General features: G+C 51.1%; 35 protein-coding genes and 8 pseudogenes. 18 read left to right on the top strand and 25 right to left on the bottom strand.

Annotated features, from left to right (window positions below; genetic code table 11):
* Positions 1 to 271, bottom strand: a pseudogene (locus tag ACUU1M_RS05780) (macrolide transporter subunit MacA); the annotation flags it as partial.
* A 150-nt stretch (positions 272 to 421) separates the two neighbouring features.
* On the opposite strand from ACUU1M_RS05780, the gene ACUU1M_RS05775 reads away from it, so the two are divergent.
* A complete protein-coding gene (locus ACUU1M_RS05775) occupies positions 422 to 1378 on the top strand; it encodes a VirK/YbjX family protein (RefSeq protein WP_005078849.1) in 957 nt (318 codons plus the stop codon).
* Here the strand turns inward: ACUU1M_RS05775 and ACUU1M_RS05770 are convergent.
* A complete protein-coding gene (locus tag ACUU1M_RS05770) occupies positions 1375 to 3033 on the bottom strand; it encodes an ATP-dependent endonuclease (RefSeq protein WP_000599806.1) in 1659 nt (552 codons plus the stop codon). The genes ACUU1M_RS05775 and ACUU1M_RS05770 overlap by 4 nt on opposite strands.
* A 424-nt stretch (positions 3034 to 3457) precedes the next feature.
* Between ACUU1M_RS05770 and aqpZ the strand changes: the two are divergent.
* The 8 genes and pseudogenes from aqpZ to ACUU1M_RS05730 all read left to right on the top strand — a co-directional run bounded on the left by aqpZ (position 3458) and on the right by ACUU1M_RS05730 (position 13650).
* A pseudogene (gene aqpZ, locus ACUU1M_RS05765) lies at positions 3458 to 4153 on the top strand (aquaporin Z).
* A 378-nt stretch (positions 4154 to 4531) separates the two neighbouring features.
* Positions 4532 to 5431: an L-lysine exporter LysO gene (lysO, locus tag ACUU1M_RS05760; RefSeq protein WP_000491142.1), complete on the top strand. Its 900-nt coding sequence runs from the start codon at positions 4532 to 4534 to the stop codon at positions 5429 to 5431.
* Positions 5432 to 5574: 143 nt separating this feature from the next.
* The gene (hcp, locus tag ACUU1M_RS05755; protein ID WP_000458817.1) at positions 5575 to 7227 is read left to right on the top strand and encodes a hydroxylamine reductase; all 1653 of its coding nucleotides are present in this window, start codon (positions 5575 to 5577) and stop codon (positions 7225 to 7227) included.
* An 11-nt stretch (positions 7228 to 7238) separates the two neighbouring features.
* Positions 7239 to 8207, top strand: a complete 969-nt coding sequence (gene hcr / locus ACUU1M_RS05750; protein WP_000178655.1) for an NADH oxidoreductase — start codon at positions 7239 to 7241, stop codon at positions 8205 to 8207.
* Positions 8208 to 8339: 132 nt separating this feature from the next.
* A pseudogene (gene poxB, locus ACUU1M_RS05745) lies at positions 8340 to 10059 on the top strand (ubiquinone-dependent pyruvate dehydrogenase).
* Positions 10060 to 10095: 36 nt separating this feature from the next.
* The gene (ltaE, locus tag ACUU1M_RS05740) at positions 10096 to 11097 is read left to right on the top strand and encodes a low-specificity L-threonine aldolase (protein WP_000566372.1); all 1002 of its coding nucleotides are present in this window, start codon (positions 10096 to 10098) and stop codon (positions 11095 to 11097) included.
* 10 nt (positions 11098 to 11107) lie between these two features.
* On the top strand, positions 11108 to 12538 hold the full coding sequence (locus tag ACUU1M_RS05735; RefSeq protein ID WP_001136548.1) for an SDR family oxidoreductase: 1431 nt from the start codon (positions 11108 to 11110) through the stop codon (positions 12536 to 12538).
* A 98-nt stretch (positions 12539 to 12636) separates the two neighbouring features.
* Positions 12637 to 13650: an NAD-dependent epimerase/dehydratase family protein gene (locus tag ACUU1M_RS05730; protein ID WP_005073987.1), complete on the top strand. Its 1014-nt coding sequence runs from the start codon at positions 12637 to 12639 to the stop codon at positions 13648 to 13650.
* Here the strand turns inward: ACUU1M_RS05730 and amiD are convergent.
* From amiD to ACUU1M_RS05715, 3 genes are all read right to left on the bottom strand, one after another.
* Positions 13647 to 14477 (bottom strand): N-acetylmuramoyl-L-alanine amidase AmiD, encoded by an 831-nt coding sequence (gene amiD, locus ACUU1M_RS05725; protein WP_001255158.1) that lies wholly within the window; start codon positions 14475 to 14477, stop codon positions 13647 to 13649. The two genes, ACUU1M_RS05730 and amiD, sit on opposite strands and share 4 nt — an antisense overlap.
* Positions 14474 to 14797 carry a heavy metal-binding domain-containing protein gene (locus tag ACUU1M_RS05720; protein WP_001160737.1) on the bottom strand — a complete coding sequence of 108 codons (324 nt, stop codon included), beginning with the start codon at positions 14795 to 14797 and terminating at the stop codon, positions 14474 to 14476. The genes amiD and ACUU1M_RS05720 overlap by 4 nt, the downstream gene beginning before the upstream one ends.
* A 210-nt stretch (positions 14798 to 15007) precedes the next feature.
* On the bottom strand, positions 15008 to 16777 hold the full coding sequence (locus ACUU1M_RS05715) for a pentapeptide repeat-containing protein (RefSeq protein WP_005073990.1): 1770 nt from the start codon (positions 16775 to 16777) through the stop codon (positions 15008 to 15010).
* A 648-nt stretch (positions 16778 to 17425) separates the two neighbouring features.
* On the opposite strand from ACUU1M_RS05715, the gene ACUU1M_RS05710 reads away from it, so the two are divergent.
* The 6 genes from ACUU1M_RS05710 to artJ all read left to right on the top strand — a co-directional run bounded on the left by ACUU1M_RS05710 (position 17426) and on the right by artJ (position 22051).
* A complete protein-coding gene (locus ACUU1M_RS05710; RefSeq protein WP_001270662.1) occupies positions 17426 to 17941 on the top strand; it encodes a lipoprotein in 516 nt (171 codons plus the stop codon).
* 217 nt (positions 17942 to 18158) lie between these two features.
* Entirely contained in the window at positions 18159 to 18887 is a 729-nt protein-coding gene (artP, locus tag ACUU1M_RS05705) for an arginine ABC transporter ATP-binding protein ArtP (RefSeq protein WP_000027215.1), read from the top strand.
* A 17-nt stretch (positions 18888 to 18904) separates the two neighbouring features.
* Positions 18905 to 19636 (top strand): arginine ABC transporter substrate-binding protein ArtI, encoded by a 732-nt coding sequence (gene artI, locus ACUU1M_RS05700; RefSeq protein ID WP_000756575.1) that lies wholly within the window; start codon positions 18905 to 18907, stop codon positions 19634 to 19636.
* 6 nt (positions 19637 to 19642) lie between these two features.
* Complete coding sequence (artQ, locus tag ACUU1M_RS05695; protein WP_001001691.1) at positions 19643 to 20359, top strand: arginine ABC transporter permease ArtQ; 717 nt, start codon at positions 19643 to 19645, stop codon at positions 20357 to 20359.
* Positions 20359 to 21027, top strand: coding sequence for an arginine ABC transporter permease ArtM (gene artM, locus ACUU1M_RS05690; RefSeq protein WP_000464491.1), 669 nt, complete (start codon positions 20359 to 20361; stop codon positions 21025 to 21027). The genes artQ and artM overlap by 1 nt, the downstream gene beginning before the upstream one ends.
* Before the next feature lie 292 nt (positions 21028 to 21319).
* Positions 21320 to 22051, top strand: a complete 732-nt coding sequence (gene artJ, locus ACUU1M_RS05685) for an arginine ABC transporter substrate-binding protein ArtJ (protein ID WP_001295905.1) — start codon at positions 21320 to 21322, stop codon at positions 22049 to 22051.
* 174 nt (positions 22052 to 22225) lie between these two features.
* Here the strand turns inward: artJ and rlmC are convergent, their stop codons facing one another.
* The 10 genes and pseudogenes from rlmC to ACUU1M_RS05635 all read right to left on the bottom strand — a co-directional run bounded on the left by rlmC (position 22226) and on the right by ACUU1M_RS05635 (position 30985).
* Entirely contained in the window at positions 22226 to 23353 is a 1128-nt protein-coding gene (rlmC, locus tag ACUU1M_RS05680; protein ID WP_001149748.1) for a 23S rRNA (uracil(747)-C(5))-methyltransferase RlmC, read from the bottom strand.
* 40 nt (positions 23354 to 23393) lie between these two features.
* On the bottom strand, positions 23394 to 23882 hold the full coding sequence (locus ACUU1M_RS05675) for a YbjO family protein (RefSeq protein WP_000389260.1): 489 nt from the start codon (positions 23880 to 23882) through the stop codon (positions 23394 to 23396).
* A gap of 59 nt (positions 23883 to 23941) precedes the next feature.
* Positions 23942 to 24787 (bottom strand): putrescine ABC transporter permease PotI, encoded by an 846-nt coding sequence (potI, locus tag ACUU1M_RS05670; RefSeq protein ID WP_001061679.1) that lies wholly within the window; start codon positions 24785 to 24787, stop codon positions 23942 to 23944.
* A pseudogene (gene potH, locus ACUU1M_RS05665) lies at positions 24784 to 25737 on the bottom strand (putrescine ABC transporter permease PotH). Before potH ends, potI begins: the two are co-directional and overlap by 4 nt.
* A gap of 9 nt (positions 25738 to 25746) precedes the next feature.
* Positions 25747 to 26880 (bottom strand): annotated as a pseudogene (potG, locus tag ACUU1M_RS05660) (putrescine ABC transporter ATP-binding subunit PotG).
* Positions 26881 to 26974: 94 nt separating this feature from the next.
* On the bottom strand, positions 26975 to 28087 hold the full coding sequence (gene potF, locus ACUU1M_RS05655) for a spermidine/putrescine ABC transporter substrate-binding protein PotF (protein WP_000126079.1): 1113 nt from the start codon (positions 28085 to 28087) through the stop codon (positions 26975 to 26977).
* A 351-nt stretch (positions 28088 to 28438) separates the two neighbouring features.
* Positions 28439 to 28915, bottom strand: coding sequence for a type III secretion system chaperone family protein (locus ACUU1M_RS05650; RefSeq protein WP_000203025.1), 477 nt, complete (start codon positions 28913 to 28915; stop codon positions 28439 to 28441).
* Between the two features lie 87 nt (positions 28916 to 29002).
* The gene (gene rimK / locus ACUU1M_RS05645; protein WP_000684330.1) at positions 29003 to 29905 is read right to left on the bottom strand and encodes a 30S ribosomal protein S6--L-glutamate ligase; all 903 of its coding nucleotides are present in this window, start codon (positions 29903 to 29905) and stop codon (positions 29003 to 29005) included.
* Between the two features lie 60 nt (positions 29906 to 29965).
* A pseudogene (gene nfsA, locus ACUU1M_RS05640) lies at positions 29966 to 30714 on the bottom strand (nitroreductase NfsA).
* Entirely contained in the window at positions 30698 to 30985 is a 288-nt protein-coding gene (locus ACUU1M_RS05635; protein ID WP_001201560.1) for a DUF1418 family protein, read from the bottom strand. Before ACUU1M_RS05635 ends, nfsA begins: the two are co-directional and overlap by 17 nt.
* 159 nt (positions 30986 to 31144) lie before the next feature.
* Here ACUU1M_RS05635 and grxA point away from each other — a divergent pair, with 159 nt between their 5' ends.
* A complete protein-coding gene (gene grxA, locus ACUU1M_RS05630) occupies positions 31145 to 31402 on the top strand; it encodes a glutaredoxin 1 (protein ID WP_001195241.1) in 258 nt (85 codons plus the stop codon).
* Between the two features lie 29 nt (positions 31403 to 31431).
* Here grxA and ACUU1M_RS05625 read toward each other — a convergent pair whose 3' ends face one another.
* Positions 31432 to 31809, bottom strand: a complete 378-nt coding sequence (locus tag ACUU1M_RS05625; protein WP_000681108.1) for an inner membrane protein YbjM — start codon at positions 31807 to 31809, stop codon at positions 31432 to 31434.
* A 269-nt stretch (positions 31810 to 32078) separates the two neighbouring features.
* Between ACUU1M_RS05625 and ACUU1M_RS05620 the strand changes: the two genes are divergently transcribed.
* Positions 32079 to 33764: an aspartate:alanine antiporter gene (locus ACUU1M_RS05620; protein WP_001024865.1), complete on the top strand. Its 1686-nt coding sequence runs from the start codon at positions 32079 to 32081 to the stop codon at positions 33762 to 33764.
* 235 nt (positions 33765 to 33999) lie between these two features.
* Here the strand turns inward: ACUU1M_RS05620 and ACUU1M_RS05615 are convergent, their stop codons facing one another.
* The 9 genes and pseudogenes from ACUU1M_RS05615 to ACUU1M_RS05575 form a co-directional block, all read right to left on the bottom strand.
* The gene (locus ACUU1M_RS05615; RefSeq protein WP_000972391.1) at positions 34000 to 34218 is read right to left on the bottom strand and encodes an ogr/Delta-like zinc finger family protein; all 219 of its coding nucleotides are present in this window, start codon (positions 34216 to 34218) and stop codon (positions 34000 to 34002) included.
* 90 nt (positions 34219 to 34308) lie between these two features.
* Entirely contained in the window at positions 34309 to 35409 is a 1101-nt protein-coding gene (locus tag ACUU1M_RS05610; RefSeq protein WP_001011803.1) for a phage late control D family protein, read from the bottom strand.
* The gene (locus tag ACUU1M_RS05605) at positions 35406 to 35891 is read right to left on the bottom strand and encodes a phage tail protein (protein WP_000980391.1); all 486 of its coding nucleotides are present in this window, start codon (positions 35889 to 35891) and stop codon (positions 35406 to 35408) included. The genes ACUU1M_RS05610 and ACUU1M_RS05605 overlap by 4 nt, the downstream gene beginning before the upstream one ends.
* Positions 35888 to 38961, bottom strand: a pseudogene (locus ACUU1M_RS05600) (phage tail tape measure protein). Before ACUU1M_RS05600 ends, ACUU1M_RS05605 begins: the two are co-directional and overlap by 4 nt.
* Entirely contained in the window at positions 38954 to 39073 is a 120-nt protein-coding gene (locus tag ACUU1M_RS05595) for a GpE family phage tail protein (RefSeq protein ID WP_000763311.1), read from the bottom strand. The pseudogene ACUU1M_RS05600 and the gene ACUU1M_RS05595 overlap by 8 nt, the downstream one beginning before the upstream one ends.
* Before the next feature lie 14 nt (positions 39074 to 39087).
* Positions 39088 to 39390: a phage tail assembly protein gene (locus ACUU1M_RS05590; protein ID WP_001281015.1), complete on the bottom strand. Its 303-nt coding sequence runs from the start codon at positions 39388 to 39390 to the stop codon at positions 39088 to 39090.
* A 54-nt stretch (positions 39391 to 39444) separates the two neighbouring features.
* Positions 39445 to 39960: a phage major tail tube protein gene (locus tag ACUU1M_RS05585; protein ID WP_001207660.1), complete on the bottom strand. Its 516-nt coding sequence runs from the start codon at positions 39958 to 39960 to the stop codon at positions 39445 to 39447.
* 9 nt (positions 39961 to 39969) lie between these two features.
* Positions 39970 to 41142, bottom strand: coding sequence for a phage tail sheath protein (locus ACUU1M_RS05580; RefSeq protein WP_000046125.1), 1173 nt, complete (start codon positions 41140 to 41142; stop codon positions 39970 to 39972).
* A 142-nt stretch (positions 41143 to 41284) separates the two neighbouring features.
* Positions 41285 to 41851 carry a recombinase family protein gene (locus tag ACUU1M_RS05575; protein ID WP_000905021.1) on the bottom strand — a complete coding sequence of 189 codons (567 nt, stop codon included), beginning with the start codon at positions 41849 to 41851 and terminating at the stop codon, positions 41285 to 41287.
* Between the two features lie 63 nt (positions 41852 to 41914).
* Here ACUU1M_RS05575 and ACUU1M_RS05570 point away from each other — a divergent pair.
* Positions 41915 to 42168, top strand: a pseudogene (locus ACUU1M_RS05570) (gp53-like domain-containing protein); the annotation flags it as partial.

Here is a 42168-nt window from a genome sequence, read left to right as displayed (position 1 = left end):
TCCCTAAAAGCTGGTCTTTTTTTACTTTATCGCCAATCGCCACCGACAGCGTTTTCAACTGACCGCTGACCTGCGCGCCCACGTCAACCTTACGCAGCGCGTCCAGCTTTCCGGTCGCCAGCACGCTTTGCTGTAAATCACCGGGGCGCACAATCAGTGTCTGATAAGTCGGCACGGGTGCGTTAAGAATTCTCCATAACGTAATCAGTCCGGCGATGACTATCACCAGCGCAATAACGTAACGCTTCTTCACGGTTTTCCGCTTTTTCATAAATATTCTGAATACTCCATATGCCAATCCGGGTCATTAACTTCAACGAAATATCAACAAAACCCTAAAATTTACGTTAGTAATCACACTATTGATGTTTGGTTAAGATACGCAATGGTAAAATCGACGTCATGTATAACCATTGATTTCATGAATATGTCGCAGCTAACTGAACGGACCTTTACGCCATCTGAATCTCTCAGCAGCCTGTCACTTTTTCTTAGTCTGGCACGTGGACAGTGTCGGCCGGGTAAATTCTGGCATCGCTGTAGTTTTCGCCAGAAATTTTTGCTGCGCTCGTTGATTATGCCGCGTTTAAGCGTTGAGTGGATGAACGAACTTTCCCACTGGCCTAATCTCAATGTGTTGTTAACGCGCCAGCCGCGACTGCCTGTGCGTCTGCATCGCCCTTACCTTGCGGCGAATCTTAGCCGTAAGCAATTGCTGGAGGCGTTACGTTACCATTATGCGTTACTCCGCGGGTGTATGTCGGCGGAAGAATTCAGCTTATATTTGAATACCCCCGGGCTGCAACTGGCTAAACTGGAAGGCAAAAACGGTGAGCAGTTCACGCTTGAGCTGACCATGATGATCTCAATGGATAAAGAAGGTGACAGCACAATCCTGTTCCGCAACAGCGGAGGTATTCCTCTGGCAGAGATCACGTTTACCCTGTGTGAATATCAGGGGAAAAGAACGATGTTTATTGGCGGACTGCAAGGCGCAAAATGGGAAATTCCACATCAGGAAATCCAGAATGCGACGAAAGCCTGCCACGGGCTATTTCCCAAACGCCTCGTGATGGAAGCGGCCTGTCTGTTTGCCCAACGTTTGCAGGTAGAGCAGATTATTGCCGTCAGCAATGAAACGCATATTTACCGCAGCCTGCGTTATCGCGATAAAGAAGGCAAGATCCATGCTGATTACAACGCGTTCTGGGAGTCGGTTGGCGGCGTATGTGATGCTGAACGCCATTACCGCCTTCCAGCACAGATAGCACGAAAAGAGATTGCCGAAATCGCCAGTAAAAAACGGGCTGAATACCGTCGGCGCTATGAGATGCTCGACGCTATTCAGCCACAAATGGCCACGATGTTTCGCGGTTAATCCGCGCGACCGCGCGCCAGCCACAGCACGCGTGAGAACATTTTTTTCAGCAGCGTTGGTACGGAGTCCACACCACGACGTCCTGCCTCCATTGCCACTTCAATGGCAAGATCGGGTTTGGAAGAGCGATGGATCGCTTTCGAGATAATTTTGCGTAGATTCATCGGTACATTTTCCGGGATTTGCGCCACGCGGTGGAACACATCGGAAAATCCCTGGCGATACATAAAATGTTCCATATCCAGCGCCGGTAACGCCGTTAAATGTTCTCGTTCGGCTTCCCGATCGTTATTCAACAGGCTGCGTACCGTAGCGGCATATTTCTTCCCTGCTTCATCGCCATCGACCAGTACATGCCATTCAATCCCCATTCGGCGGGCAAATTTAACCAGTGGCTTTAGCCCGGACTGGGCAAACTCAATGACCTTGATCCCTTCGGCATCAAAATGATGTCCGCACTGACGCGCCAGTTCATTGATAACCCAGGTTTCCGTTTCCCCTTCCACCAGCAACCAGCAGCGAGCAAACAGCGATGACGGACGATTAAAACGAATGTGAAAAGAGATGCGGCGGCTGTCTTCGGTGCTCAAGCCACTTGGCCCCAGACGCCAGGCGGCAACACGAGAAGATTCACGCACCAGGCGGCAAACATGTTCCACTGGAGTTAACGAAAGCAGCTCGCCAGAGTTGGTGGTAGCAATACGCTGTAAAGGCAAAAGATTCAACAGATGCCAGGCAACGGAAAGCATAATCGGATGCAGGCGGGTTTCTGGATCTTCAATTAGCAATAACGGACGCGCGTCTTTATCCAGTCGCAATGTGCCTTTTGCCTGCAATAAAGTAGCAAACAGGCCGAGCAAAATAACCCGATACGAGCGCCCTCCAGGTCGGTCAATCATCCGGTTGATGATGTCCAGATAGCGCCAGCTTCGTTGCTCATTGCTGGCCCGCCGCCGCATTAAACGATATCGCGCCTGTCCAGCCCCCTGCTCAGAGAAATAATGCTCAAGCAACTGCACCATTGCGGAAAGTCCCTGACGAATCTGTCCATCAGAGAGATTTTGCGGATGTGAGGACAACTCACGGGCGAGGAAATCGAGCTGGCGCGCGGTGACTTCCACATTGGGGACATTTGGCACCGTGCCGTTACGAATACGGCGCATAAAACGGGCATCACGCAAGCGCAGCACCGGCATTAAACGCACCAGATGGCGTGCCTGATCGTTAATATCCTCAACATCAATCGGATGTCCGTCTTTATCGAGAAAACTGCGCAGTGTCATCACGCTGCCGTCTTCCGCACTCTCCCCTTCCAGGCGATAAAAAATACGGTGATAGCCATCGGTGCATGGCGTCCAGCACGCTTCCAGCGGCCGATAACGGCGAACCCGATGTCGGCCTGGCAGCGATTCGCGGAAGGTCAAAATAATATGCAGATGATGTTCTCGCCCGTTGATATCTCCCGGCGGGAACCAGAAATCGTCGCGCTCAAAATGGTAGAGATCTGATTCTGGCGATAGCAGCAGGGTTAAGGCGTCCAGCAAGCTGGATTTACCCCACGCGTTCTCCCCAATCAGGACGTTGTTTTGTTCGAGCATCAACGACAAACGGTTGATACCGCGAAAACCCACAATTTCAACGCGCTCAAGAATCATATCCCCTCCAGAAATATGTGACTTATCCTTTACGCTGGCAGTATAACGGGAAAGGCCTTGCTAATACGTGATGACATCACATTTAAGCATGGCAATTGTCTGAAAAATGAGCGAATAATCGCGTTATACTCCCTCTTGCTGATAAGCCCGCAAAAACAACAAAATCAAATAATTAGCATGATAAATTATTTTTTATTACGCCTAAAGGATTAAATCTTTTGCTTGCACTACACTGTCAATCAGACAAATGACTATATGGGGCAACCCGCTGTTGCCCTAAATCAAATTTACTGGATTTATTTATCTGGTGAATGACTCGCCTTCGTTTTTAAAATAGCCGCGCATTATTTCCGTCGTCATTTTTTACGACGACCCTATAAAACGACCATATTTTTCACAGGGTCAATTTTTAATTGAGGTGGATATGTTCAGAAAATTAGCAGCTGAATGTTTTGGTACTTTCTAGCTTGTTTTTGGTGGCTGTGGTAGTGCTGTACTGGCCGCAGGCTTCCCGGAATTAGGCATTGGTTTTGCCGGCGTGGCGCTGGCATTTGGTTTGACCGTTCTGACGATGGCCTTCGCTGTTGGTCATATTTCTGGTGGTCATTTTAACCCGGCGGTCACTATTGGTTTATGGGCTGGCGGACGTTTTCCGGCAAAAGAAGTCGTTGGCTACGTAATTGCCCAGGTTGTCGGCGGTATTGTTGCAGCGGCGCTGCTGTATTTAATTGCCAGTGGTAAAACGGGTTTTGACGCGGCAGCCAGCGGTTTTGCTTCTAACGGTTATGGCGAGCATTCACCAGGCGGTTATTCCATGCTTTCCGCGCTGGTAGTTGAACTGGTATTGAGTGCGGGCTTCCTGTTAGTGATCCACGGTGCAACCGACAAATTCGCTCCGGCAGGTTTTGCGCCGATCGCTATTGGTCTGGCCTTAACCCTGATTCACTTAATCAGTATTCCGGTGACTAACACTTCTGTTAACCCGGCGCGCAGCACCGCGGTTGCTATCTTCCAGGGCGGCTGGGCATTAGAACAACTGTGGTTCTTCTGGGTGGTGCCAATTGTCGGCGGCATTATCGGTGGTCTGATTTACCGGACTCTGCTGGAAAAGCGTGATTAATTAGCAAGCGTTCCCCGAAGGCCGGGGCAGCCCACATGGATGTGGGCTGAGGGCGCGTCTTACAGGACGTTACCTCGCGCCCGACCCGGTTGCCGAAGGGGATAAGCTGAAGGTACCGCGCAGCGGCGATTTTGTTCGCCAGAGCCCGGGGGGGCAGGGGGCGGCGGCGACTGGCTGCCCCCTGCGCGCTCCCTCCGCCAGTGGCTTTATATGGCATTGCACATGAAAGGAGCGCAACAATGCTAAACACTCAGATAGGATTAAAAATCCCCCTCTGATGCATAACATTTCCTTTTAATTGCAACTTTACTCGTCCTTCCGCTTTCAGTAGTGTGTCATCGCGCATTTCGACTTCTTCTTTGCAAGGGCTGGATTTTCATGTTTTCTGGGCTGTTAATCATTCTGGTTCCCCTGATTGTGGGTTACCTCATTCCGCTTCGCCAACAAGCTGCGTTAAAAGTTATTAATCAGCTATTAAGCTGGATGGTTTACCTTATTCTCTTTTTTATGGGTATCAGTCTGGCGTTTCTCGATAACCTCGCCAGTAACCTGTTGGCGATTCTGCATTATTCTGCCGTCAGTATTACCGTTATTTTACTGTGTAATATTGCCGCCCTGATGTGGCTGGAGCGAGGCCTGCCGTGGCGCAACCACCATCAGCAAGAAAAACTCCCGTCGCGTATTGCGATGGCGCTGGAGTCGCTAAAACTGTGCGGCGTAGTAGTGATTGGTTTTGCCATTGGTCTGAGTGGACTGGCTTTCTTACAACACGCGACCGAAGCCAGTGAATACACGTTAATTTTGCTACTTTTCCTCGTTGGTATTCAGTTGCGCAATAATGGCATGACCTTAAAGCAGATTGTCCTTAATCGCCGGGGAATGATTGTCGCCGTGGTGGTGGTTGTCAGTTCATTAATTGGTGGTTTAATTAACGCCTTTATTCTTGATCTCCCCATCAATACCGCGCTGGCAATGGCCTCCGGTTTCGGCTGGTATTCTCTTTCCGGTATTTTATTGACCGAATCTTTTGGTCCGGTAATCGGGAGCGCGGCGTTTTTTAATGATCTGGCCCGTGAACTGATTGCTATTATGTTGATCCCTGGGCTGATTCGCCGCAGCCGCTCTACTGCACTGGGCTTATGCGGTGCCACATCAATGGATTTCACCCTGCCCGTTCTTCAACGTACTGGCGGGCTGGATATGGTCCCGGCGGCAATTGTTCACGGTTTTATTCTTAGCCTGTTAGTGCCGATCCTCATCGCCTTTTTCTCTGCGTAATACCTCTCTGGCGGTAGATCCCTGCAGCCAAAATTGCGCTAAATCAATCTCCCTTAAAGTTGCATGAAAAATCCCTTTTATCCCCGCGTTAAGCGTCTTAACCTTAAACATGTATATTAAATATAACTTTAAAAGGTGTGATCATGTTTTGTGTGCAATGTGAACAAACTATCCGTACTCCGGCAGGAAACGGCTGCTCATACGCGCAGGGGATGTGTGGTAAAACGGCGGAAACTTCTGACCTTCAGGATTTACTCATCGCGGCGCTGCAAGGGCTTTCTGCCTGGGCGGTAAAAGCGCGTGAATACGGCATCATCAACCACGATGTTGACAGCTTCGCGCCACGTGCCTTTTTCTCAACCCTGACCAACGTTAACTTCGATTCTCCGCGTATTGTCGGCTACGCTCGTGAAGCGATTGCCTTGCGCGAGGCGCTGAAAGCACAATGCCTGGCTGTAGATGCCAACGCGCGCGTCGATAACCCGATGGCTGACCTGCAACTGGTGAGCGATGATCTCGGCGAGCTGCAACGTCAGGCAGCAGAATTTACCCCTAACAAAGATAAAGCGGCGATTGGCGAAAACATTCTCGGCCTGCGTCTGCTGTGCCTGTATGGCCTGAAAGGTGCGGCGGCCTATATGGAACACGCGCATGTTCTCGGTCAATACGACAACGATATTTATGCCCAGTACCATAAAATCATGGCGTGGCTGGGGACCTGGCCTGCCGATATGAACGCGCTTCTTGAGTGTTCAATGGAAATCGGCCAGATGAACTTCAAAGTGATGAGCATTCTGGATGCAGGCGAAACCGGTAAATACGGTCACCCGACGCCAACCCAGGTCAACGTCAAAGCGACGGCGGGTAAATGCATTCTGATTTCCGGTCACGATCTCAAAGATCTCTACAACCTGCTGGAACAGACCGAAGGCACGGGCGTTAATGTCTACACCCACGGCGAAATGCTGCCTGCGCATGGCTACCCGGAGCTGCGTAAATTCAAGCATCTGGTCGGTAACTACGGCAGCGGCTGGCAGAATCAGCAAGTGGAGTTCGCTCGTTTCCCTGGCCCCATCGTGATGACCTCGAACTGCATCATCGACCCAACCGTAGGCGCTTATGACGATCGTATCTGGACCCGCAGCATCGTTGGCTGGCCTGGCGTGCGTCATCTGGATGGCGAAGATTTCTCTGCGGTCATCGCCCAGGCGCAACAAATGGCGGGCTTCCCGTACAGCGAAATTCCTCACCTGATCACCGTGGGCTTTGGTCGCCAGACGCTGCTTGGTGCAGCCGATACGCTGATTGATCTGGTTAGCCGTGAAAAACTGCGTCATATCTTCCTGCTTGGTGGCTGTGACGGCGCACGCGGCGAGCGCCACTACTTCACCGATTTCGCCACCAGCGTGCCGGATGACTGCCTGATCCTGACCCTCGCCTGTGGTAAATATCGCTTTAACAAACTTGAGTTTGGCGATATCGAAGGTCTGCCGCGTCTGGTAGATGCAGGTCAATGTAACGATGCTTACTCAGCAATTATTCTGGCTGTCACTCTGGCAGAGAAACTGGGCTGTGGTGTGAACGATCTGCCGCTGTCGCTGGTGCTCTCCTGGTTTGAACAGAAAGCGATTGTCATTCTGCTGACGCTGCTTTCTCTGGGCGTGAAAAATATCGTCACCGGCCCGACTGCACCTGGTTTCCTGACACCAGACCTGCTGGCGGTGCTGAACGAGAAATTCGGCCTGCGTTCTATCACCACTGTTGAAGAAGACATGAAGCAACTGTTGAGCGCGTAAGGAGTTTGTCGATGACGATGCCAACGAATCAATGCCCGTGGCGGATGCAGGTTCATCACATTACGCAAGAAACGCCGGATGTGTGGACGATTTCCCTGATTTGCCACGATCACTACCCATATCGCGCCGGGCAATATGCACTGGTCAGCGTGCGAAACTCAGCGGAAACGCTGCGTGCTTACACCATTTCCTCCACGCCAGGCGTGAGTGAATATATCACCCTGACCGTGCGGCGGATTGATGACGGTGTCGGCTCCCAGTGGCTGACGCGCGATGTAAAACGCGGTGATTATCTCTGGCTTTCGGACGCGATGGGGGAATTTACCTGCGACGATAAAGCAGAAGATAAATTCCTGTTGCTGGCGGCAGGCTGCGGCGTCACGCCGATTATGTCGATGCGTCGCTGGCTTGCGAAGAACCGTCCACAGGCCGATGTGCGGGTGATCTACAACGTGCGTACGCCGCAGGATGTTATTTTCGCCGATGAGTGGCGTAACTATCCGGTAACGCTGGTGGCAGAAAATAACGTTACCGAAGGCTTTATCGCTGGTCGTCTCACTCGCGAACTGCTGGCAGATGTACCTGACTTAGCTTCACGTACCGTGATGACCTGCGGCCCGGCTCCGTATATGGATTGGGTAGAGCAGGAAGTGAAAGCGCTCGGCGTGACGCGTTTCTTTAAAGAGAAATTCTTCACCCCAGTAGCAGAAGCGGCGACCAGCGGTCTGAAATTCACCAAACTGCAACCGGCACGAGAATTTTACGCCCCGGTTGGCACCACGCTACTGGAGGCGCTGGAAAGCAATAACGTTCCGGTTGTCGCTGCCTGCCGTGCGGGTGTTTGCGGCTGCTGTAAGACAAAAGTGGTTTCCGGTGAATATACGGTGAGCAGTACAATGACGCTGACCGACGCCGAAATCGCTGAAGGTTACGTACTGGCCTGCTCCTGCCATCCGCAGGGGGATTTGGTTCTCGCATAATCGCCTTATGCCCGATGATATTCCTTTCATCGGGCTATTTAACCGTTAGTGCCTCCTTTCTCTCCCATCCCTTCCCCCTCCGTCAGATGAACTAAACTTGTTACCGTTATCACATTCAGGAGATGGAGAACCATGAAACAAACGGTTGCAGCTTATATCCGCCAAAACACTCGAATCGGCAGGCGTGAAACGTATCTGGGGAGTCACGGGCGACTCTCTGAACGGTCTTAGCGACAGTCTTAATCGCATGGGCACCATCGAGTGGATGTCCACCCGCCATGAAGAAGTGGCGGCGTTTGCCGCTGGCGCTGAAGCACAACTTTCAGGAGAACTGGCGGTCTGTGCCGGATCGTGCGGCCCAGGCAACCTGCACTTGATCAACGGCCTATTCGATTGCCACCGCAATAACGTTCCGGTACTGGCGATTGCCGCTCATATTCCCTCCAGCGAAATTGGCAGCGGCTATTTCCAGGAAACCCACCCACAAGAGCTATTCCGCGAATGTAGTCACTATTGCGAGCTGGTTTCCAGCCCGGAGCAGATCCCACAAGTGCTGGCAATTGCTATGCGCAAAGCGGTGCTTAACCGTGGCGTTTCCGTTGTTGTGTTACCGGGCGACGTGGCGTTAAAACCTACGCCAGAAGGGGCAACCACGCACTGGTATCATGCGCCACAGCCAGTCGTGACGCCGGAAGAAGAAGAGTTACGCAAACTGGCGCAACTGCTGCGTTATTCCAGCAATATCGCCCTGATGTGTGGCAGCGGCTGCGCGGGGACGCATAAAGAGTTAGTTGAGTTTGCCGGGAAAATTAAAGCACCTATTGTTCATGCCCTACGCGGTAAAGAGCATGTCGAATACGATAATCCGTATGATGTTGGAATGACCGGGTTAATCGGATTCTCGTCAGGTTTCCATACCATGATGAACGCCGACACGTTAGTGCTACTCGGTACTCAGTTCCCCTACCGTGCGTTCTACCCGACCGATGCCAAAATTATTCAGATTGATATCAATCCAGCCAGCATCGGCGCGCATAGCAAGGTAGATATGGCGCTGGTCGGCGATATCAAATCAACCCTGCGCGCATTGCTGCCACTGGTGGAAGAAAAAACCGATCGCAAGTTTCTGGATAAAGCGCTGGAAGATTACCGCGATGCCCGCAAAGGGCTGGACGATTTAGCTAAACCGAGCGAGAAAGCCATTCACCCGCAATATCTGGCGCAGCAAATTAGTCATTTTGCCGCCGATGACGCCATCTTTACCTGTGACGTCGGCACGCCAACGGTATGGGCGGCACGTTATCTGAAAATGAACGGCAAGCGTCGCCTGTTAGGTTCGTTTAACCACGGTTCGATGGCTAACGCCATGCCGCAGGCGTTGGGTGCGCAGGCAACCGGGCCGGAACGTCAGGTGGTCGCCATGTGCGGCGATGGCGGTTTTAGCATGTTGATGGGCGATTTCCTCTCAGTAGTGCAGATGAAACTGCCGGTGAAAATTATCGTCTTTAATAACAGCGTGCTGGGCTTTGTGGCGATGGAGATGAAGGCCGGAGGTTACCTGACAGACGGTACTGAGCTGCACGACACCAACTTTGCCCGCATTGCCGAAGCGTGCGGCATTACGGGTATCCGTGTAGAAAAAGCCTCTGAAGTTGATGAAGCCCTGCAACGCGCCTTCTCTATCGACGGTCCGGTGTTGGTGGATGTGGTGGTCGCCAAAGAAGAATTAGCCATTCCACCGCAGATCAAACTCGAACAGGCCAAAGGTTTTAGCCTGTATATGTTGCGCGCAATTATCAGCGGACGCGGCGATGAAGTGATCGAACTGGCGAAAACGAACTGGCTAAGGTAAAAAGGGTGGCATTTCCCGTCATAATAAGGACATGCCATGATTGATTTACGCAGTGATACCGTTACCCGACCGAGCCGCGCCATGCTCGAAGCGATGATGGCCGCCCCGGTTGGGGACGACGTTTACGGAGACGACCCTACCGTTAATGCTCTGCAGGACTATGCAGCAGAGCTTTCCGGTAAAGAAGCCGCCATTTTTCTGCCTACCGGCACTCAGGCCAACCTGGTCGCTCTGCTCAGTCACTGCGAACGTGGCGAAGAGTATATTGTCGGTCAGGCCGCGCATAACTATCTGTTTGAAGCCGGTGGCGCAGCGGTGCTGGGCAGTATTCAGCCGCAACCCATCGACGCGGCTGCCGACGGCACGCTACCGCTGGATAAAGTGGCGATGAAAATCAAACCCGACGATATCCATTTCGCCCGCACCAAATTACTCAGTCTGGAAAACACCCACAACGGCAAAGTGCTGCCGCGTGAATACCTGAAAGAAGCATGGGAATTTACCCGCGAGCGCAATCTGGCGCTGCATGTTGACGGTGCGCGCATCTTTAATGCCGTGGTGGCTTACGGCTGCGAACTGAAAGAGATCACGCAATATTGTGATTCGTTCACCATTTGCCTGTCGAAAGGTCTTGGGACGCCAGTCGGTTCATTACTTGTCGGTAATCGTGATTACATTAAACGTGCCATCCGCTGGCGGAAAATGGCCGGTGGCGGGATGCGTCAGTCCGGGATTCTGGCTGCCGCCGGGATGTATGCCCTGAAAAATAACGTCGCACGGTTGCAGGAAGATCACGACAACGCCGCCTGGATGGCGGAGCAACTGCGTGAAGCAGGCGCGGATGTGATGCGTCAGGACACTAATATGCTGTTTGTTCGCGTCGGGGAAGAAAATGCTGCCGCGTTAGGCGAATACATGAAAGCGAGAAACGTGCTGATTAACGCCTCGCCGATTGTCCGCCTGGTGACGCATCTTGACGTCTCGCGCGAACAACTGGCGGAAGTCGCCGCCCACTGGCGCGCATTCCTGGCGCGTTAAGGAGAGAGACGTGCCGCAACGCATTTTAGTTCTCGGTGCCAGTGGCTACATTGGTCAGCATCTGGTGCGCACACTCAGCCAGCAAGGGCATCAGATCCTGGCGGCGGCACGTCATGTCGACAGGCTTGCAAAGCTGCAACTGGCAAACGTCAGTTGCCATAAAGTCGATCTCAGCTGGCCGGATAACCTTCCGGCCCTGTTGCAGGATATCGATACCGTCTATTTTCTGGTGCACAGCATGGGCGAAGGCGGCGATTTTATCGCTCAGGAGCGCCAGGTGGCTCTCAACGTCCGCGATGCGCTACGTGAAGTACCAGTTAAGCAATTAATCTTTCTCAGTTCGTTGCAGGCCCCGCCACATGAGCAGTCGGATCATCTGCGTGCTCGTCAGGCTACGGCGGACATTCTTCGTGAAGCGAATGTACCAGTGACCGAACTTCGGGCCGGAATTATCGTTGGCGCAGGTTCAGCGGCGTTCGAAGTCATGCGCGATATGGTCTACAACCTGCCAGTGTTAACGCCGCCACGCTGGGTACGTTCACGCACCACGCCCATCGCGCTGGAAAACTTGCTGCACTATCTGGTGGCGCTGTTAGACCATCCAGCCAACGAACACCGCATCTTCGAAGCCGCCGGACCAGAGGTGCTCAGTTATCAGCAACAGTTTGAACATTTTATGGCGGTGAGCGGTAAGCGCCGCTGGTTGATCCCCATCCCCCTCCCCACCCGCTGGATTTCGGTGTGGTTTCTCAATGTGATTACTTCCGTACCGCCCACCACCGCCAGGGCGTTGATTCAGGGGCTGAAACACGATCTGCTGGCAGATGATACCGCGCTACGTGCACTCATCCCACAACGGCTGATCGCTTTCGATGACGCGGTACGTAGCACGTTGAAAGAGGAAGAAAAACTGGTCAACTCCAGCGACTGGGGCTACGACGCTCAGGCCTTTGCCCGCTGGCGACCGGAGTACGGTTATTTCGCCAAACAGGCGGGGTTTACCGTTAAAACGTCCGCCAGCCTTGCGGCTTTATGGCTGGTGGTGAACCAAATCGGCGGTAAAGAGCGTTATTTCTTTGGCAATATTTTGTGGCAGACACGGGCGTTGATGGACCGCGCGATCGGTCATAATCTGGCGAAAGGCCGCCCGGAGCGCGAATATTTACAGACCGGCGATGCGGTGGATAGCTGGAAAGTGATTGTCGTTGAACCGAAAAAGCAACTTACGTTGTTATTTGGCATGAAAGCGCCGGGGCTGGGACGACTGTGTTTTACCCTGGAAGATAAAGGTGACTATCGTACTATCGATGTCCGCGCTTTCTGGCATCCGCACGGTATGCCGGGGCTGTTTTACTGGTTATTGATGATCCCCGCGCATCTGTTTATTTTTCGCGGAATGGCAAAACAAATCGCCAGACTGGCAGAACAAAGCACAGATTAATCGACAAAACCTGCGTTATTCTTTCATGTTTCCCATTGCATCATGGGGGAAATCACGGAAGAATGCGCACGTCATTTTCTCAACAACAGTGGATTGATATGAAGGTACTGGTTACCGGCGCCACCAGCGGCTTAGGTCGAAACGCGGTAGAGTTTTTATGCCAGAAAGGCATCAGCGTGCGTGCGAGCGGTCGCAACGAAGCAATGGGTAAATTGCTGGAAAAAATGGGCGCAGAGTTTGTTCCGACGGATCTGACCGAGCTGGTTTCATCACAAGCTAAAGTGATGCTCGCGGGCATTGATACGCTGTGGCACTGCTCCAGCTTTACCTCACCCTGGGGGACACAACAAGCTTTCGATCTGGCTAACGTTCGCGCCACTCGCCGCCTGGGTGAATGGGCTGTCGCCTGGGGTGTGCGTAACTTTATTCATATCTCTTCCCCCTCCCTGTACTTCGATTATCACCACCATCGCGATATTAAAGAAGATTTTCGCCCTCACCGCTTCGCCAACGAGTTTGCCCGCAGCAAAGCAGGCAGCGAAGAAGTGATCAATATGCTTTCGCAGGCGAATCCACAAACGCGCTTTACTATTCTGCGCCCACAAAGTCTGTTCGGACCGCACGATAAAGTCTTTATTCCCCGTCTGGCGCATATGATGCACCACTACGGCAGTATTCTGTTACCGCATGGCGGCAGTGCGCTGGTCGATATGACCTACTATGAAAATGCCGTGCACGCAATGTGGCTGGCAAGCCAGGAAGCCTGCGATAAGCTACCTTCCGGGCGTGTGTACAACATCACCAACGGCGAGCATCGCACACTGCGCAGCATCGTGCAGAAGCTGATCGACGAGTTGAATATTGACTGTCGTATTCGTTCCGTCCCTTACCCGATGCTGGATATGATCGCCCGCAGCATGGCGCGTTTAGGCCGCAAGTCAGCAAAAGAGCCGCCGCTGACCCACTACGGCGTCTCCAAGTTGAATTTTGACTTTACGCTGGATATTACGCGTGCGCAGGAAGAGTTAGGTTATCAGCCGGTCATCACCCTGGATGAAGGCATCGAGAAAACTGCCGCCTGGCTACGCGACCACGGAAAACTGCCGCGCTAATCCTGCCCGTATTTCTCCAGCAATGCTTCGGCAATCGCCTGAGTTTCTGCATCCGCTTCGCCGTTATATAACGTCGGGCGGAAATGCATCTGGAATGCCATAATCACGCGCCGCTGCTCGCGCGGTGTCATATCAGGTTTTACGTCATAACCGTAGCGCGCCAAAAGCTCCAGCAATGACGCGGTATCTACCGGTGTGTGCGGCGCGCGCCCGGCAAGGTAAAAGTTCACCCGCTGCGCATCCGGCCAGGCACCAATCCCCTGCTGCGCCAGTTGCTGCCAGGGAAATAATGGCCCCGGATCGTCTTTGCGCTGCGGTGCGATATCCGCATGTGCCACTACGTTTTCCGGCTTGATGTGATAACGGGCAATAATATCTTTCGCCAGCGGAATAAGCGCCTGAATCTGTGCCTGTTCAAACGGGGCAAAATATTTCACTCCGGATGATTTTTGCCAGCCACGGTTTTCCAGCTCAATGCCAATAGAGGTGTCGTTAAGGCGCGTTGCCCCGCGCCAGGCGCTAATCCCCGCATGCCAGGCCAGTTCTTGTTCCGGCACCAGTTGCCAGATGCGCGGTTTACCGTTGTATCGCGGTGGCACCGCAGGGATCAGATAATGCGAGCTGACCTGCTTATCAGTCAGTGTCGCCAGCGAGCTATCAAAATCATCTGCGGTGTAGTGGATCACCAGCACTTTAATGCGCGGATACGCCGCCTGCGCCTGGTGTCGGGTATCAAGCTGATATCCCTCTTTCTCGACAATGCCTTTTTCGCCTGCACACCCTGCCAGTAACAGAGCGGCAGCGACCAGCCAGAAGACTCTTCTCATCGACGCGTTTTCACCGCCGTACCGCTGACGCTAACCATCAGCATACTGCCGTTTTGCCCGACCGTTTCGTAGTCGATATCAATACCAACTACGGCATCGGCCCCCAGCGCCCGCGCCTGGGAGCCTAATTCCTCAAAGGCGATCTCCCGTGCTTTACGCAGTTCTTTTTCATACGCACCGGAACGTCCGCCAACGATATCGCGGATACCGGCAAAGAAATCACGGAAAATATTGGCACCTAAAATCGCTTCGCCGGTCACCACACCGCAATATTCAACGATGGTCTGGCCTTCCAGAGTTGGGGTTGTAGAAAATTGCATGATCGATCTCCTTGTTTGTTAAGCCTTCGATCTCTAAAGCATTATCGGACTGATATGCCATGTTGGGAAGAAGGTTTTGATCAGTTTAGGAAATCATCTCATTGTGTCAAAAACACCCACTTAAGTCTTTACGATTATCCGTTGCATAACCCGATATTGGTTTCATTATAGGGTACCGCTTACCTGTCTTATTATGTTGCACCAACAACATTAATGAGCGGAAAGAGGCAACTTATATTGTAAATGACTCCTAAAGTCTTCCCCATCTTGTGACTGAGGTCTATAACGCTGGATTGCTTTTTGGTCAGCCGCCGCAAAACAAGAAAGTAATAAGATCTCAATGCTTTTGTCATTAATATAAGCGAAGATCATTCTTGCAAACTCGTATATAAACGCCCGATCCTGAGCGCTTAATAGTTTAATACAATATTTATTTTTAAGAGAGCAAATAATTTCAAGGAAAGCATCCGCAGCAACCTTCACGTTATTCCCGGCGTTCATATTATATATATCCCTTGCACAGATAGAGTACAGAGATAGTAAACAGCCATACAAATAATCACTTATTAATTCTTTTGTCCATTTTACAGGCAACCAGGGTTTTATCTTGACACCATGCATACTACATTCATGAAAAAGACATTTGCTGAGATTAACTCTTATCATATCAACATTGAAAAAATTGCAGTTAATAAATTTTAAAGAATGAGTATTTACGTTATTAATTTTAACAGTTCTAAACGAAATATTTTTGAATGCACTGTTTATTACATTGCTATTTGTTATTTTAACATCACCTAAACTGCCGTTTTCAAAACAACATTTTTTCAATATGCTTTCATTCACAACAGTGTGTGATAAATAGAGATTACTTATGTTTTGCTTTATTAATGCCACGTCATTAAAATGACTATATTTAATGAAACAACCATCATTGAGTAGTGTTTTAAGATTGACTAAATTACTTGCATCTTCACGTACCATCGTGGCAACTGGAACAGGCAGAGACATGAAAACTTCTTCATTCACCATCAAGTGAATCATGCATTGCGTTCCCTTTGTCATATCCACACTTACGCTACAAATATCGTGGTAATGCGAAGAGTGCATTTCAGGAAACAGATTAAACACGGTATCTTGAAAGGCACTAAATCGTGTTAATAAATTCTGATAATGAACAGGTTTTGTTTCAAAATTATCATCAGCAAATCCAAGCACTATTGCATGCTCTACATCTAACGCAGTTTCAAATGACTCTTCTTCTGTAAAATCATTATTTAAAACCTCACCTGACGTATTATCACTGTCATAAAAAGTGCTCATCAATGCGATATTGTTTGTTACAGCGTCTTTATCGATATTCTCACTAATAGCATATCGCCTGCTATAATCATAAAAATGAATAAATGCGTCCTTTATAAAGGATATATATTGTTCTTTGTTAAAGTCAATACGACTGTATAACTTTTCAAAAATCACATTCGCAATCTTACTACCAATGGTATACCTGTATAATAATGGGTGCGATTCAATCGTAAAATACTTATCTAATTGTTCTTGTAATTTATTCTCATAGTCCAGTGGGAAAAGAAACTGTTGTCTTTCAAGTTTTCCATTCGATACATTACGTATTCCAATAGAGATTCTTTCATTACCCGCTTTTATTTCAACTTCGTTATCTTCTGATTTACCCAGATATTTTTTAACATCAATCTCGAAAGCATTGCTAAAAAATGTATTAAATTGGTAATTCGCTGATGGAATATTTTCCGCGAGCAACACATCATTTTTTATGAGATCACTGTCAGCATTTATTGCTAATATCAGATGCAAGTAGATGGTATCCCATGTAGACAACTCACCCTTACGACTGGAATTTAATATCGCGAAAAATTCCCTCAGTGAATCCAGGAAATTATCACTTTGATTTAGTTGTGTGCCTGGAAATGATGATGCTTGATCAGATATATTGTTTATCATATTAAAAATCACCCAAGAAAAACGATAATCCACCGAACTCCTCGCGCTTTATAATTATAAAAGCACAACGCCTTTTGTATTCATATTAATTAACGAAATACTGAAGCAATTTAATTTATTCTTCACTCAAATTCATTAGCTTAAATTCTTTACCCACAATTGTAGCATAAATAATATTATCGAGAGTCAAAGCTGGGACTATCAAATTTCGCTCATTTTCAAAAATACAACGTAATTTTGGCAATCATCTTAATCGCAGGATCTCTTATCGCATGTGAAAAATTTTGTAATGATTAGACAATAACCGCATTCATTTATCACGCGTTATAAATGTGAAACTGGCTTCTTGCAGATGCTCTTAACCTCTACAGGAGGATTTATACCACCATGTCAGAACTATCATATTTACCTTAAATGATCATTTCAGCCATATAACACGCTCAACCTCACAAATGGTTTACACTGTCTATTGTTTGGGTAATTTAAGTAAGTCAGCTACGAGCAACCTTGAGTGGGTAGCCAGCAATGGACTCAAACCCAATCAGGTGTTCAGATTGTTTCAGAATTGTATTAAAAACAATGTATTAAATAATCTGATAGCGTTTGGTCGTAGTGTGACGCAGACAGCAAGCTAATAAGGAAATGATTATGCGCTACCGTTCACTATCTCTACTTATTCCATGTGCACTGCTGCTGAGTGCCTGTACCACCGTCACGCCAGCTTATAAAGATAACGGCCCCCGCACCGGTTCCTGTGTCCAGGGAGGGCCTGACAGTGTGGCTCAACAATTCTACGACTACCGCATTCAACATCGCAGCAATGACATTACCGCCCTGCGCCCCTATTTGAGTGACAAACTGGCAACCCAACTTAGCGATGCCAGCCGCGATAATAGTCATCGTGAATTGTTAAGCAGCGATCCGTTCTCCAGTCGAACCACCTTGCCAGACAGCGCCCACGTTGCCAGTGCATCGACTATCCCTAATCGTGATGCCCGTAACATTCCATTGCGGGTGGATCTCAAACAGGGTGACCAGGGCTGGCAGGATGAAGTGTTAATGATTCAGGAAGGCCAGTGTTGGGTCATCGACGATGTGCGCTACTTAGGCGGTAGCGTTCATGCCACGGCGGGTACGCTCCGTCAGTCCATCGAGAATCGCTAACGCCTTGATCAACCAATAAACCCCGTAAATTATCCGGCATTTCGTGAGGAATGCCGACATTTATGCTCACCGACCACCGCCCCCGTTATTTTGTGCTATGTTTATTGAATAATGCGCTTTGCTTTTAACTTTTAAAGCATAAATATTGCATAATTATTCTGTCAAAGGTACTATCTTCGACCTCAATAGCTATCAGACTGCCAGTATACGAGTGTCAATGAGTATTCAATTAAACGGCATTAATTGCTTCTACGGCGCGCATCAGGCGCTGTTCGATATCACGCTGGATTGCCCACAGGGCGAAACGCTGGTGTTACTTGGCCCCAGCGGCGCGGGTAAAAGCTCGCTGCTGCGTGTACTCAATCTGCTTGAGATGCCGCGCTCCGGTACGCTCAACATTGCAGGCAACTATTTCGATTTCACCAAAACACCCTCTGACAAAGCGATTCGCGATTTGCGTCGTAACGTTGGCATGGTGTTTCAGCAATACAACCTGTGGCCGCATCTGACCGTGCAGCAAAACCTGATTGAAGCGCCCTGCCGTGTACTGGGGTTGAGTAAAGATCAGGCGCTGGCCCGTGCAGAAAAACTGCTGGAACGTCTGCGTCTCAAACCTTATAGCGATCGTTACCCGCTGCATCTTTCTGGTGGTCAGCAGCAGCGTGTTGCTATTGCCCGTGCGTTGATGATGGAACCGCAGGTACTGCTGTTCGATGAACCGACCGCCGCACTGGACCCGGAAATTACGGCACAAATCGTCAGCATCATTCGTGAGCTGGCAGAAACGAATATTACCCAGGTGATCGTCACCCACGAAGTTGAAGTGGCGCGTAAAACCGCCAGCCGAGTGGTGTATATGGAAAATGGTCATATCGTAGAACAAGGCGACGCGAGCTGCTTTACCGAGCCGCAAACCGAAGCATTTAAAAACTATCTCTCTCACTAAGATTCGGGATAACAACAATGAAAAAAGTTCTGATTGCCGCGTTAATTGCAGGTTTTAGTCTTTCCGCCACAGCTGCCGAAACCATTCGTTTTGCTACCGAAGCCTCCTATCCTCCGTTTGAATCGATTGATGCAAACAACCAGATCGTTGGTTTTGACGTCGACCTGGCACAGGCACTGTGTAAAGAGATTGATGCAACCTGTACTTTCTCTAACCAGGCGTTTGACAGCCTGATCCCAAGCCTGAAATTCCGTCGCGTAGAAGCAGTGATGGCGGGCATGGATATCACTCCGGAGCGTGAAAAGCAGGTACTGTTTACCACCCCGTACTATGACAACTCTGCCCTGTTTGTGGGTCAGCAAGGCAAATACACCAGTGTTGATCAGCTGAAAGGCAAAAAAGTCGGCGTTCAGAACGGGACGACACACCAGAAGTTCATTATGGATAAGCACCCGGAAATCACCACCGTTCCGTATGACAGCTACCAGAACGCAAAACTGGATCTGCAAAACGGGCGTATCGACAGCGTATTTGGTGACACCGCAGTGGTCACTGAGTGGCTGAAAGATAACCCAAAACTGGCGGCAGTGGGCGATAAAGTGACCGATAAAGATTATTTCGGTACTGGCCTCGGCATCGCGGTACGTCAGGGCAACACTGAACTGCAGCAGAAACTCAACACTGCGCTGGAAAAAGTGAAGAAAGATGGCACTTACGAAACCATCTACAACAAATGGTTCCAGAAGTAATTCCTGATGAATGAATTTTTTCCTTTAGCAAGCGCCGCCGGGATGACCGTCGGCCTTGCCGTTTGTGCATTGATTGTCGGGCTGGCGCTGGCGATGTTCTTTGCGGTATGGGAGTCAGCGAAATGGCGTCCTGTCGCGTGGGCAGGTTCAGCGCTGGTAACCATTCTGCGTGGCCTGCCAGAAATTCTGGTAGTGCTGTTTATCTATTTTGGCTCCTCGCAGTTACTGCTGACGCTTTCGGATGGCTTCACTATCAATCTTGGGTTCGTGCAGATCCCGGTGCAGATGGACATTGAGAACTTCGACGTGAGTCCGTTCCTTTGTGGTGTCATCGCTCTGTCACTGCTGTATGCCGCCTATGCCTCGCAAACGCTGCGCGGCGCGTTGAAAGCTGTACCGGTGGGCCAGTGGGAATCTGGTCAGGCGCTGGGGCTGTCGAAATCGGCTATCTTTTTCCGTCTGGTGATGCCGCAGATGTGGCGTCATGCGCTGCCTGGCCTCGGTAACCAGTGGCTGGTGCTGCTGAAAGATACCGCGCTGGTCAGTTTGATTAGTGTGAATGATTTAATGTTACAAACCAAAAGCATTGCTACTCGTACCCAGGAACCATTTACCTGGTACATTGTGGCGGCGGCGATTTACCTGGTGATCACCCTGCTCAGTCAGTACATTCTCAAACGCATTGACCTGCGCGCGACACGTTTTGAGCGGAGGCCCAGCTAATGTTTGAGTATTTACCCGAGCTGATGAAAGGGCTGCACACCAGCCTGACGCTAACCGTTGCCTCGCTGATTGTGGCACTGATTCTGGCATTGATTTTTACCATCATCCTGACGCTGAAAACGCCGGTGCTGGTGTGGCTGGTGCGGGGTTATATCACGCTGTTTACCGGTACGCCGCTGCTGGTGCAGATCTTCCTGATTTATTACGGGCCGGGCCAGTTTCCTACGTTGCAGGAGTATCCGGCACTGTGGCATTTGTTGTCAGAACCGTGGTTATGTGCGCTGATTGCGTTATCGCTGAACAGTGCGGCGTATACCACGCAGCTGTTTTACGGTGCAATTCGTGCGATCCCAGAAGGTCAGTGGCAGTCCTGTAGCGCCCTGGGAATGAGCAAAAAAGATACGCTGGCGATCCTGCTGCCGTATGCCTTTAAACGCTCGCTCTCTTCTTATTCCAACGAAGTGGTGCTGGTGTTCAAAAGTACCTCTCTGGCTTACACCATTACGCTGATGGAAGTGATGGGATACAGCCAGTTGTTGTACGGACGCACCTACGATGTAATGGTGTTCGGTGCGGCAGGGATTATTTACCTGGTCGTCAACGGCCTGCTGACGCTAATGATGCGTCTGATCGAGCGCAAAGCACTGGCATTCGAACGGCGGAATTAATGTAGCTGCGTACATTCGCCGGGGGGGGTTTGTAGGTCTGATAAGACGCGCCAGCGTCGCATCAGACATCAGCACGGTGCCTGTGCCGGATGCGGCGTGGACGCCTTATCCGGCCTACATAGTGCATAAATTCTTATAATGAAGACGGACAACTCACTAAGTTATCCGTCTTTTTTTATTTCATTTAAATTATTTAATCATGTTTATTGCATATAAATTCACTTGGTGGCATTGTTATCCCATGCCGCAGACACGGCCAAAAATCATAAGATTGACAGACGGGAGTTCCATCATGAAAAAGTTAGTTCTTGCCGCTTTACTTGCTTCCTTTACTTTCGGTGCTTCTGCCGCAGAGAAAATCAATTTTGGCGTTTCAGCCACCTATCCACCCTTTGAATCTATAGGTGCTAATAATGAGATTGTCGGCTTTGATATCGATCTGGCAAAAGCCTTGTGCAAACAAATGCAGGCAGAATGTACTTTTACTAATCACGCGTTCGACAGCCTGATCCCGTCACTGAAATTCAGAAAATATGACGCCGTAATCTCCGGTATGGATATCACCCCGGAGCGTAGCAAGCAGGTTTCGTTTACCACACCCTACTATGAAAACTCAGCCGTCGTGATTGCCAAAAAAGATACCTACAAAACGTTTGCCGACCTGAAAGGCAAACGCATTGGGATGGAAAACGGTACGACGCACCAGAAATATATTCAGGATCAGCACCCGGAAGTGAAAACTGTCTCCTATGACAGTTATCAGAATGCCTTTATCGATCTGAAAAATGGTCGTATTGATGGGGTATTTGGTGACACCGCGGTGGTAAACGAATGGCTGAAAACCAATCCGCAACTGGGCGTTGCGACTGAAAAAGTGACCGATCCGCAATACTTCGGCACCGGCCTGGGTATCGCTGTACGTCCGGATAACAAAGCTCTGCTGGAAAAACTGAATAACGCGCTGGCAGCAATTAAAGCTGACGGTACATATCAGAAAATCAATGACCAGTGGTTTCCGCAGTAATTGAGACTGATGACAAAAGTAAGATTGCCTGATGCGCTGCGCTTATCCGGCCCACATCAACTCTGCAATATATTGATTTAGCATGATTTTGTAGGCCGGATAAGGCGTTCACGCCGCATCCGGCATGAACAAAGCGCACCTGATCAGCAATCTGAAGCCGCACCTGTGGCTTTTTTATTGCTTCACCAGCAGCGTCAACACTTCATAGTGCGCGGTGTGCGGGAACATATCAAAAAGCTGTACCCGTTCGATGCGGTAACCTGGCAGTTCGCGGATATCTTTCGCCATGGTTTGGGCGTTACAGCTGGAGTAGATAATAAAACGCGGTGCCATCGTTGAAAGATAATCACACAGCGGTTTACCAATGCCGCGGCGCGGCGGGTTAACCAGCACCAGCTCCGGCACCTCCCCCTGAGCAGTGGCAAACTGAGTGGAGTCCAGCGCCTGAAATTGTAAACGAGTTAAGCCCAGTTCAGCGGCTGACTGCTTTGCACAGGCAATGGCCTCTGGCGCAATTTCGATCCCGGTTAACTGCATGTCAGGCGTCGCGCAGTGTAAACCAAAGCCCCCCACACCGCAGAACAGATCCCACATATGTTTAACCGGCAGCTGTCGTACCCAGTCGCGCGCGGTGGCGTACAACTGGCTGGCGACCGCCGGATTAGTCTGGAAGAAACTTTGCGGACGGATCCACAGCGGTACGTCATTAAAACGCTCCGCCAGTGCCTGTTGTTCGGTCAGGTAGATCTCCGTCTCCCCTTCCATAATCGCCATATGTACCGGCTGAATATTGACGGTAATAACTTTCAGCTGCGGTAGTTGTTCGTGTAACCACGGCAGCGCCTTACGCAGTTGCGCCAGCTTGGTATCAGAACGCAGTACAAAGCGCAGCATCATGCCGCCATCACTCTGGCTTTCAGTCAGCAGAATGTATTTCAGTTCGCCACGCTTACGCGCCACGTTGTAGGGCGTTAACCCCGCTCGGGCGATAAACGGTTTTAGCGCCGCAAAAACGGGCGCAAATGAGGCTGGATAAAGCGGGCAGTCACAAAGGTCTTCCGGCGTGCCATCGCGATGCAGCATACCGAGCAGTGTTTTTTCAACGCTACCACTCACCACCATTTTGGCTTTATTACGAAACCCTTGTTCCGGGCCTGACACCGGCGCGCACCATTCCTCAACCGGAAAATCGGCGAGCAGATTTTTAAGATCGGCGGTTTTAGCGGAGAGTTGCTCTGGAATCGGCTGCGTTATCCACTGACAGGAACGACAGCGACCCGCGTCGTAAAGTGCGCACTGCATACATTGACCTTCACATCATCAGGGGCGACGATTATACACATTATTGCAACTGGAAGAACCGCCGACTGGTCGAGGGAACGAACAGCAGCATCAGGATGAGCATATCCGGCAGCTTCTGCAGCATCAGGCTATGGAAGATTTCACGTTTTGATTCACCGGGAATGCTGAACAGCTCCGGATAACCGTACCCCAGCGAAGCCGCCCACAAGTAACTTGCGGCGGTGATTTGTGTCAGCAGATATAGCCAGCGCGCCCAGCGACGCCCTTTCACCAGTGAAAACGCACACCAGATCTCAATGAAAACCAGCACCAGACTGCTTAAAAAGACCAGCGTTAAACTCCAGGTTTGTACGCTGCGATGAATGAACTCGCCAATACCGCGCACGCCCAGCGTATTGAAAATCATCAGCACGTCGAGGCCACGGATCATAATAATGGCGAGCGCCGCCACCTGCACCAGCGCAGGCACATTCAGGCGAGCATGAGATGAAGATGTTTTCTTAAAAAATCCCAACGTTTCGTCTTCCATGAAAACAATGCCGCGACATGCGCGGCATTATGTAGCCAGGTTGGCAAATTTTAGTGTCTTCAGCCACGTCTTGCACGTTGGATGTCGCGTATCCGCTGTTTTTCTGCGCGCGCCATCAGATACCAGGCGATAAATCCGACAATTCCGACCGCGCCGAGGATCAATGTTGCCAGGGCGTTGATTTCCGGATTCACCCCCATCCGCACGCTGGAAAAGACCAGCATCGGTAACGTGGTGGCTCCCGGCCCGGAAACAAAGCTGGCGATCACCAGATCATCAAGCGACAAAGTAAAAGCCAGTAACCAGCCAGAAATGATCGCGGGCATGATCATCGGTAGCGTAATGACGAAAAACACTTTCAGCGGCGTCGCACCGAGATCCATCGCGGCTTTTTCTATCGAGCGATCCAGTTCCCGCAGACGCGACGAAATAACGACCGCCACATAAGCCGTACAGAAAGTGACATGCGCCAGCCAGATGGTAAGCATACCGCGGTCCGCAGGCCAGCCAATGGCATGAGCAAGCGCGACGAATAATAAAAACAGCGACAAGCCCGTGATGACATCTGGCATTACCAGCGGCGCGGTGATCATAAAGGCAAAGCCATTTGATCCGCGAAACCTGCCAAAGCGCACCAGCACCACCGCCGCAATAGTCCCGAGGATCGCCGCCGCCGTTGCCGCACAGGCAGCAATTGTCAGGCTTGAACCAACCGCACTCATCATCGCGTCATCGCGCAATAACTCACCATACCAGCGCGTTGACCAGCCGGCCCACACCGTCACCAGCTTCGAGCTGTTAAACGAATAGATAACCAGCATCAGCATTGGCGCGTAGAGAAAGGTAAAGCTCAGCAGCAAAATCACAATCCGCCAGGGCGAACGAACTACCGGTAAATTATTCATCCGTGTTCTCCCACGCTTTTTTGCTGGTGTTTGTGGAACCACATTATCGGCACAATTAGCAGCAGCAACATGATGATCGCTACCGCCGAGGCCACCGGCCAGTCGCGGTTATTGAAAAACTCTTGCCATAGCACGCGCCCGATCATGATGCTGTCCGGGCCACCGAGCAGTTCCGGGATCACAAACTAGCCCACAGCCGGGATAAACACCAGCATCGATCCGGCAATAATCCCACCTTTAGTCAGCGGCACGATCACAGTAAAGAACGTTTTCAGCGGTCGTGCACCGAGATCCAGCGCTGCTTCCACCAGCGAATAATCAATACGAATCAACGCGGTATAAATCGGCAGCACCATAAACGGCACGTAGGCGTAAACAATGCCAATATAAACTGCTAGATTGGTATGAAGAATGGTCAGCGGTTGATCGATAACCCCCAGCCACAGCAGAAAATTATTCAGCACACCGTTGTTTTTTAATATTCCCATCCAGGCATAAACGCGGATCAGAAACGAGGTCCACGACGGCAGGATCACCAGTAGTAATAAAATATTACGGGTCGAAGGCTTACTGTGCGCCACCGCCCACGCCAGCGGATAGCCGATCAGTAAACAGCAAAATGTCGAAATCGCAGCCACCTGTAGCGACTGGAGATAAGCATCGAAATAGAGCGGATCGTCGGTCAGTTGCAGAAAATTACCGAGATTAAGAGTGATGGACAGTTGCCCGTCAGCCCACTCCATCAGTTCGGTATAAGGTGGAATAGCGCGCGCCATCTCCGCCAGGCTTATTTTAAAGACAATCAGAAATGGCAGCAGAAACAGCAAGATCAACCAGATATATGGCAACGCAATGACCAGTTTGCGCCCATGCTTCATTTGCAGCTGCGACAACCACAGCTTAAATCCGCCCGGCGGTTTCGACTGGGCAGCAGGTTCAAGTGTATTCATCTTTGCTCCTTAAACCGTCAGCACCACACAGCTGTCCACTTCCCAGCACAAACGCACTTCGTCGCCCCAGGTCGGTAACCCTTTACGATGACGATGGGCGTTTTGTAGCTGGGCGCTAATCATCTGCCCACTTTTCAGACGAACGTGATACACCGAAAGATCGCCGAGATAGGCAATGTGTATCACCTCCCCCACCGCGAAGTTACAACCATTGGCGGGCGGCTCTTCGCAAAGCATGATTTTTTCCGGGCGCAGCGCCACATGTACCGGCACGTTATCGACCACCGAGGCATCCGCGTCGACTTTCAGTGGATGCACCAGCCCCGGCGAATCAAGCACCAGGCCATCTTCCTAACGCTCTTTGAGTACGCCTTCAAAGACGTTTACCGAGCCAATAAATTCGGCGCTATAGCGGGTAGTCGGATGCTCGTAGATCTCTTCCGGTTCGCCAATCTGGACAAATTTCCCACGATTCATAATGGCGATGCGCCCCGCCATGGTCATCGCCTCTTCCTGATCGTGGGTGACCATCACACAAGTCACACCGACGCGCTCCAGAATATCCACCACTTCAAGCTGCATCCGGTCACGCAGCTTTTTATCCAGCGCGCCCATCGGCTCGTCGAGCAGTAATAGTTTCGGGCGCTTGGCAAGGCTTCGGGCCAGGGCCACACGCTGTCGCTGACCACCAGAAAGCTGATGCGGTTTACGTTTGGCGAACTCCTGCATGTGCACCAGGCCGAGCATCTCATTGACCCGACTGGAAATTTCCGCTTTCGGTAGTTTGTCCTGTTTCAGGCCAAAAGCGATGTTCTGTTCCACGGTCATATGCGGAAACAGCGCGTAAGACTGAAACATCATATTGATGGGGCGCAGGTAAGGCGGAACCTGTGACAAATCGACGCCATCAAGCATTATCTGTCCGGCAGAAGGTTGTTCGAAACCTGCCAGCATACGCAGCAGCGTGGACTTGCCACAGCCGGATGCGCCCAGCAGCGCGAAGATTTCACCTTTGTAGATGGTCAGGCTGACATCATCCACCGCATGTTGACCATCGTAGGATTTGGTGAGGTTGCGGATTTCTAATAGCGGCGTCAGCGCCTTACGGGTTTTCGCCTGCGGGCGAGGGATAGCGTCATTCACGGCTGCTCTCCGGCATTGAATGTGTGCAAGCGCACCATGATGGTGCGAATTGCCGGCGGGTGTGGTGCGCCCGCCCGGCATCTAAGGCTGCGGATTATTTTCCGCTCTTCACTTTGGTCCACGCGCGGGTGCGCACACGGTCGATTTTCGGGTCCTGCACTTTCAGAGTGAACAGCTTCGCACGAACATCCGCAGGCGGATAAATACCCGGGTTCTCACGGACTTCCGCACTCACCAGCGGCGTGGCTGCTTTATTGGCGTTGACATAGAACACATGGTCGGAAATATGCGCTACTACATCCGGGCGCAGCAGGTAATTCAGGAACTGATAGGCTTCGTCTTTGTTTTTGGCATCCGCAGGCATGGCGAATACATCAAAGAACGCCATCGCCCCTTCTTTTGGAATCGAGAACGAGACATTCACTCCATTCTTCGCTTCCTTCGCGCGGTTTGACGCCTGCCAGACATCACCTGCCCAGCCGATAGCGACGCAAATATCGCCGTTTGCCAGGTCGTTAATGTATTGAGATGAATGGAAATAACGAATGTTCGGGCGCAGCTTTAACAGCAGATCGGTTGCCGGTCCGGTGTAATCATCCGCTTTAGTGCTGTTGGGATCTTTGCCGAGATAATTCAACACGGTAGCAAAAACTTCTTCTGGCGCATCCAGGAAAGAGACACCGCAGCTTTTCAGTTTTTCCAGATTTTCAGGTTTGAGGATCAAGTCCCAGCTATCGACGGGCGCGTTTTCGCCCAGCACAGCTTTAACTTTATCAACGTTATAGCCAATCCCGGTCGTCGCCCACATATAGGGCATAGCAAATTTATTGTCGGGATCGTGTTTGGCGACCAGCTTCAGCAGCTCCGGGTCGAGATTCTTCCACTCCGGCAATTTGCTTTTGTCCAGCGGCTGGAAAACTCCCGCAGTCAACTGGCGTTCAAGAAAGCTGGCAGATGGAACCACCAAGTCAAAGCCGGTGCTACCCGCCATTAATTTGCCTTCCAGTACTTCGTTAGAGTCGAAAACATCGTAGACGACTTTAATACCGGTTTCTTTTTCAAAATTGGCCACCGTGTCAGGGGCGATATAATCAGACCAGTTATAAATGTGGAGTGTTTTTTGTTCAGCCGCGAGCGTGCCGACAGAGACGGCCATCAGAGCACCCGCAACCAGACCCGATAGCCATTTTTTATTTAAGGCGGTCACATCTCTTTCCTTCTGAAAGTTCGTTAACAAACGAACAAAAGTTGTCACACTGAAAGATATGCAATAAACGTGCATATTTTTTTATCGGCGCGGTGTAAGAAAAGAGAACTCTCTCCCGGCCAGCACTGCTCGCTATATAGAAGCATCGCAAGAATAACTTTAGCCAGGGTTTGAGACTATAGCTCGGATTAAAAAACGGTATTTAACAAATTTTTATGCGTATTTGCTCTATGTGATAAAGCCAAATCGACACAAGAGAAGTGAAATAATCTTTAAGAAAAGGTTAAAAACAGCAGATAATTTTGCAGCGCGCAGTCACTGCGGCAGCGACTGCGTGCTCGAAAGGAATTATCAGTGGAGAAAATAGTTTTCGGTAACGTTGTTTTGCCCTTCATCGTCAGTCGGTAACAGCAGTTGATGGGCATTAGCTTCAAGAATGACCATCGAAATCTGCTCTTCGCTCTGACGCACGAACCATGCAAACTGCTCATAGGTTACGCCCTGCATAACGGATAAAGACTGGCAAACCACCAGCTTTGGCAGATTATCATCCTGCATATCAAGAAATGCTTTCACGGTCAGCGAACTGGCATTGATGGCAGATAAATCCGCCGCCAGCGGCAATACGGCTGAAGGTCGGACTTCCGCCATGGCAGAAAACAGGATCGTGTTATCGATCAGATCGATTTTGGCATCAAAGACACCGTCGAAATTCTGCATATGGGGCAGATGCAGAGCCTGACAGTTATCACATTCAAAAAAACTCATCCCCAGGTCATCGAGCCATTGACGCAGCGTATCCAGACCAGGAACGACCAGCGATGTCATAATTTTGTACAACCTCTTTCGATAAAAAGACCGGCACAGCTTACGCAAAAAGCGCAGGCAAAACCATGATCAGTAATGTGATTGCGACTAACCACCCGTTTTCAGGCAATATTCTGTCGTAGCGTGGCGTTCGATCCAGCGGATCATTTTACCCGCGATATCGATACCGGTGGTTTTTTCTATTCCTTCCAGCCCCGGCGACGCATTCACTTCCATCACCAACGGCCCGCGATTAGCACGCAGAATATCCACACCAGCAACGTCCAGCGCCATCGTTCGCGCGGCTTTTATCGCGATTTCACGCTCCTGTGGTGTGATACTGGCGACGCTTGCCGCGCCGCCACGATGCAAATTGGAACGAAAATAGCCCTCTTTCGCCCGCCGTTCAATCGCAGCGACCACTTCATCACCAACAACCAGACAGCGGATATCGCACCCTTGCGCCTCTTTGATATATTCCTGCACCAGAATATGCGCGTTCAGACCGCGGAAAGCGTCAATCACGCTTTCCGCCGCCTGACGAGTCTCCGCCAGCACGACGCCAATTCCCTGCGTGCCTTCAACCAACTTGACCACCAGCGGCGCACCACCGACCATGTCGATTAAATCGCTGGTATCATCCGGCGAATGCGCAATGCCCGTGACAGGCAGGTCGATGCCCTGACGCGCCAGCAGTTGCATGGAACGCAATTTGTCACGCGCCCGGGCAATGGCGACCGACTCATTGAGCGGATAGCTCCCCAGCATCTCGAACTGGCGCAGTGCCGCCGTCCCATAAAAGGTAATGGCGGTGCCAATACGCGGGATCACTGCGTCAAAATGGGGTAACTTGCGGCCTTTGTAGTGAATAGAAGACGCCGCAGGATTTATGTTCATGTAGCAAGAAAGCGGATCAAGAATTTCAACCAGGTGACCGCGCTGTATAGCGGCTTCACGCAGCCGCTTACACGAATAGAGCGTTCCATCCCGGGACAATATGGCAATTTTCACTCTGCACCTCTCTGTCAGACCTGGTCAAAAGCCCGCGTATCATACATCGACGTGGCGGTTTTAGCGCGTCGCCCAACCCTGTTTGTGCAAATAATCCAGAATAAATGGGCGGCTTTCTTTAATGATTGTTCGGCGGATATGATCGCTCCAGGTATCCCGGCGATTATTGCTGCCACGGGTGAGGTAATATTCCGCCAGTTGCTCGTCATACTGCGCCAGTGCGTCTTTATCCAGCGGTTGATAGCTGTTTTCATGCACCAAAATGGAGGCCGGTAAACGCGGCTTGAGATCCGGATTATCCGCAGGCCAGCCAAGGCACAGCCCAAACAGCGGCAGAACATGCTGCGGTAATTTCAGCAGTTTCGTCACCGCTTCAATATTATTGCGCAGGCCGCCGATATATACCCCGCCCAATCCCAGCGATTCCGCTGCGGTTAATGCATTCTGCGCCATCATTGCCGTATCAACGACACCGAGCAACAGTTGTTCCGCCAGGCCGAGCTGAGCATCCGGACAGATCTGTAAATGGCGGTTAAAGTCGGCACAGAACACCCAGAACTCCGCCGCTTGCGCTACGTGTTTTTGCCCGCCGCTTGCGCTACGTGTTTTTGCCCGCCGGTCAGCGTCACCAGTTCTTCACGTAATGCTTTGTCGGTAATGCGAATAATGCTACTACACTGCAAAAAACTGGAACTGGACGTCGCACGGGCGCTGTTAATAATCGCCTCACACTGCGCTTCGGAAATGGGTTCATCAGTGAAATGGCGAATGGAGCGATGGCCACAAATAAGTTCAATGGTTGGCGTCATTATCTTTTTCTCTTTCTGAACGTGAATATTGCGGTGGACGGTTCATCAGCTGTGGGGCAAGACGTTTTGCCACCTGAAGAATAACCACCACCGCAGCGGGAAGCATGAGCAAAACACCGAGAAAAATCATCAGAATCTGCACTTCTGGCCGAGAAAATGGCTCAGGCAGCGACAGGGAGTCGCTTACCGACAGCAGCGCCACCGCCAGTAGCATCATTCCGATAAATTCCAGTATCAACACGCCTTTAGGCAATTTACCGATCGCGCGCATACGCTTCCCTCTGCAAAGTGAGCCTTCAGTCTAAAACTTTTCACTGTATTGTGTTTAACAGTTATAGCTTTTAGCAATTAATGCAACAGGTTAAACCTACTTTCAGCGAATACATTTTAGCGTGATCATTACAGGCATAAATCTATGAGGAGAGAAATAATGCAAACCGTTATTTTTGGTCGTTCGGGTTGCCCTTACTGTGTGCGTGCAAAAGATCTGGCTGAGAAATTGAGCAATGAACGCGATGATTTTCAGTATCAGTATGTAGATATTCGTGCGGAAGGGATCACTAAAGAAGATCTACAACAAAAGGCAGGTAAACCCGTAGAAACCGTGCCGCAGATTTTTGTCGATCAGCAACATATCGGCGGCTATACCGATTTTGCTGCATGGGTGAAAGAAAATCTGGACGTCTGATCGTCTGACAAGCCCTCGCGTTGAGGGCTTTACTGATTTTTTCTGTGCTGTGGTTTAAACAAACTACTGATAAATAAGAAACACAGTGCCCCCAGCGCACACCAGAACACCGCGCTTAGTAACCATGCCAGCTCTTGCCAGAATGAGCGCGTCGGTGAAAAAAACAGCCGCATAATGAGCATTGAACAGGGTGCCGCCAGCATTGCGCCAAATAGAGGTTTCAGGACTTCTCTACGCTGTGAAAAGAAACTGGCAACAGCTCCAGGAAGAATGAAAAACAGCAAGCCGATTTCAGGATGCCCGGCAGCCCGAAAAGCGCCTTTCATGTGCGTCGCCAGAAAAAGGCACACCACAATGAAGAGGACAAAACAGCAGATTGCCCCCGCCCAACGTTGTTTATGTTTCACTCGTTCCTCCTGACACTGCGTCTATCGAACACATTTTTCGCCAGTGTGGCGTTCAGTAAGATAAAGCCGCTTCGCATTCCATGCTAATATAGGCCAACGAAATTCATATAGCCGTTGATACCTAATGTGATTACACTAGTAAAATATATTGTTACTTTACTATCGTTTAGGTGCGCTGAATGAATCTGCGCCCTGAATTCTGGTAAAAAACATTATCGTAAATTACCATTTCTTTCAACAGCTTACTAGTAAACAAGAAGTTAGCCTCCGTGAATATAAACGTCGCCGAATTGTTAAATGGGAATTACATTCTGTTATTATTTGTGGTCCTCGCGCTTGGGCTATGTCTCGGAAAGTTACGACTTGGTTCGATCCAACTGGGTAATTCCATTGGCGTTTTAGTCGTATCGCTGTTATTAGGCCAACAACATTTCAGCATTAACACCGATGCGCTTAATCTTGGCTTTATGCTGTTTATTTTCTGCGTCGGGGTCGAAGCCGGACCGAACTTTTTTTCCATTTTTTTTCGCGATGGGAAAAATTACCTAATGTTAGCTCTGGTGATGGTTGGCAGTGCGCTGGTGATCGCCTTAGGGTTAGGTAAGCTGTTTGGCTGGGATATTGGCCTGACGGCCGGTATGTTAGCAGGCTCTATGACGTCGACACCGGTTCTGGTCGGTGCTGGCGATACACTGCATCATTCCGGCATGGAAAGCAGGCAGCTCTCACTGGCACTGGATAATCTGAGCCTCGGGTATGCCTTAACCTATTTAATCGGTCTGGTGAGTTTGATTGTTGGTGCGCGTTACTTGCCGAAATTGCAGCATCAGGACTTACAGACCAGCGCCCAGCAAATCGCCCGCGAACGTGGCCTGGACACTGATGCCAACCGTAAGGTTTATTTACCGGTGATCCGCGCCTATCGCGTCGGCCCGGAGCTGGTGGCCTGGACCGACGGCAAAAATCTGCGTGAACTGGGTATTTATCGACAAACCGGCTGCTACATTGAACGTATTCGACGTAACGGGATTCTGGCAAATCCAGACGGTGATGCCGTGCTACAAATGGGCGATGAAATAGCGTTGGTAGGCTATCCCGACGCCCATGCCCGACTCGATCCCAGCTTCCGTAACGGTAAAGAAGTTTTCGATCGTGACCTTCTCGACATGCGTATCGTCACTGAAGAAGTGGTCGTTAAAAACCATAACGCTGTAGGTAAACGTCTCGCACAACTGAAGTTGACCGATCACGGTTGCTTCCTTAACCGCGTCATTCGTAGCCAGATTGAGATGCCGATAGATGACAACGTCGTGCTTAACAAAGGTGACGTTTTACAAGTCAGCGGTGATGCCCGTCGCGTAAAAACCATCGCCGATCGCATCGGCTTTATCTCGATTCACAGCCAGGTCACTGACCTGCTGGCATTTTGCGCCTTCTTTGTTATTGGGCTGATGATCGGGATGATCACCTTCCAGTTCAGCACATTCAGTTTCGGCATGGGGAACGCTGCCGGGTTGTTATTCGCCGGAATTATGCTGGGCTTTATGCGTGCTAACCACCCGACCTTCGGTTACATTCCGCAAGGTGCATTAAGCATGGTGAAAGAGTTCGGCTTGATGGTGTTTATGGCAGGCGTTGGTCTGAGCGCCGGTAGCGGTATTAATAACGGCCTGGGCGCGATTGGCGGTCAGATGTTGATTGCCGGATTAATTGTCAGTCTTGTGCCCGTGGTTATCTGTTTCTTGTTCGGTGCTTATGTATTGCGAATGAACCGCGCACTGTTGTTCGGCGCAATGATGGGCGCACGCACCTGCGCGCCGGCAATGGAGATCATCAGTGATACAGCTCGCAGTAACATCCCTGCGCTGGGCTATGCGGGCACCTACGCAATCGCCAACGTCCTGCTGACGCTGGCAGGGACAATCATCGTCATGGTATGGCCAGGATTAGGATAAAACTGAAGTTGCCCTGAAAATGAAATTTTTTTGCACAACCGCAGAACTTTTCCGCAGGGCATCAGTCTTAATTAGTGCCACTGCTTTTCTTTGATGTCCCCATTTTGTGGAGCCCATCAACCCCGCCATTTCGGTTCAAGGTTGATGGGTTTTTTGTTGCCTGAAATTTAAGCTGTTTAAAATCATGATGTTAGAAGCACTGTTTTTTAACGATGGCGACAAAATGGCGGCAGCGTCAAAGAGAGAGCGCCACCTGTCCTGATTTCATTGGATGCGGCTGAACCGGATTTGACTCTTTTGGCGTTGCAATCGAACGAACAAAAGTTTCATGGGTAACAAAAGTATGGCTGCAGTTAATGTTCTGGCACTGGTTGTAACGCTCTTTGGTCAATGAAGATACCTGAAAACTGCTGCGAGTATGGGCGGCACTTCCACACAGTGGGCAAATCATCATTTTTCGAGTTCTCCCAATTTTTGCTAAATTCACAATAATGATACCGAATTATTCCATTTTGCAAACTTAAAAGTTCTCCATTGCGAAGAATCATTCCATTTCGAAATCATCAATCCTCACTTCAAGCTCCAGACTGGTCGTAAAACCATTATCCGGGCTTACGGTATGCGTCAGAGTCGTAATGGTCCATTCCGCATCATCTATCGGCTGTTTAAAGCCACTGACTTTCACTGGCATTTCCGTGTAGAGATCTGCCCGCCCTTCCGCCAGTTGTAACGAGAATGACGCAACGCCGCGTTGCAGGCGTTCCCACTGCATTTTCGCCGCTCGTTCGGTGTTGCTCCGGTTGGCATAAGTGCGATTAAGTACCAGCACGTTTTCATCCGTACCCACCAGGTAATCGCCCTGCTTCGCTTCCGGCTCTTTCTTCTGCTTCTTAGTCCTGCGCTTACGCTTCACCGTGGTGCTTTCTTTCTTCGCGGGTTCGCGGGTATGCAACCAGCTGGCAATTACGCCCGTGTAGGCTCCGCGATCTGCCAGGGTAAAGCGGTGACTGTCGCCGTCCTTACGTGTGATAGTGATAACCGGTAGTGGTTTACCGCTGGCGCTTTTACCCTGTCCCTGCCGGATGAATACCAGATTGCCATTTTTCACCGACGCAATAGCACCGTACTGGCGCGCCAGCCGCATCAGAAAACTGCCGTCACTCTCATTGGTCTGGTCTATATGCTCCACGGGTTTATCCGACAGGTCTTCACCCAATGCCATCTTCAGTTTGTGCCGCGCAGATATTTCCTTCACGACTTCCCCAACGGTGGTCTTGTGCCACGATTTTTCACGGCGGGTATTCAGCGTTTCACGAAAATCAGCACTTCGCGCCCGGATAGTCAGGCGGTCCGGTGCGCCAGTGTGTTCAATCTCGTCCACCGTGAATGCCCCTTTCGGGAAAAGCGGCTGCCCCTTCCACCCCAGCGCCAGCGTAATGACCGCACCACGGCGCGGCAGCACGATTTTTCCGTCGGCGTCGTCCAGCTCCAGATCAAGCTGGTCCGCTTCAAATCCCCGATTGTCCGTCAGCGTCAGACTCATCAGGCGGTTATCCAGCACAGTAGTGATATCCCTGCCCTCAATACTGATGCTGAATGCAGGAGTTTTGTTGCCTTTGTTAAGCAGTTCAGAGCTGAAATTCACGACAGCAGCCCTCCCACCGTTTTACTGATATCGCTTAATGCAGATGTTGCCGTGTCCTGCAGATTATTCAGCTGCGCACTGAGATCACCGAACATATCGGACAGGGATTCATCCACCCGTTTGAGCGACAGGGTGAACTCAATCCGGCGCGGCATACCGTCGCGGAAAAACTCCGTTTTAGTCTGATTCAGTCCCTCAATCACATACATGCCGTAAATCGTGCCGCTGCCTTCAATCAGGGGCCATGCTTTCCCCTGTTCTGCCATCTGCTCAAGTGCCAGCAACGACAGCCTGCCGCCTGTTATCTCCGGCATAAGAACACCGGAAAGCGTCAGCATGTCGTTGTCCGGTCCCAGAAACTGCGTGGACGGACGACGATTTACCCGGCTGTTAGCCGCATGTCGCCAGCTGCGTTGATACTGCAGTTCCTGATACGGCACGGTGCGCAGCATAAACACGTACAATCCCAGCACCATCATCATGCGTCGTATCCCCCCTGATCGCTGTAGTTACTCCTGGCTTTTGCCTTCAACCTGCGTTCACGTTCATCAAGCTGGCGGGCCACCTCCCGCGCAATATCCTGCGCACTTTGTCCTGGCTGTGTCTGGATGATGATCTGCGTCGGTGCTTCAATCCGGTAAATGGGCGGCACAGTAGCTGCACGACTCACCATCGCTTCACCGCCTTTCGCGGGAAGCGCCAAAGGATGCAACGGTGGAAGCTCTGCTGGCGCGGCAGCAACGCCCATCATTCCGGCGACAACGGCAGCCAGTGCAGCTGTATTTCTCCGGCTGGTCACGTTTGCCGGGCCGTTAACAATTTCCGGCCCGTTTTCACCGACGATGCCAAACTGCCCACGCGGGATATAGCCGCCGCTGTCATACATACCCGCAAAGCCATATCCCCATGACGGAAAATCACCCGATGGCATCATCACTTTACCGTCTGCATTCACCGTCGCAGGTTGCTGACTCGTCACGCTTTCCGGTAGTTTTGCCTTTGCGGCCTCTTTACTGACAATGCCGAGTTTCTCCAGCAACCAGGAAACGCCGGATTTCAGGGAGTCCAGCGGATGCATGACCATATTCAGCCCTTCCGCCAGTGCCTCCCCGAATCGCCGCCCCATTGCCGCTGCACTCTGCAGTTCGGCAGAGGTCGACTTAACGGGCGTCAGCAGATCAGTAAACCAGCCCCACAGCGCCTGTACTTTGTCGCCAATCCACTGAAACACGGGCTTAAGCGGTTCGAATGCAGCACTGATGGGACCTGCCGCCGCTTTGAATCCTTCCACCACGCCACCGAGAAATGCGGTGATGGGTTGCCAGTATTTCCAGACAACCAGCGCCACGCCCGCCAGTGCAGTAACCACAAGACCTATCGGACTGAGCAGAGCACCTAACAGACCAGATACGGCATACAGGGCAACGCGCAGCATCGCCAGCGGACCGGATGCCAGCACACGCAGCACCGCGCCTGCGGCAGCCAGTCCACCGCGTAGTGCTGCCAGTGGATTCATAAACATCACAGCAACCGCACGTAACCCGGATAATCCAGACCGCAAAAGTGCAACCGGCGCACCTGCTACCGTTTTCAGGACATTTCCCGTCAGTGATGCCGTGCGGCGCAAAGACGACAACGGCGCAGTAAGTAAACCTGCGGCGTTGCCCGATGAAGCAAGCCCGCGTCGCAGCAGTGCCTGTGGTGCGCCAGCCAGGACAACGCACTGCTGGTTCGAGTTACTGCTGCCGTAACGGAAGGTAACATTTTGATACCCAGCACAGAGAATCCCAGACGGATCACTGCCAGCGGCCCCAGCACTGCAGCCAGCGCCACCGCTAAGGTGCCGAGGCCCACGGTAACGGCAGCCACCACAGCGGCTACTTTCATCAGTGTGCCTGTCAGTTCCGGGTTAGCTTCCACCCAGCGACGCAACGCCCCTGTGACGCTTTTCACCGTGAACAGAATATCCATCAGCGGCTGGCGCAGCGTTTCGCCCAGGCTGCTGAAGGTGTTCTGCGCTCCGGTTTTGACCAGCAACCACTGAGCAGAAAGTGAGTCCTTGTTGATGTCGGATTCTTTCTGCATGGAACCGAGCGCATCATTGCCCGTTGTCAGTTTTAGCTGGCGCTGCAGTTCCGGAAGGTTGTTTGCCAGTTTCGCTGCGTCATCGCCAAACTCTTTACCAAACAACATGGTCATGGCAGACAGGCGCTTATCCTGCGGCAGTGCGTTCACCTTCTCCAGCACGCGCTGGATGGTTCCCATCGCATCCTTCGTCATCTGCTTTTCAATCACTTCAGGATTGAGTTTCAGCAGATTCATCCCTTCAAAGAAACTCTTGCTCTGCATGGTGGCAATGGACAATTCACGCACCATCGCGTTTGCTGCACTGGCTGCAACCTCTGGCGCAGCGCCCAGTGTCAGGAAGGTGGAACCCAGCGCCGCCGCTTTACGATAATCCAGACGATCAGCCACACCGCCCAGGCGTTGCATGACATCAATGATGTCTACCCCTTTCGACATGGCGTTATCATCCAGATAGTTCAGCGCATCACCGAGCTGTTCAATATTGCGGGTAGGGATTTTGTAGAGCTGGGCGATTTTCCCCAGACTTTCTGACAGTTCATCCGCTGGCAGCTCAAAGGCTGTTGCCGCCTTTGCTGCCGTACTGGCGAAGGCCAGCAGGTCACGTTTCTGGTCCTCCCAGCTGTCGTCAGGGTTTGCAACGTTCATACGCGCACCACCTTCAACCAGTGCAGCGAAGTCCACCGCACCGTTTTCCATCGGCAACTGTTCGCTGGCAGCTTTGATGGCATCCTGCATTTCATAAAAACGTGCAGTGCGGTTGCCATTATCGTCACGCAGACCATTGACCTGCTTTGTCACACCTTTCATGGCATCTTCCATGCTGGTATAGCTTTTTACTGCCGCCATCACTGGCGTCCCCATTGCCAGCCCTGCCGCCGTGGTGGTGGCTCCGGCTCCTGCGATGCGATCGCGCACCTCCAGCGAACGGGCATAACTGGCACGCGCTGCATTCATCCTGCGCTGAGCTTCCCCCAGTCGCTTCAGCCGCGCCTCCTGTTTCGACAGTTCCTGGTTATAACGTGATGTTTCACGGGCTAAACGGGCAGTTGCTCCCGCATCATCTTTCGCAGAAATTCCCGCCCGGTACAGTTCTGCACGCACAAGCGCCGTTTGCTTCTGCAAATATTTTTGTTGTTCTTCCAGGCGTTGGACTGCCAGCGTTTGCCGACCTAAAGCCACAAGGTGCCGTTGTGATGGTTGTTCCATCGCTTCCAGCTCAGAACTAAGCAAATTTGCCTTCTGTCTGGCATAGTTCAGCCTGTCGCCTAACTTTTTGTTATCGGCCTGCAGCTTGCGAAATTTTTCCAGGCTGTTACCCGCCTGATTGAGTTGCTTTAATGCGTCACGGGAGTTTCTGATTGCGCCAGCCAGCTCTTTCGAACTGGCCTGTGCAGCACGGAATGGGCGGGTGAGTTTGTCAACCGCATTAAGAATGACCTGCAGGCGCAGGTTATTATCACTCATCGTTAGCCCCGCTTCTCTGAATCGCTTTATACCGCCATTCCAGCACTTCGGTCAGCGGCATAACGTCAGTAACGGATGGCGGCCAGTGAAAGATGGTGGCGATATCAGCCACCAGATCGTCAACCGTCAGGCTGTCGGTAAACCGGCAAGCACCGACTTCTTCAACAAAAAAGTGACAACCTCAACCGACATAGCGGTGAGATCTGCCGAGTCCATCTCTGCAATTTCTTGTGCGGTCAGTGCCGGACTGGAAATGCAGGGGATCACGGTCATCATCGCGTTCACATCCATATCCATAATGGCCTGCAGGCGTATACCGCGCAGCGCACCGGACTGCGGTTTACGCAGCACAATTTCGGTAATTTCTGTTTTACCGCGCATGATGGGGGTATCCAGTTGAATGGTCTTTTCAGTCTGCTTATCGCTCATTTTATTGTCCTGTAAATTGGGTTCTGGCGCGGTATCCCGCGCCGTTCAGATACATCAGAGGCCGAGGGCGTTGCGGTGCGCTTCCATCAGGTCCACACCGTCCACAATTTCCACCATGTTGATAAGGTCCACTTCATAGAGCACCTCACCATTGATGGTCAGCTTCGCGTAGCTGTTGGTACTGGTCACTTTGGTGGTGTTGCTTTCGCCCGTCTTCCACTCGCCGGAATCCACTTCTTTGTGACGTCCTCGCACCACAAGCTCCACAGCCTGCACTTCCCCGGTATCGTCACGCTGGATAGAGCCAGTAAAGCGCAGCTGGATGCCATCCACAGTGGCTTTGCCCATCTGCTTAAACAGCAGCAGTTCAGTACCACCAATGGAAAATTCTGTGTCCAGAGCACTGTCATCAAGCCCCAGATCCACATCCACCGCCCCCGGCATTCCGCCGCCGCGATACTTCTCATATTTGCGGGTGAATTTCGGCAGCGTCAGCGACTCAACGATCCCCTGCCAGTTGTTCCCGTCGTTAAACAGGTTCAGGTGTTTTAATTTGCGTGGTAAAGCCATGTTGTCCCCTTACGCGCTGACCTGGCTGGCGAAATTCACCAGGTACTGATCGGTGATGCGCTGACGCAGCATCAGGTTTTCAAGTGGCGGCACTGGCGTGTAGTCGTAGTCGATAGTGAGTTTCCCGGCTTTCAGAGTGTCTTTGTCGTTCACCGACTCGTCCAGCCAGCAATCACCACCAATGAGATACCCCTGACTGACCAGGCTGCGCATTTTGGCGCGGATACCTTCGATAATGTCGCGGGCCAGCGACGGATTCAGCGGTTTGTCCACTGCCCACATGTGCGCTTCTGCCATCGTGTCCATCAGTACCTGCGCCGTGCGGGTGTAGTTTTCGAAGGCAAAGAGCGGGTCATCGCTCAGACAGCGGGAACCCCAGAAGCGGAAACCGTCTTTGCGGATAAGCGTGGTAACGTCGTTCTGGTTAAGCAGACCTGCATCGGTTGCCGGGTCCTGCAGATCCCAGAACACATCAGCAGAAATTCCGGTGACACCGTTCACGCCCACGTTGGACAGGCTTTTGTGCCATCCGGTCTGCTCATCAATTTTGGCGCGCAGACCGAGCGCACGGGCGGTGGCATATGCCGTTGCTTCGGCATTCAGCACCGTGTCCCAGCCCGTAAAGTCAGGCCAGATCAGCATCCCTTCGCGCTGGCTGAAGTTTTCACGGTAAGTGATCGCCTCCTGTACCGTCTTGCAGCCATACGCTGACAGGTAAGCAAACCCACGCAGGCTTTGCGCCACGCTCAGCAACTCAGTCGCAACGGCTTTGTTATCGTGGCCTGGCACGCCGAGAATGCGCGGTTTAACGCCGAGCTGTGACTGGGCAGATAACAGGGCTTTCATACCTGTTTTTTTACCTTCAGCAGTCACTGCGCCGATGATATTGGTCGTGGTTTCGTCTTCCGTTTCACCCTGCGGCACACGCACAACAACGGTCACGGGTTTTGCCTGGTCAGCGATGGCATCCAGCGAACGGGCCAGAGTACCGGACTCACCCGCTTTACCGCTGGCAGTCAGCACATCAGTGATCAGCACGGGTTTATTAAGAGGAAACATTTTTGCATCGGCATCATCGCCCGTGCAGACCATACCCACGATGGCGGTGCTCACCGTGGTAATGGATCGGGTGCCTTCGTTGACTTCAACAACGCGCACCCCGTGGTGGTAATCCTGAGCCATAGTGGCGAACCTCCTGATTGGATTAGGCTTCGCCCTATGTTGAAGTGATTGTGCCTGACAAACAGCTAAGCGCAGTTGTACCGTTATTCATACAAAATGACGGTATTTGTCTGCTTGCAGGGATAATCAACATAATGCTGATTCAGGGGGATTCATTGCTCTTATTTGCCGGAAATTTTCTATAAATTGTGGAAACACCTACATCAAAAATCAGTGCAATACGCTGTCTTGATTCTCCGGCCTCGAGTAAACGTCCAATCTGTGCCCACTGTTCGGTGATCAACTTAGGACGGCGTCCACCTACTCTGCCTTTGGCGCGAGCTGCAGCCAGCCCCGCCTTGGTACGTTCAACTATCAGTTCGCGCTCCATTTCAGCCAGGGCCCCCATGACATGAAAAAAGAAACGGCCCATTGGGGTACTGGTATCAATACTGTCAGTCAGGCTTCGGAAATTCACGCCACGCTGGCGCAGCTCTTCTATCAGCGTAACGAGATGCCGCATACTGCGCCCCAACCTGTCCAGCTTCCAGACAACCAGAGTGTCACCTGCCGATAATGTCCTGAGCAGTTTTTTCAGTCCCGGTCTGTCGGACTTAGTGCCACTGATTTTGTCCTCAAAAATCCGCTCACATCCCGCGCAGTTCAGTGCATTACGTTGCAAATCGGTGTTCTGGTCATTTGTTGACACGCGTACATAGCCAATAAGCATGATCAATCCCCTGAATAAAAACCGGGGATGATGCCAGTTAGCCGTTATCTCTGCATTTTCATAAACGTTGGTTTGGGAGAAGCGGCTAAAAGAAATGTAGGGACAGGGGCGAATCAGATACCTGATATGGGTAGTTTTATGCTTTCTGCTTCAGTTCCTGGATATCAAAAATTGCCATCCGGTTTAATTATTCAATGGGGGCCAATTGATGTTCCGCTGACGTCTCAGGACACAGTAACCTATTTTCCGATTGCATTTCCGAATAGATGTCTGCGGGTATTTGCGACTCAGGATTACACTCCCGGCAGTGCAAATGT

It is taken from the genome of Shigella sp. SIG6 (genome assembly GCF_053555815.1).
The sequence above is the reverse complement of the archived record's forward strand: the minus strand, read 5'-3'. Positions and strand labels throughout refer to the sequence as shown.

What these genes read in the sequence shown, in the direction of transcription:
- ACUU1M_RS05635 (WP_001201560.1), bottom strand. Translation starts at nt 30,985, where the DNA reads ATGCGCGCGATCGGTAAATTGCCTAAAGGCGTGTTGATACTGGAATTT.
- artQ (WP_001001691.1), top strand. Translation starts at nt 19,643, where the DNA reads ATGAATGAATTTTTTCCTTTAGCAAGCGCCGCCGGGATGACCGTCGGC.
- artI (WP_000756575.1), top strand. Translation starts at nt 18,905, where the DNA reads ATGAAAAAAGTTCTGATTGCCGCGTTAATTGCAGGTTTTAGTCTTTCC.
- artJ (WP_001295905.1), top strand. Translation starts at nt 21,320, where the DNA reads ATGAAAAAGTTAGTTCTTGCCGCTTTACTTGCTTCCTTTACTTTCGGT.
- artP (WP_000027215.1), top strand. Translation starts at nt 18,159, where the DNA reads ATGAGTATTCAATTAAACGGCATTAATTGCTTCTACGGCGCGCATCAG.
- ACUU1M_RS05580 (WP_000046125.1), bottom strand. Translation starts at nt 41,142, where the DNA reads ATGGCTCAGGATTACCACCACGGGGTGCGCGTTGTTGAAGTCAACGAA.
- ACUU1M_RS05720 (WP_001160737.1), bottom strand. Translation starts at nt 14,797, where the DNA reads ATGCAATTTTCTACAACCCCAACTCTGGAAGGCCAGACCATCGTTGAA.
- artM (WP_000464491.1), top strand. Translation starts at nt 20,359, where the DNA reads ATGTTTGAGTATTTACCCGAGCTGATGAAAGGGCTGCACACCAGCCTG.
- ACUU1M_RS05605 (WP_000980391.1), bottom strand. Translation starts at nt 35,891, where the DNA reads ATGATGATGGTGCTGGGATTGTACGTGTTTATGCTGCGCACCGTGCCG.
- ACUU1M_RS05675 (WP_000389260.1), bottom strand. Translation starts at nt 23,882, where the DNA reads ATGGAAGACGAAACGTTGGGATTTTTTAAGAAAACATCTTCATCTCAT.
- ACUU1M_RS05590 (WP_001281015.1), bottom strand. Translation starts at nt 39,390, where the DNA reads ATGAGCGATAAGCAGACTGAAAAGACCATTCAACTGGATACCCCCATC.
- ACUU1M_RS05615 (WP_000972391.1), bottom strand. Translation starts at nt 34,218, where the DNA reads ATGATGATTTGCCCACTGTGTGGAAGTGCCGCCCATACTCGCAGCAGT.
- ACUU1M_RS05770 (WP_000599806.1), bottom strand. Translation starts at nt 3,033, where the DNA reads ATGATTCTTGAGCGCGTTGAAATTGTGGGTTTTCGCGGTATCAACCGT.
- ltaE (WP_000566372.1), top strand. Translation starts at nt 10,096, where the DNA reads ATGATTGATTTACGCAGTGATACCGTTACCCGACCGAGCCGCGCCATG.
- ACUU1M_RS05575 (WP_000905021.1), bottom strand. Translation starts at nt 41,851, where the DNA reads ATGCTTATTGGCTATGTACGCGTGTCAACAAATGACCAGAACACCGAT.
- ACUU1M_RS05710 (WP_001270662.1), top strand. Translation starts at nt 17,426, where the DNA reads ATGCGCTACCGTTCACTATCTCTACTTATTCCATGTGCACTGCTGCTG.
- hcp (WP_000458817.1), top strand. Translation starts at nt 5,575, where the DNA reads ATGTTTTGTGTGCAATGTGAACAAACTATCCGTACTCCGGCAGGAAAC.
- ACUU1M_RS05715 (WP_005073990.1), bottom strand. Translation starts at nt 16,777, where the DNA reads ATGATAAACAATATATCTGATCAAGCATCATCATTTCCAGGCACACAA.
- potI (WP_001061679.1), bottom strand. Translation starts at nt 24,787, where the DNA reads ATGAATAATTTACCGGTAGTTCGTTCGCCCTGGCGGATTGTGATTTTG.
- ACUU1M_RS05775 (WP_005078849.1), top strand. Translation starts at nt 422, where the DNA reads ATGAATATGTCGCAGCTAACTGAACGGACCTTTACGCCATCTGAATCT.
- amiD (WP_001255158.1), bottom strand. Translation starts at nt 14,477, where the DNA reads ATGAGAAGAGTCTTCTGGCTGGTCGCTGCCGCTCTGTTACTGGCAGGG.
- grxA (WP_001195241.1), top strand. Translation starts at nt 31,145, where the DNA reads ATGCAAACCGTTATTTTTGGTCGTTCGGGTTGCCCTTACTGTGTGCGT.
- ACUU1M_RS05585 (WP_001207660.1), bottom strand. Translation starts at nt 39,960, where the DNA reads ATGGCTTTACCACGCAAATTAAAACACCTGAACCTGTTTAACGACGGG.
- rlmC (WP_001149748.1), bottom strand. Translation starts at nt 23,353, where the DNA reads ATGCAGTGCGCACTTTACGACGCGGGTCGCTGTCGTTCCTGTCAGTGG.
- ACUU1M_RS05650 (WP_000203025.1), bottom strand. Translation starts at nt 28,915, where the DNA reads ATGACATCGCTGGTCGTTCCTGGTCTGGATACGCTGCGTCAATGGCTC.
- hcr (WP_000178655.1), top strand. Translation starts at nt 7,239, where the DNA reads ATGACGATGCCAACGAATCAATGCCCGTGGCGGATGCAGGTTCATCAC.
- lysO (WP_000491142.1), top strand. Translation starts at nt 4,532, where the DNA reads ATGTTTTCTGGGCTGTTAATCATTCTGGTTCCCCTGATTGTGGGTTAC.
- ACUU1M_RS05730 (WP_005073987.1), top strand. Translation starts at nt 12,637, where the DNA reads ATGAAGGTACTGGTTACCGGCGCCACCAGCGGCTTAGGTCGAAACGCG.